This window comes from Chryseobacterium lacus (assembly GCF_003336205.1).
In the GTDB taxonomy this organism is placed as follows: Bacteria; Bacteroidota; Bacteroidia; order Flavobacteriales; family Weeksellaceae; genus Chryseobacterium_A; species Chryseobacterium_A lacus.
Genome location: NZ_QPIE01000005.1, coordinates 57,672 through 114,266, shown reverse-complemented (window position 1 = coordinate 114,266; position 56,595 = coordinate 57,672). Strand labels below are relative to the sequence as shown.

The following is a 56,595-nucleotide window of genomic DNA, read 5'->3' as shown; positions in this document are numbered from 1 at the left end:
AAAAATGGGCAGACCTGTACGAAAGCGCAGGCAAATTCCTGTATGTGAATCGTGGTTTCGGGGTTATCGGCTATCCCGGAAGAGTTGGAATATTACCCGAAATTACGGTTTTTGAACTGAGCTAATAATAAAATTTGACAAAAACAGAGCCGGTTTCAGGGAAGCCGGCTCATTTAAAACTCAAGGGTAATAATAAAAATAACCCAAAACTCTATACCATGCCCTTCCCGAGTTTTATTTTCAAATTATCAATCATATCTTTAGTCATTTCTGGCAAACCGAACTCATAGTTCAGTCCCCAATCCTGCTTCGCAACGGAATCGTCGATAGAAGCGGGCCACGAATCGGCAATTGCCTGACGGAAATCCGGTTTATAATCTATGGTGAAACCTGGAATTTCTTTCTTAATTTCAGCCGCCAAATCTGCAGGTGTAAAAGACATTCCCCCTAAATTGTACGAGGTACGAATCGTAATATTTTCTTTCGGAGCTTCCATTAATTGTAAAGTGGCATTGATCGCATCTTCCATGTACAACATCGGCATCGCCGTATTTTCACTGATGAAACTGGTGTAACTTCCTTTCTCTACAGCATCATAAAAAATTTCTACAGCATAATCTGTCGTTCCTCCGCCGGCAGGGGTTTTCCAGGAAATGAGGCCGGGATAACGGATACTTCTTACATCGACACCATATTTTTCAAAATAATATTCGCACCATTTTTCACCCGCGAGTTTTGAAATTCCATATACTGTGGAAGGATTCAAAACCACCTCCTGAGCAACATTTTCTTTGGGAATTCCTTTCCCAAAAACAGCGATGGAACTGGGCCAGAATATTTTATTAATGAGGCCTTCTTTGGCCATTTCACAAAAATTAATCAAGGGTTCCACATTCAGTTTCCATGCAAAAAGCGCCTGTTTTTCGGAAGTTCCGGAAAGCAATGAAGCCAAATGATACACTGTAGTAATATGATAATCCTGAATTACCTGCCGCACCAACTGGGTATTGGTAACGTCCATCCTTTCATAATATTTTGCATTGGTAGTAGTACTATCCCAACGATCCAGCCCGGAAGCCACTACATTTTCTTCTCCGTGAATTTCAATCAGCCTGTTGGTAAGTTCGGTGCCGATTTGTCCTAAAGCACCGGTAATAAGTATTTTTTCCGTGGAAGACTCCATGATCATATTTTGATTTTATACAAATTTAAAGATTTAATCCTATTTCTGACACAGTTTTTATTCCTAAAAAAAGAATAATTGATCAGTATTTTTTTTAACTAATAATGTCTTAAATGATTACTTTCAGGCTCGCGGGCACTACTTTGATGTTGACCGGCGAAGGAATTGCATGATATTCCCCGTCCAAATGCCAGTCTTCCGTATCTGCGTTCACGTTCATCCCCGACGTGGAAACAATCGAAACATAACTGTCTTCTTTCAGGCGTTTTGTAAACATCCTGTACGCAAACAGCAACCCGTATGTAAATGGGAACTTTTTCACCAAAACTGCTTCTGCTAGACCATCAGTTTTGTCGGCGTTTGGAGCAATGTAAGCGTGATTTCCAAACTGACGGGTGTTGGCGACGTTCAGCATCAGATAATGGCCATTATATTTCTTAAACTGCTCTTCAGGAAATGATAAATGAACCGGTTGATACCGAAAAAAGACAGCAAGACTGACTTTAATATAATTTAAAAAACCCCGCGTTGTTTTTTCAAATTCCTTCACTACTTTACTGTCAAACCCCACTCCTGAAACATTAATGGATAAACGCCCGTTTACCGTCACTGTATCTATTTTCTGAAATTTATTCTTCTTAATCTTTTCCAAAAGCTGGTCCAGGTTTTTTCCGAAATTCGTTTCATTGGCAAAGCCATTTCCCGAACCTGCGGGATAAATTGCGAGCTTTTTATCGGTATGAATAAGATGTTGAGCAACGGAAGAAATGGTGCCGTCACCACCTACTGCCACAAAAATTTCTATCGAATTGAAATGTTCTTTAATAAAACGATCGGTTCCTTCAATAGATTCGGAAATATAATAGATAGGATGATCTATTTTCTCCTGAAGTTCATTCAGGAAAGGCTGATAATTTTTTTTGGCCGAGTGTGGATTGATGATAAAAGCAACGTGCTGCATATTTAACTAAAGTTTCTTGCTTATGGAATCTGCATTCTCTTTTTAAATTCAGGCGTCAAGGCAGTTGAAAGTTCTTTAAAAGGAATGGTAATATGGATAATGCCTGAGGAATAAGGAGCAATTTCGTACTGTCCGTAGACGAAAGTAATTGAATCTGAATTGAAATAAAAATTACGGTTGAACGAAACAGAATTGGGTTCAAAAAACTCAGCTTTTCTTTCTCCTGCATACTTTAAAAGCAATGTGTTCCAGTCTATCTGCGAAGGATTCAAAATATCTGAAAGCTCTACATATTTCTGCTCCTTAACATCTGCGGTTTTATAAATTTCGTAGGCATAACCGTGAGCACCGCCGGTATATCCATATCCGGTATAACGAAGCGTGAGGTAGTAATTTTGATCAGAAAAAATTTCCATGATGGAATGTCGGTCCCAGGTTTGGGGGAATTCCGGCATATAGGACTTGCTTTCTTTTTTCATCTCATTCATATACTCCTGCAAATCGTTGTGTAATGCAGCTTGCACTTCTTCCCGTGAATAAGATGTCAACGTTTTACTTTTCGGAAGAACATCTATATAAAGACTGTCCAACACTACTTTATCTATCCCGGTGAATACCAAAACTTTTTGACGGTATTCAACAGTCAGAGTATTGGAAATCTTCAACGTATCTCCTACGCTCAGGGAATCCATGGACATCATTTTTGCGACCGGAATAGTATCTGTATCCTGCAAAGTTTCATTGATGTCCATCTTTTTCTGATTACAGGACATCAGAAGATACGCCAGAAATAAAAGACTGAGATTTTTCATTTTTATCAATTTTGAATTGGCTGAATATACAAAAAGCCGTCCATTTTGACGGCTTTTATTTAGAGTTGAAGCTTACACATCAATTCTAGCGTAGCGGGCATTCTTCTCAATAAAATCCCTTCTTGGCGGAACCTCATCTCCCATCAGCATCGAAAATACATTATCTGCATCTGCCAAGCTTTCGATAGTAACTTGCTTCAAAGTTCGGTTATCTGGGTTCAGGGTGGTTTCCCAAAGCTGTTCTGCATTCATTTCCCCAAGACCTTTGTACCGCTGAACTTCTACTCCTTTGCCATCAGCAGACATTTCCAGCGTTTTTTCTTCTCTTTCTTTTTCGTTCCAAGCATACACTTTTTTATTTCCTTTTTTCAAAAGATAAAGCGGCGGAGAAGCGATATAAATGTAACCCTGTTCAATCAATTCTTTCATATATCTGAAAAAGAAAGTAAGAATCAAGGTGGAAATGTGAGATCCGTCAATATCAGCATCTGTCATAATTACTACTTTATGGTATCTTAATTTGCTAATATTCAAAGCCTTGCTATCTTCTTCAGTTCCTATGGAAACGCCGAGTGCCGTATAGATATTTTTGATTTCTTCGTTTTCATACACTTTATGAAGCATGGATTTTTCCACATTCAGAATTTTACCTCTCAAGGGAAGGATGGCCTGAAAGTGTCGGTCGCGGCCTTGTTTCGCTGTTCCGCCGGCGGAATCCCCCTCTACCAGAAATAGTTCTGAAATTTCAGGATCTTTGGAAGAACAGTCGGCCAATTTACCGGGAAGCCCCGCACCGCCCATCGGCGATTTGCGCTGTACCATTTCTCTGGCTTTCTTGGCAGCCTGTCGGGCTTTTGCGGCTAATACTACTTTCTGAACAATCAGTTTAGCTTCGTTGGGATGTTCTTCCAGAAAGTTGGTCAGCATCTCGCCTACTATTTTATCCACTGCTCCTGAAACCTCAGAGTTTCCGAGTTTTGTTTTGGTTTGCCCCTCAAACTGAGGCTCCATCACTTTCACGGAAATTACAGCCGTCAATCCTTCCCGGAAATCATCACCCGTAACTTCTACTTTTTCTTTGGCAGGAAGTCCCAATTCATCTGCGAATTTCTTTAAAGTTCTGGTTAAAGCTCTTCTGAAACCAGCCAAGTGTGTTCCGCCTTCATGGGTATTAATATTATTAACATAAGAATGCAGATTCTCGTTGAAGGAAGTGTTGTAACGCATCGCCACTTCCACGGGAATTCCTTCACGTTCACCTTCCATGAAAATCACGCTGTCCATAATGGCCTCGCGGTTTCCATCAATATATTCTACAAATTCTTTAAGTCCGCCTTCGGAATAAAATGTTTCAGATTTAAAAGTTTCGTCTTCATTCCGTTCCCTTTCATCGGTTAAAGTAATGGTGATCCCTTTGTTAAGATAAGACAGCTCGCGCATTCTGCTGGCCAGGGTATCATAATTATACACAAGTTCCGTAAAGATAGTATCATCCGGCTGAAAGTACTGTTGAGTTCCTTTTTTATCGCTATCGCCAATTTTTTCCACATCAGCCTTGGCTTTTCCGCGTGAGTACATTTGCTGATAAACGTGGCCGTCACGATACACTGTGGTGACCATTTCTGTAGAAAGTGCATTAACGACAGACACACCAACACCGTGAAGTCCGCCGGATACTTTATAAGAATCTTTATCGAATTTCCCACCTGCTCCAATTTTCGTCATAACGACTTCCAATGCAGATTTTTGCTCTTTTTCGTGAAAATCTACCGGAATACCCCGTCCGTTATCGGTAACTTCTATGGCATTATTCTCCTTAATAGTTACTGTAATGGTGTCGCAGTGTCCTGCCAAAGCCTCATCGATAGAGTTATCCACCACTTCATAAACTAAATGGTGCAGACCTCTTACACCTACATCACCTATGTACATGGAAGGCCGCATACGAACGTGCTCCATTCCTTCCAGTGCCTGAATACTGCTTGCTGTATATTGTTTATTGCTCATAATTAAATTTAGATATTAAATGAGATTTAGCTCCCCCAACACTAAAAAAAATTTCAAAAAATGTCTGAAATCTAAAGTCTGAGGCGTGAAATCCCGCTAATGAAAAGACTAGCAAATATCGGAAAAATTAATGAGATATGAAAGCGAAATCACACAGGAAAATGATGAAAAATAATGAAAACTGAATATAAAAAAAGTTCCCGAATCAGGAACTTTTTTATCTTAATTATTTGATATCAACATCATTAACAAATCTCCATCTTTTTTCTCCACTTTCATCAGATTGTGTTTGGATAAATTTTTGGAAGCTTTATCCCATTTCTTCCCAGAAAGCTGGCTTCTTTCCTTCACTTCTGATAGTGACATAGGCTCCGACTGGGAGTTCAGAATTTCGACAATCACTTTTTCATCTTCGCCAAGTTCAATTTGCGACGTGTTTTTTTCCGGCTTCATTTGCGGGAAGAACAGCACTTCCTGAATGCTCGCATTATTGGTAAGAAACATAATGAGCCTGTCCATCCCGATTCCCAAACCTGAAGTCGGCGGCATTCCGTATTCCAAAGCGCGAAGAAAATCGTGATCAATGAACATGGCTTCATCATCTCCTTTTTCGGAAAGTTTCATTTGTTCTTCAAAACGTTCGCGCTGATCTATAGGATCATTCAACTCGGAGTACGCATTGGCAATTTCTTTTCCGCATACCATCAGCTCAAAACGTTCTGTCAGGCCTTCTTTGCTGCGGTGTTTTTTAGTGAGCGGCGACATTTCTATCGGATAATCGGTAATGAAAGTAGGCTGTATAAAATTGCCCTCGCATTTTTCACCGAAAATTTCATCAATCAGTTTGCCTTTCCCCATCGTTTCGTCTACCTCAATACCGATAGATTTTGCAAAATCGAATAATTCCTGCTCGGTTTTTCCGGTGATATCGAAACCTGTAAATTTCTGAATGGCTTCTGTCATGGAAATCCGCGGATACGGTGCTTTCCAGTTAATAGTGTGTTCCCCGAACTGTGATTCTGTAGTTCCATTAACTTCTTTAGCGGTAAATTCCAGCAGTTTTTCTGTGAAATCCATCATCCAGTGGTAATCTTTATAGGCAACATAAATTTCCATTGCCGTAAATTCCGGATTATGAGTGCGGTCCATTCCTTCATTTCTGAAGTTTTTTGAGAATTCATAAACCCCGTCAAAACCACCTACAATCAATCTTTTCAAATACAGTTCGTTGGCAATTCTTAGATACAAAGGAATATCGAGCGCATTGTGATGCGTAATAAACGGCCGCGCTGCAGCACCACCGGGAATCGGTTGCAGAACAGGCGTTTCTACTTCAAAGTATCCGGCATCATTAAAAAAAGTTCGCATGGCATTGAACATTTTTGTTCTTTTCACAAAAACTTCTTTCACATGCGGATTTACCGTTAAATCCACATAACGCTGTCTGTATCGCAGTTCAGGATCGTTGAAAGCATCATGAACTACACCATTTTCATCGGTTTTCGCCTGTGGTAAAGGTCTTAATGCTTTGGTAAGAAGGGTGAAATTTTTCACCATCACCGTCATTTCTCCGACCTGAGTTTTAAACAGTTCACCTTCAATTCCTATAATATCACCTATATCCAAAAGGTGTTTGTAGACTTCATTATAAAGCTCTTTATTGTCTCCCGGGCATATTTCATCGCGGTTAAAATAAACCTGAATCCTCCCTTCGGAATCCTGAAGTTCTGCGAAACTCGCCTTTCCCTGAATTCTTCTCGACATCAGACGGCCGGCAATTTTCACCTTTTTATTCTCCTCAAAACTTTCTTTGATGGTTTTGGTGGTATCGGAAATGGTGTATTCAGCAGCCGGAAATGCATCAATTCCCATGGCTGTCAGTTTTTGTAATTTTTCGCGGCGGATGATCTCCTGTTCAGATAACGACATTTTGTATAGCTTTAAAGGTGGCAAATTTACGGATTTCTGATGAGTTTAAAATCCTGCGTTTTGATCCTGCAAAAAGTTTCTTACTTTCGCTGCAGGAATGGTTATGAAAATTCTTGTTTTAGACAACTACGACAGTTTTACCTACAATTTGGTTCAGATGACAGAACAGATTGTGGGCCACCCTATTTTTGTCGCTAAAAATAATGAAATCGGCCTGAAAGAAATAGAGGAATTCGACAAAATCATCCTTTCACCAGGACCGGGAGTTCCTTCTGAAGCGGGAAATCTTCTTGATGTGATTCAAGAATTTCATCACAAAAAACCAATTTTGGGAGTTTGTCTCGGAATGCAGGCTATTGCCGAAGTTTTTGGCGGAAGCCTGATCAACCTGAAACAGCCTTTTCACGGCGTAGCTACAAAAGCAATTCGAATAAAAGAATGTAGGTTGCTGAAAAACCTTCCCGACTCTTTTGACGTCGGAAGATATCACAGTTGGGCCGTAACGACAGAAAATTTTCCTGATGAACTAGAAATTACTTCACTGGATCCTGAAGGCAGAATCATGTCTCTGCAACACAAAAAATATCCTGTTCACGGTGTACAGTTTCACCCGGAAAGCATTCTCACACCTTTTGGGAAAACAATTCTGAGCAATTTTCTGAAATAAAAACTGCTACTTACACAATTGTTATTCTCTGCATAAGAACATTATTTTGTACCTTTGTCCGTCAAAATCATTCTCATGACCATTACCCAAAATAAAACGATACAATTTCAGGATCTTGGAATTACCGATTATATGGACGCCTTTGCGAAGCAGGAACAGCTGATGAAATCCATCATCGATCTGAAAACCACAAACCGTGACCGCACTGATGGAAATATCGAAGAAACTCCCAATTATTTTCTTTTTGTAGAACACCCTCATGTTTATACTTTAGGGAAATCTGGGGATGAACACAATATGCTCGCCAACGAACATAAATTAAAGGAAATCAACGCTACTTTCGTGAAAACCAACCGTGGCGGCGATATTACTTATCATGGTTTCGGACAAATTGTAGGCTACCCTATTGTCGATCTGGATAATTTTAAATCGGACATCCACCTCTACATGAGAAATCTGGAAGAAGTCATCATCCGCGTGATTGAAGAATACGGTCTGAAAGGCGAACGAAGTGAAGGCGAAACCGGCGTTTGGCTGGATGTAGGACGGCCTTATGCCAGAAAAATATGTGCTCTGGGTGTGAAAACTTCCAAATGGGTGACGATGCACGGATTTGCGCTGAACGTGAATACCGATTTGAGGTATTTTGAATACATCATTCCTTGCGGTATCAAAGACAAAGCGGTCACTTCCCTCGCTCGCGAACTGGAACGGAATTTTACTGAAGAAGAAACTGCTGAAGTTAAAGAGAAAATCAAAAAGCATTTCATTGATGTGTTTGGAGCCCGCTTTGAAATTCTGAACAAGTAAGCCTTCATTCATGTTTAGCAAAGAAGAAGCCGCCCAACTGAAAAAAGAATTCTGGACTGCTTTTGGAAAAAGTTTTCCGAGGAAATGGATTCTGTATGATACCAAAATCAAGGATTTTTCATTCAAATTCAGCGCAGATAATAAGAAAGCAGAAGTTTCATTGGATATTGAAATGAAAGATGAACTGTTCCGGAATGCGTATTATGAAAAAATATGGTCCTTGGAAAAGATTCTTGAGGAATATATCGGCCAATTCCAGAAAGACGAATTTTATACGTTAGATAACGGCAAAGTGATCAGCCGAATCTGGGCCGAAAAAACCGGAGTTTCCATCTTCAACAAAACTTCCTGGCGGGACATCTTTGAATTCTTTATCGAAAAAATGGACGGCTTCGAACGCTTCTATCTGGAGTATGAGGATTTCATAAAGGATGTGTGAGTCTAATGGCGCTAATTCAGGTTTTATAAACTCATCAATTTTTCTCACCCTCGAAGGGTGTTGCAAGCTGAGGGATTGTTTTGCGCACAGATTCCACAGATGATTGTGTTGCTTTGCTTATTTGCAAATTTGCTTTGAAACTTCATTCTGTTTTTCTTTAAAGTACTCCGGCGGGAAGCGGTACTCATCCTGCAATTCTCCCTGTGCGTAATCCGCCATAACCAGCAGGACTGAGCATTCGTCAAGTGCCTGAATGGAACTTGCATACCCTGCAGGAATATGTAATATGTCCATCTGATCTGCGGTCAGAACATACTCTAACTGAGGCAAGTCCGGAGAAGGGTTTTCCCAATCGTCAATTTCTATGAGGAGGACTTTAAACTTTCCAGTCAATGCAGAAAACCAGCGCTGTTCCACTGCATGGCCCTGCCATGCCCTTACGGACACGGTATCAGTATTCCGCAGGGTAAATACCTTTTTAATTCCCTGATCTGTCAGACATTCACTAAAGATATTATTGTACGCGATGCTCCCTCGGGCATCTTTATGAATGCTTCCCTCTATGAGTTCCGGTTTCATTATTGTGTTTTTTCGATTCGCAAATCGTTCAGTTTTATAATTCGCTGAACCCTCGATTAAACGGCTAAAATAAGGAAAATGTTAATTGTTTAAATGATTAATTGTTTTAATCGGTTAAATGTTTAAATGATTAACCTATTGCGCATTTGAGAATTAGATAAAAAAAGACTGTTCATTTGGTTAAAAAACCGTATATTTATTTGATTACCAATCGATTAAATACATGAGCAATCTTATTAAAAACCACGAAATTATTTTTAAAAGAATTGACAAATACTTGTAAACATATTGAATCAACCAAGCACGGCGAATCTTTGGTGTAAATAACCCTTACCTATCTACGTCTGCAACAGACTCCTGTGCAGAGCACTAAAATTTTCGTTGTCATTATTTGTAATATTTTCGTTTTAAAAACAGGCTTGCCCGAACCAGTAAAATTAAAACAGGAACTTCTACCAAAGGGCCGATGACACCCACAAATGCCTGAGGCGAGTGAATCCCGAAAACTGCGATAGCCACTGCAATGGCCAATTCAAAGTTGTTACCAGTAGCTGTAAATGCAATAGATGCGTTCTTGTCGTAAGGGACTTTTAGAAATTTACTGATGAAAAAACTCAGGAAAAACATCACTACAAAATAAATGATTAAGGGTATCGCTATTTTTAAAACATCCAAAGGCAATTCCAGTATTTTGTCGCCTTTTAAACTGAACATCAGCACGATGGTAAATAGTAAAGCATACAATGTAATAGGCGATATTTTTGGAACAAACTTCCTATTATACCATTCAATACCTTTCGATTTTACGAGATAATAACGGCTTACGAAACCAGCAAAAAAAGGAATGCCCAAATAAATCAAAACACTTTGTGTAACGTCTTTCATGGAAACGCTGACACTGAAATTGGCTAAACCTAATGTATTGGGCAATATGTTGATGAACAGCCAAACGAAAAAACTATAAGTCAAAATCTGAAAAATGCTGTTTAGAGCGACCAATAATGCGGTATATTCTCTGTTTGCTTTTGCCAGATCGCTCCACACAATAACCATTGCGATGCACCGTGCCAAACCGATTAAAATTAATCCCGACATATATTCGGGCTCGTTGCGTAAGAATAAAACGGCTAATCCAAACATCAAAACGGTACCGATAACCCAGTTCAGCAAAAGGGAAATAGCTATTACTTTTCCGTCCTTTAAAGCTTTAGGCAATAAGGTGTAATCCACTTTCGCCAAAGGCGGATACATCATCAATATCAATCCGATAGCTAAGGGAATATTGGTTGTGCCAACAGAAAGAGAATTTGTAATATTTGAAATATTAGGAAAGAAATACCCCAACCCCACACCAAACGCCATTGCAAGGAATATCCATAAGGTTAGATATCTGTCAAGAAATTTTAGTTTTGCTTGCATCTGTTACTTTTTAATCATTGAAAAAACATAGAACATTTCGGCAGCTATCTGCAAACTTCTTTCTGCATAAACTTTGGTCTGTTCTGTTGTACCGTCAGAAATTTTCGGGTCTTCAAATGTGATAGGTATTCTTTGTTCTGCTCCTCCTATAAACGGACATCCACCGTCTGCTTGCGAACAGGTCATAATGGCTGCGAAGGCTGATACAGGATTGAAAAGACTATCATATTTTTTTGAAAATCCGATGATAGGCAAAGCATTATCGCTGTACTTTATGGCATATACAGGGTTGTGGGTATCTGCAATTTTGAAAATAGTAAATCCCTGTTCTGTCAATGTTTCTGCAACTTTCGGGAATAGTGCTGTCTCTTCTGTTCCCCCTGAATAACAATACACGTTTGGAATATTAAAATGTGCTGATGCTACCTGTGCCCAAACCTGGGATAAATGGCTTCTTCGAGAATTATGGGTACAGATGAAATTGATAATGATATCCTGTTGGCTATTTACTTTTTGTTGTATAAAATCTATCAACGGCTGTACTATGGTTTTACGTTCTTCACTGATGCGGTGAACGTCTATTTTGTTGTTAATGACTTCGATTAGTTTTTGATACATCGTATTTTGTTTTGTGGTTAGCAACAGCCCGAATTTGGCGAACAAGAAGATGTTTGAGCCGTTTGCAATTCCGACAATTTTATTTTCTGTTTTTCTTGTGGCATTCCACATTGGTCTTGGGCTAAACAAGCAGTTGTTTTGTTTTGCAAAATGAAATTTGTTCCGTCAAACGCTAACGAATATTTCCCAATCGTGTCGCTTTGATATTCTACTTCAATTTCTGCATCTTCAATGCCTAACTTCTCTTCAGATAGTTTAATGATGTTTAAAAGTTTAGCGGGTTTTAAACGATGTTCAAAATCATTGGCATTCCATAGTTGAAAATTTACCGTTTTTTCTGTGCGAATGACGCCGCCACAATCAATAAAATTTTTGGTTACCATTCCAACTTCAGTAACGTGAAAATGTTCTGGAACGAAAGAGCCATTTTCAAGTTTGAAACTTACAGTTTCTAAGGTAGGCAACAGAGCTTTTACTTGTGATAATTTCATGTTTGTATTATTTTATTAGCAACAATTTTGGTTTTTCAGGGTGAGTTTTGCCGAAATATTCGTAAAATATTTTTGTAGCTCTTCAATCGTATTTTCATCAATGCAGTAGCAAATCGTATTGCCTTCAATGGTACCCTTGATCAGTTTGGCATTTTTAAGTTCTTTTAAATGTCTTGAAACAGTGGGCTGTGCCAAAGGAAGTACATCAACAATATCTCCGCAGATACAGGTATCCACAGATAATAAATATTCTATTATCGCCACCCGTGCAGGATGTCCCAATGCTTTTATAATATGAGCCATTTCGTGTTGGCTGTCTGTAAAGTCCTTTGGTTTTGTAAGTTCTGTTTCCATCTTCTTATTTCTATATTGCAATATTACGATAAAGAATTATAAGTACAAACAACATTTTCATCTTGAATAAAACAATCTCGTCAAACCGCAATTTTTCCGTATCTTCGGCTTCCTAAAATCAGACTCCTACTCTACTATGCTCAGAGCAGAAAATATTACCAAAACATACAACGCAGGAAAGAAAACCGCACTTCAGGATTTCAGTATTCATGTACCTGAAGGCAGTATCTACGGTCTTTTAGGTCCGAATGGTGCCGGCAAAACCACTTTTATCAGAATTATTAATCAAATTACGCAACCCGATGCCGGAACGGTATTGATCCGTGGAGAACAACTGAAAAACGCGCACATCCGGGATATCGGTTATATGCCTGAAGAAAGAGGTCTTTATAAAAACATGACGGTCGGCGATCAGATTCTGTATTTCGGAGAACTGAAAGGAATGTCTAAGAACGATGCCCTTCACGAAGCGAAGTACTGGTTTGAGCAACTGAATATTGACCAATGGTGGAAGAAAAAACTCAGTGAACTTTCCAAAGGAATGGCGCAGAAAATACAGTTTGTGGTGACGGTTCTTCATCGTCCGAAACTGTTAATTTTGGACGAACCGTTTTCAGGTTTTGATCCTGTTAATGCCAATCTGATAAAAGATCAGATTCTGAACCTGAAGAAAAACGGAACTACCATTATTCTCTCCACTCACCGCATGGAAAGTGTAGAAGAATTGTGTGACGCTGTAGCTCTTATCAATAATTCCCGGAAGATTCTGGACGGAAAAGTGTTTGATGTTCGCGAACAGTTTAAAAAGAACATCTTCAGTATTACTTTGGCTGATGCAGATCCTGAAAAATTGGGAAATTTCCTTCAGATGAACGGCGTTCAGCAACATCATTCGGATAACAATCTTTCCACTTTTGAAATCACAAGGCATGACGATCAGAATGCACTCATCAGCCAATTGGTTCAAATAGGTAAGATTCGTTCTTTTCAGGAAAAAATCCCAAGCATGAACGAAGTATTCATCAACGCGGTAGGAAATACCGGTGCTTTGTAAAATACGGAACCGCACTAAATAGTGCTGAATATTTTAAAAAAAATCATGAAGAATATCCTCCTTATCACCAAGCGTGAATATCTGACCCAAGTAAAAAAGAAATCTTTCATCGTTCTCACTGTTCTGGCGCCGGTGCTGATGATCGCTTTTGGAGCTTTTATCGCCGTGATGCTGAAAGCAAATGAAACGCAATACACCGTACAGGTATTGGATAAAAGCGGCCTGTTTGCCGATAAAATACAGTCGGACAGCAAGTTAAAATACTTGAGTGTAAATCCCGACAAGGAGCAACAGCATCTCAAAAATTTGAAAGACAGCGAAACCGTAGATGCTCTTCTCATTATTGCTCCGCTTCAAGCGGAAAATTTTGAGGCAATGGAAAAAGGTTCGCAACTGATCATCAACAATAAAATTGGGCTTGATACCCGCCAACGCATCGTGAACGACCTCTCCGATATTGTTCGCACCGCCCGAATAAAAGCAATGAATATTGACGAAAGCCGCATCGCAGAACTGGATGCCGATTTCAAGCTGAAAAGCAGCGATATTCACGATACAAAAAAAATAGACAGCGATCTGGATTTCGGTGTAAAATACGGTTTGGGAATGATTCTGATGTATGCTACCTTCATGTTCATCATTATTTATGGCGTTCGGGTCATGCGCAGCGTTCTGGAAGAAAAAAATAACCGTGTTGTGGAAATCATCATTTCTTCGGTAAAACCTTTTGATCTGATGATGGGGAAAATATTCGGCGTTACTTTGGTGGCACTCACCCAGTTCATGGTCTGGATTACAATGGCTCTTGCCGGCGCATTAGTCCTCAATACCGGATTCAGCACCATGAAGGATACCCTTCCGGCAGGCAGCGAGACGATGGTAGAAGAATTGGATATAAGGCAAATGGCGGGAGAAATATCCCATATTTTACTGGAAATGAACGTGCCGCTGGTCATTTTTGTTTTCCTGTTCTTTTTCCTGTTTGGCTATATTTTTTACAGTTCTATGTATGCCGCTATTGGTTCCGCTGTGGACAACGAAACCGAAACGCAGCAGTTTACCTTATTTGCTATTATTCCTCTTATGGTGGGAATGTACGGAAGTATTACCATCATTAACAATCCCGACGGTCCGCTCGGGTTCTGGCTTTCGGTGATCCCTTTTACTTCTCCTGTAGCCATGGTCGCACGAATTCCGTTTGGAGTTCCGGGCTGGCAGATATTCCTTTCGATGGTTTTGCTCATCCTCAGTTCTTTACTTATGGTGTTTATTGCCGCTAAGATTTACCGTGTCGGCATCCTGATGTACGGAAACAAAGCCACGCTGAAAGAACTCTGGAAATGGATCAGAAATTAATTTGAACAGGAAGAAGTAAAGATCGTTTTGCTCAATTTTTAAAACTTTCCCTCTTTAGAAATCGGCGTTTACTTACCGGATATTTCTTATATTTACATCTGAAAAATCCGGAATATCGAATTTCTTTATTTTTAAAGTCTTTATATAAGCTGTTGATACCCTTATGAATCATTTATTTGCAGATACCACCGGCGAAGATCCGGAAGAATTTTACCTTTCGCTGAAAGCCAAACTGGAAGAAAATCATAATTTTCCGGAGGATTATCTTTACAAGTTTATCTTTCCGAATGATAATCTGAAACTCACTGAACTGTATCAGATTTTCGATCGGATAAAATACACCATCAGTACCCGCGAAAGCAAAAATGGCAAGTACATTTCCGCAAGTATGCTCGCTTTTGTTCTGGATGCCGATCAAGTAATTGAACTCTATAAAAAAGTTTCTGCAATAGAAGGAGTGATTATGTTGTAGAAATCCGGAAGTAAAACTGAATATTACTTTTCGATAAAAAATCTCACATTTTCTACAGGACGGCCAATTAGCGCAACAGGCCCTTTGATCAGAATCGGGCGCTGAATCAGTTCGGGATGTTTAGATAAAATACTGATCCATTCATCATCACTAAGGTGCTGGTTCGCATATTTCTCCCGATACAACGATTCATTTTTCCTCAAAATATCCTCAGGTTTCATGTCCAGTTTTTTCAGAACGGTACGTATTTCATCTTCTGACAACGGATGGTTTACGATGTCGATCACCTCGAAAGCTACACCGTTTTCATCTAAATATTCCAGCACACTGCGGGATTTTGAACAGGTGTTATTATGAAGTACTTTAATCATTTTTCCAGTTATTTTGAATAAAGATACTAAAATAATCCGTGAAGTTCAGCTTCTATCCTTTCCAGGATATAGCCAAAATCTTCCGGCCTTTCCACGAAATCTAGATCATCCACTTCTATGATCAGGAGTTTTCCTTCTTCATATCCAGAGATCCATTTTTCATATTTCTCATTAAGCTTCGAGAGATATTCGATGGAAATACTGGCTTCATAGTCGCGACCTCGCTTGTAGATTTTTTTCACGAGATTGGGAACATCAGACTTCAGGTAAATCAGTAAATCCGGCGCTGAAACAAATGATTTCATCAGGTTGAAAATGGAAGAATAATTGTTGAAATCCCGCTCTGTCAGAAGGTTCATGTCATACAGATTCTCTGCGAAAATATGTGCATCTTCATAGATTGTACGATCCTGAATAATATTTTTTCCGCTTTCCCGAATTTCCTTTACCTGGCGAAACCGGCTGCCCAAAAAGTACACCTGAAGGGCAAAACTCCACTGGCTCATATCCGCATAAAAATCTTCCAGATAGGGATTCTGATCCACATCTTCGAACTGGGCCAGCCAGCCATAATGTTTGGAGAGCATGGTGGTGAGCGTTGTTTTTCCTGCGCCAATATTTCCTGTAATCGCAATATGCATAATGAAAAAAGTTTAAAAATCGGGAACTGATGCAGACCGAAACTGCAATGATAAAGCTGTTTTTATTTGAGCAGGTAAAGATAAACGTTGTTTCCTCTGATTTCAAAATATGCCGATGAGTTTTTATCCACATTAGTTGCCTTTGGTGCATGAAAAACAGTTTTCAAGTGAGGATTATCCGGAAGATATTGAAAAATCTGTTGGGCGCCGATAATGTAAATACGGTCGTTCTCACGACGCAATTTGACCGCAGAATCCACTGTTTCTGCAAAAAGCTGACGGGCTTTGAGATCATACACCAAGAACTGATTTTTTCTGATGAAATAGACTTTGTTATTGAAAATCAACATCTCTTTTATCTCATCAAAACTGATAGGAAAAGGGATGGTATGGATAATTCTGTCTTCGCGAAAGTTGTATTGCAACAGCCTTTTGGTACTTTCATCCAAAAGCCAGATCTGCTGCAGATCTTCTGCATAAGCCATTTTTATAAACCCGAATCTGCGAAGGTCAATTTTCTGGATTTCATTCAGGTTCTGGTCTATAAACTTGATTTGCTGGGCATTTTCCGAAAAGAGCGTGATGTTCATCGGATTCTGAACATTCTGCACTTTGTAGGGTGTGATGAGCAACATTCTGCCGTGCAGCTTTCCCAGAGAATCTACTTTGGTGAAGCTCAGCTCTTTGTTTTTATAAAAATAAATATTGCCATAATCATCTGCGGAAAACGAAGTGGTACCCAAAATTTGTGCACTGTCCAAAGGAAGCCTTCTCTGCGCCGAAAGCAGACAGGACATGAAGATCAACATGGAAAAAAGGAAATCTGTTTTCAAGATGTTAATTTGAATCAAAGATAAAAAAAATGACGCAGGAAAGCGCCATTCTCTATAACACGATATATCGATGTTTATTTTACCGATATTTCATAAATTAAAGGCCAGTTTTTCCCGGTGATCAGCATGTTGTCTCCTTTGAAAGCGATACCGTTCAGCACGTCGTCATTTCCGGTAGTGTGTTTTGCTGCAATTTCAGAAAGGTCCAATTTGCCGGCTACTTCGCCATTCGCAGGGTTTATTTTCAAAATGAAAGGTTTTTGCCAGACATTGGCGTAAATATATCCGTTGTGGTATTCCAGTTCGTTCAACTGATCATAAGCCTGAGTGTTTCCTGCCACAGAAATATATCTCACGATTTTGGAAGGGTCATTCACATCCAGAAAATAAATATTTTTGGTTCCGTCTGATGCGATCAGGTTTTTACCATCATAAGTCAATCCCCAACCCTCGCCCATCATGTTCGGATAAGGAAATTCGCTGATGAGTTTCAAGTCGGCTTTGTTGTAAATAAATCCTTTTTTATTCTGCCAGGTCAATTGATATACTTTATCGCCGATAATGGTGGCGCCTTCAGAGAAAACATCATTGGGTTGCGGCGTAGATGCCTTCGGCTCCGTGGTTCCCAGTTCGTATTTTATAATTTTCGAACTTCCGTGTTGCCCATCGCTTTCGTATATGGTATTTCCCTCCAGCTGAAAACCCTGAGTGAAATTGCGGGTATCGTGCGGATATTCTTTGATAATGCTGTATGAAAGTTGTGCTTCAGGATTTTTCGCAAATACATTGATGGTAGCATCCTGTTGCAGCACTTCGCCGTTTTTCTTTTTAATAACAAAGGTAACAGCATTGTCGCCTAAAGTGAAAAATTCCGGATCCACAATGAGTTGATCTGTTTCTTTGCCGCCAAAACTGATGGAGATGCTTTCTGATTCTTTGGTAACCGATTCCGGAAGCAAAATCGTATCGCCGAAATGATAGCCTTTGCTTTGCATTTCTAGGTTATAGCTGCTGAGAGAATCAAGAATTTCTTTGTCTTTATTACAGGAAACCATCAGGGCCAGCACCAACAATCCGGCCAATAATTTTTTCTTCATTTTATTTTTAATTTTTTCTTTTTCAAAGATACGGTTTTGCTCTTCAATCCAGTAAACAACCGTACATCAATGCATCAAAAATAGGCATAAAAAAGAACGCACCAAGTACGTTCTCTGCATTTTTTTCCGATAAAGTTTAGTTTTCCAAATACGTTTTCAAAGATTGGGTTACAATCTCATTCCAGCCTTCTGCAAAACTTTCGTGCCTGAAATTCGCTCCAAGATGGTTGAAATTCTCCAGACCTTTGTGGGTTAACGTCACTTCTGTTCCATCGCCATCAGGTTTCAGTTCCCATTTTACCAAGGTTTTTTCTTTTGAAAACTCAGGATACGTCCACGTATGTTTGAGTTTGGAATTGGGAATGATTTCCAAGATTTCTCCATGATGATGAAACTTCTGCTCATTTCCGGGTTCATAAAAATTAAACTCACTGTGCAGAGCGAGTTCAAAATCCGGAATATCAAAATACCATTTTTTCATCTGAGTTTTATCAGTGATGGCATCCCAAACTTTTTCAACAGGTGCGTTTACCCGCTGCTTAACGATTACATTATCGTGCATAGCTTGTTGGTTTTTAATTGTTAAACATTTTTTTATCACATTAAAGTTAGATAAATTTCGTCAACAGCACAACAAACATGACAAATATCTGTTTGGTAAGTCCGAAAAGCCTTCTCTACCTTGCAGAATTCTCAGTCATCATTCTCATCTTCATAAAAATCGTCTTCATCCAGAAAGTCAAGTTCATCGCTGCGCTGCTCATAATCCTGCGGAATTCCGGGAGGGTTGAAAAGTACCCATTCATCCACAATGTATTTTTGGGGATCAAAACCAGCCACCCATTCACGAAATAACAAGCGGAATTCTTCCAGTTGCTCCCGCACAATATCGTAATATTTCACCTCCCGGAAACCAAAAGCTTTCAAAGTGTGATTTTGAATCATAAGTTCGCGGGCATTTTTGCGGATGATGGCGGCATTTTCCATGCGGATATCCCACAATTGTGCGCCGTGTGCAGCGGCCAATTTTGCCTGAATCATCATGATATTTCCCATAATCTGATGTTTGATATCCTGCAGAATTTCATCATCTTCGGGAATAAGGCTTGTAATCGTGCGAAGTGTTTGGAAAATCTCTTCAGATTTTTGGAAAATGGGACTTTTTCTGTAATTATCCATACGGTTCATTTTTCTTATCCTATCTGAGATCCGGCTTCGATTTCGTAAGGTTCTTTTCCTTTTTCAAAAATTCTGGTCATTTGGGAACCTTCCACGGTTATTTTATCTCCGATTCTGCGAATCCAGTTTCCTTCCCGCAAACCTACTACTATGATGTCGTTTTGGGTCAGAAATTCCTGAATGCGGGTTTCACGGGTTTCGCCATTATGTTTAAGCAAAGGATCAGGATCAAGATAATGCGGATTGATGTTGAAGGGAACCAGTTCCATACACTCAAATCCCGGCGGATAAACGATGGGCATATCGTTGGTAGTTTTCATATTGATTCCTCCGATATTGCTGCCTGCGCTGGTTCCAAGGTAAGGTTTTCCGGTTTCTATATTTTCTTTCAGAAAATGCATCAGATTTTTTTCCAGCAGTGTTTTTACCAAAAGGAAGGTGTTTCCACCTCCCGTAAAGTAAGCTTTGGCATTCTGAATGGCTTCCGGCATTTCTTCAAACTCGTGAAGGCTCCGGACTTTGATGTTCAGTTCTTCAAAAAATACTGCAACTTTCGCCGTATATTCTTCATGAGAAATACCGCCAGGCCGGGCAAAAGGAATGAATAGAATTTCGTCAATTCCCTGAAAGAGGGTTTTTATTTCATCTTTCAGATATTCCAGATAATTTCCCCCGTATAAGGTAGATGTAGAAGCGAGAAGTACATTCATAGGTGTGTGATATTTTAAGGGTATCCTTCTCCATAAAGGAGCCATGAACAAAAATAGAGAAATTGTTCCGAACCGACTGTATCTCTTCATTCAAATTGGTTAACTTTGTCACTGTAAAACTTTAAAGAAGAAAAATGAAATTTTTTATTGACACTGCCAATTTAGACCAAATCAGAGAAGCGAAAGACCTGGGCATTCTGGACGGCGTAACCACCAATCCTTCGCTGATGGCCAAGGAAGGAATACGGGGTACGGAAGCAATCAACAGTCATTATAAAACCATCTGCGAGATTGTGGACGGCGATATTTCTGCCGAAGTTCTTTCTACGACTTATGAAGAAATGATCAAAGAAGGTGAAGAACTGGCTGCAATTCATCCTAATATTGTGGTGAAAATCCCGATGATTAAAGACGGAATTAAGGCGTTAAAATATTTCTCCGATAAAGGAATTAAGACCAACTGTACTTTAATTTTCTCAGCCGGACAAGCACTATTGGCCGCTAAAGCCGGCGCTACTTATGTTTCTCCCTTTTTGGGAAGGTTGGATGATGTTTCAACAGACGGCATCAGTTTAATAGAAGAAATCCGTTTGATTTTTGATAATTATCTTTTTGATACTCAGATTCTAGCAGCATCCATTCGCCACTCCATGCACATTATTGATTGTGCGAAAGTGGGTGCAGATGTTATCACTTCTCCTCTCGCTCCGATTCTGAGTTTGCTGAAACATCCTTTGACAGAAAACGGCCTTGCGCAGTTTATTGAGGACAGCAAGAAAATGGCATAAAGTAAAATTACTATATCACAAATCCCGGCGCTTTTCAGTTCCGGGATTTTACTTTTTAGTGGGTGAAGAGTTGATACAACTATTAAATTTTTGGTTGAATAAATTATTATATGTTTAATATTAACAGATAGTTGCATTGTTTATTTTAATAATAGAATTAATAATTAATTTAACTTATTCGTTCAAATAAAGTTCTGCTAAATATTGATTTCGGTCGTCCTCGAAAACAATTTCCGAAATCCAACCTTCTTCCTCAGCAACAGATTTCATGGTGTGTTGATCAATATAAAGCCAGCCGAACCAGTCTGTGAATTCGCCCTGCTATTAGTAGCGGCATTCCACTTCGCCGTAATATTGTTCGGGAAAAGGAATATCTTCATACATATAAGCGACATCGCAGGAATCGAATACGATTTTTTCGTTCGGTTTCAGCAGTGATTTTGCTTTCTTCAGAAAAGTGCGAAAACACAAGTTCTACATCAGGGGTTCGCTGTTTTCGTTTTATTTCGCCTATATCGCTTAAAAGATTTTCCCTTATTTTGATTTTGTGCCGCTCCAGGTTGTAGTTGCATTCTACTATTCTGTTGCCTTTAGCTTTAAAACAAGTACCATGCACAGGGCAGCCGTTGGAATTCTGGCTTGGTAATATGAACTGGTTTGGATATAACCATTTTTTGTTTTTCTTCCGCGCTCGCCTATTTTATTCATGGGCTGACCCATCAGACAGATGTATTGATCATTTTCCTCATTATAATAAAGTGTATCCCGGTGGAAGTCTTCGTTTATTTTCTTTCTACCTGTTGTGCATTTAGGAAATAAGAATAAAAAAGAGATTATTCAATTGGATAAAAATCCGTATATTTAATTGATTACCAAGTCATTAAACAAATGAACAATCTCATCCAAAATTATAAAAAACGAAACACTACAATATATCATAAAATTCATTGAGAGTCAGGGTGTTTTGTTCTCCGGTTTCCATATTCTTCATCGAGATCTTTCCTTCCTTAATTTCCTGCTCTCCATAAAAAATGATGAAGGGAATTTCTTTTTTCTCTGCATAAGTAAATTGTTTTTTAAGCTTTACAGCTTCAGGATAAAGCTCACATGAGATGTTTTTATCTCTTAACTTAGTCATTACTTTGATGGCTTCTGTGGTCTCTTTTTCACCATAATTTGTAAAAAGAAACTGTACTTTGGAAACGGTATTTTCAGGAAATAAATGTAACTCTTGCATCACGAGATAAATACGGTCCAAACCAAAAGAAATTCCAATCCCCGGAACATTTTTCACACCGAAAACCTCGGTGAGATTGTTATACCTTCCGCCGCCGCCCACAGAACCCATCTCAACCTGCTGAGCTTTCACTTCGAAAATTGCTCCGGTATAATAATCCAGTCCGCGGGCAAGCGTAATATCAAATACAAGTTGGTCCACAATTCCCAGATTTTTACATTGTTGAATCACAAATTCCAATTCTTCCACACCTTCAATTCCGGTTTCTATTCCTTCAAAATGCTTCTTCAGAAGTTGCAAGGTTTCTTCTGAAGGACGGTTAGTATCAAAAAGAAAAGAAACTTTTTCAATAGCAAAATCCGGGATTCCTTTCTCCCTCAGTTCTTTAATCACTCCTTCCCTTCCGATTTTATCAAGCTTATCCAGCGCAACGGTAAAGTCAATAAGCTGTTCTGAAATACCGGCAAATTCTGCAAGTCCGGAAAGTATTTTTCGGTTGTTGATGTGAATATGCACCGGAACTTTAAGTTCAGAAAAAGATTTGAAATATAACTGAATCAGTTCTACTTCCTGCCACAGACTTTCACTTCCTACTACATCAGCATCGCATTGATAAAATTCCCTGAAACGCCCTTTCTGTGGACGGTCTGCTCTCCAAACGGGCTGAATCTGATATCTTTTATAAGGAAAAGTAAGCTGTCCGTAGTTCATCGCTACAAAACGCGCAAAAGGCACCGTTAGATCATAGCGAAGAGCTTTATCGGAAATTTGGGCAGTAAGTTTTTGTGAATTTCGGGAATTCCAGTCTTCCTCTTTTGCTTTGGATGCATAATCGCCTGAATTTAAAATTTTGAAAATCAAGCGGTCGCCCTCTTCCCCATATTTTCCGGTGAGCGTGGAAAGGTTTTCAAAACTTGGGGTTTCCAAGGGCTGAAAACCAAAAAGTTCAAAATTATTCTGAAGAATCTGGATGATATATTTTCTTTTTACTACTTCATCAGCAGTAAAATCACGGGTTCCTTTTGCTAAATTTGGCTTCATTTCTTTTCGTATCAATAAGGTGTCATTTATTGCACCTTTGCAAAAATACTTATAAAAAAAGCTTTGACAAAGACGTGCTCTGCCAAAGCTTCAAAATATAGTGATGTGTTTTTTTAAATGTTTTCTAACAATCCTATAATCTCCATTCCGTAATTTTCTATTTTGTGCCTGCCAAAACCTTTGATGTCAGAAAGTTCCTCCTTTTTCGCGGGTTTATATTTCGCTATTGAAAGAAGTTCTTTATTGGTAGCAATAAAATAAGAAGGAAGATTCTGTTGTTTCGCTTTTTCATTTCTCCAAAGACGGAGGCTGTCCAAAATTTTTACTTCGTCGGAGTTCAGTGGCAACTCGGAATCGGCGGTATATTTATTTTTTTTCTCGTGTACCGTCGGATATCCTTCATCATAATAAATTATTACCGACCAGAAATTCTCGCTTCCGTTGATCATGCTGCTGGTAATCTTGATAACTTCATGTTGGCGAAGAAACCTGTTCAGCTGCTGCTCATCATGATTCTGAAATTCTTCAGAAAGCCTTATTTTGAGGATTTTTACTTTCATCATGATCGTCTTTATTGTTTTATTTACTTCCTAAAAGTACGACTTCTTCTACACGAATTTCGGTTATATACACCTTCTTACCTTCTTTCTCATACGAACGATAAGTAATCTTTCCTTCCACAGCAATCTCTTTACCTTTCGGAACATATTTCTGCATAATTTCAGCCGTTTTTCCGAAAGCAACCAGATTGTGCCATTGCGTTTCCTCTACTTTCTCGCCCATCCCATTAGTGTAATAATCGTTGGTAGCAAGAGTAACGCTTGCTTTCATTCCTCCCTTTTCGAAATTGGTGATTTCTACTTCTTTTCCTGTGTGACCAATTAAGGTAACTTTGTTTCTAAGTGACATAATACTAAAAATTTAAGTTGAACATTTTCTGAGTCGTTCTGTGTTTCTCAGATTTCTACTGCAAAGATTCGACAGAAGCTGAAAATTATCCGGTTAAGAATTATTTAATATCGTTTGTAATCGTTTGTATCGAATAAGTCACTATAAATCAACATTTTAATTAAGTTAAAAATGACAGGTGATATTTTTATAGAGAAGCCGTATCTTTGCAAATGTAATTTTAGAAACAGATGTCAGATAGAAAATTGATTACCGCCGCATTGCCTTACGCAAACGGGCCTGTACATATTGGACACTTAGCCGGAGTTTATATTCCTGCCGATGTGTATGCACGGTTTCAAAGAAGATTGGGAAAAGATGTGGCCTTTATTTGCGGCTCGGATGAACACGGAATTCCGATTACTATTCGGGCAAAAAAAGAAGGTGTAACTCCACAGGATATCGTCGATAAATACCATGAAATCATTAAGAAATCGTTTAACGATCTTGGGATTTCTTTTGACGAATATTCCCGCACAACTTCCTCAAAACACTATGAAGTAAGCCAGGATTTTTTCAAAACACTGTATGAAAAAGGTAAATTTACCGAAGAAATTTCAGAACAGTATTTTGACGAACAAGCGAATGAATTTCTTGCCGACCGATACATCACCGGAACATGCCCAAATTGTGGTAATGAGGGTGCTTATGGAGATCAGTGTGAAAAATGTGGCTCTACCCTTTCGCCATCAGAATTAATAAATCCAAAATCCATGTTGAGCGGCAATATACCCGTTTTAAAGGAAACCAAAAATTGGTATCTTCCTTTAAATGAATATGAAGATTTTCTCGACGAATGGATTATTAAAGGACATCAGGATGACTGGAAACCCAATGTTTACGGGCAGGTGAAATCATGGTTAAATGACGGATTAAAACCCAGAGCAATGACGCGCGACCTGAATTGGGGCGTTCCGGTTCCTTTGCCGGATGCAGGTGGAAAGGTACTCTACGTTTGGTTTGACGCTCCCATCGGTTATATTTCTTTTACTCAGGAATGGGCTGAAAAGAACGGTAAAAACTGGAAAGATTATTGGCAAAACAAAAATACCGACTTGATTCATTTTATCGGGAAAGATAATATTGTATTTCATTGCATTATTTTTCCTGCGATGATGAAGGCTCACGGAGATTATATTATGCCAGAAAATGTTCCGGCTTTTGAATTTCTGAATCTGGAAAACGATAAAATTTCCACGTCCCGCAACTGGGCGGTTTGGGCGCACGAATATGTAGAAGAGTTTCCCGGACAACAGGATGTTTTGCGTTATGCACTTTTGTCTTCTGCGCCGGAAACGAAAGACAATAATTTTACCTGGAAAGATTTTCAAACCAAAAATAATTCAGAATTGGTGGGAATTTTCGGGAATTTCATCAACAGAGTTGCGGTGTTGATTCATAAATATTATGATGGAATTGTCCCGGAAGGAAACGCTGAAGTTTCAGAATTAGCAGAAATTTCTAAGGCAGCTAAAGATATTCATACTTATCTCGATCGGTTTGAATTTAGAAATGCTCTTTCAGCACTTATAAATCTGGCGCGTTTTGGAAATCAATATTTACAGACAGAAGAACCTTGGAAAACCATCAAAGACGCCCCGGAAAAAGCGGCGCATTCGTTGTTCATTTCCGCACAAATTGCAGCAGGTTTGGCTCAGCTTTGCGAACCATTTATGCCTTTCAGTGCAGATAAACTACAGAAAATGTTGAATATTTCGCAAATGAAATGGCAAGATCTTGAGACCGACAGAATTCTGATAAAAACAGGCCATCGCATCAACGAAGCTTCCTTTCTCTTTTCAAAAATAGAAGATGAAGTAATTGCGACTCAAATTCAAAAATTAGAAAACACCAAACTAAATAATAATAAAACCAATCCTAACGCCAATCCTATGAAAGAAGAAGTCACTTTTGACGAATTTACGAAAATAGATCTTCGCACTGCCACCATTTTGGAAGCTGAAAAAGTGGAAAAAGCCGATAAACTATTAAAACTGAAAGTGGATACCGGCGTAGATGTGAGAACTGTAGTTTCGGGAATTGCTGAAAGTTTTACCCCTGAAGAAATCATTGGAAAACAAGTGATGATTCTGCTGAATCTTGCACCAAGAAAAATCCGCGGCATCGAATCTCAGGGAATGCTTTTGCTCACTACAAAACCAGACGGAAAGCTGAGCTTTGTAACTCCAGAAGAACCTGTGGAAAACGGAATAGAAATAGGATAAATCAGATTTTATTGAACACAATAGAGAAAACGGGATTTAGATTCCGTTTTTCTTGTTGAAAGCCCAATTTTTATACATTTTTTGCGTTATTAACTTTTTGCCGTTCTCAGTTAATTAAACTATTTTTGAAAATTAAAATTTGAAAAATGAATTATCATTTTCAGGCTCACCGTCAGGTGCGCAGCAATCTTCTGGAGCTTCTGAAAAACACTGCTCCCGAAGATTTGACTGCAATTCCCGATGGTTTTAATAATAACATATACTGGAATATTGCCCATACTGTAGCTACCCAGCAATTACTGCATTATTACCTAAGCGGCAATCCGTTCAGAATTGATAAATACTGGATTGAAACTTATAAAAAAGGAACCCTCCCGAATCTGCAGGTGGCAGCAAGCGAAATAGAAGATCTGGAATTCTTGCTCAGTGAAACTTCCAAAATATTGATGAAAGATTACGATGCAGATTTTTTCTCTGAATATACACCTTATACCACCAGTTTTGGCCTGGATCTGAAGAATATTCAGGACGCTATTATTTTCAATAATATGCATGAAAGCCTCCATTTCGGTTATGCAATGGCTCAAAAAAGAGCAATCATGGGAGAAAAATATTAAATATGACAGAAAAAAAAGAAGACTTTGTATTCGGTTTGCGGCCGGTCATCGAAGCGATAGAAGCAGGAAAAACCATCGATAAAGTATTTATACAGAACGGTTTGCAAGGTTCAATTTATGCAGATCTGAAAGTGCTTTTGGCAAAAAACAAACTTCGGCCTAACTATGTTCCTATTGAGAAACTAAACCGTTTCACCCGTAAAAATCACCAAGGAATTGTAGCGTTTATTTCAGATATTCCGTTTTATAAAATCGAAGATCTTTTGCCTCAACTTTTTGAAGAAGGGAAAACGCCTTTTCTTCTGATGCTGGACAGGCTGACGGACGTTCGGAATTTCGGGGCGATTTGCAGAACCGCCGAATGTGTAGGAATTGATGCGGTAATTATTCCGGAAAAAGGAGCCGCTCCCATTAACTCAGATGCGATCAAAACCTCGGCTGGCGCATTGTATAATATTAAAATCTGTAAAGAAAAAAACCTGGCACACACGGTTGATTTCCTTCAACAAAGTGGAGTTCAGGTTTTTGCATCCACCGAAAAAGCACAGAAACTGATTTACGAACTTGATTTTACAGAACCTTGCGCGATCGTAATGGGAAATGAGGAAACCGGAATTTCCAAAGAAGTAATGCATCATTCAGATGAAAAAATGAAACTCCCTATCGAAGGAAAAACGCTGTCGCTGAATGTCTCTGTAGCGTGTGGAGCGATAATGTATGAAGCGATGAGGCAGAAACTGAATAAAAACAATATCGTTTAATGTTTTCGGAAAAATTCCAAATACTCCGGTCTGCAAAATTTATTTTGCTGATTCTTTTTTTCAGCGCTTTTCAGCAAATGAATGCGCAGAAAGCGGAAACCGAAGATCCTACCAAAGTGAAAAGCAAAGGTTTTCAGAAAACCGCTAATCCGTACATTCACTATGTTTACATTAACGGATTTAAAAATTATACGGTAGAAAAACTGGAAGGGAAAGAAACCGGATTTCATGAACTTCGCTTTCATCACGTTGTTTCAGCGATGTACACCCGACAGCTGATGTTCGACAATTTTGGAAAATGGCAGAATGAAATCGAAATTCTAGGAACAGAACCTATGTTGGTGTGGAGAGATATTAAATTACTCAAAAATTCCAAAGAAACCTTCACCGTATTTGCCGGAGGTATCAGCGAATGGAAAGAAAAATATGCATCGATAAGTGTTTTCGATTCCAAAAGAAATGATTGCCTTGCAGAAAACCACCCGTTGAGAAAACAATTGATACAGTTTTTTTCTGAGAAAATATGGAATCTGGCAGATGCAAAAGCCTTCGAGAAAGCGTTTCACGAAAGAAATAGTAAAGACTTAAAAAATAAATAATTATATGAAGAAAATAACAGCCCTGGTGCTGGTTTCCATCGCACTGGCAGCCTGTAAAAAAGAAAGTAAAACCATCACTAAAATAGATCCTGTTACCGGTGATACCATTTCCATTGAAGTTCCTGCTGCAGATTCTGCTCAAACTTTGAAAGAAATGGCACAAAACGCTGCTATAAAAGATTCGGCAGGGATATTTACCCAATCCCTGAAACTGGAAAAAGGAAAAACCTATCCTTTTACTACCCATCAGAAAGATGTGGCAACGGCTAAATTGCCGGACGGAAGTTCGCAGAGCATGACCCGAGAAAACACCGACGAAATTACTTTCACCGTAAATAATTTTGAAAATAAAATTTACGATATAACCATCAATTTTGTTGCTAAAAAAACTTCTCAATCAGCACAAGGAAAAACCGAAACGATTGACACGCGACAACCTGCACCTAAAGATGAAGGACTGAAAAACCGCTGGACGATTGATAAAGCCATGACCGGTAACAAGCTGAACATGAAGATTCATGAGAATGGAAATATTATTTCTATCAAAGGATTTGACCCGATTTATTCCAAATTTACAACTACAGTAAATGGCCTTACGAAAGACGCCAATGAAAGAAAAGCACTTCTTGCGCAGCTAAAAGCATCTTTTAGTGAGGAAGTTTTGAAGGATCAGTTTTCCAAAAATATCTTTATCATCCCGAAAAAAGGTGCAAAAATCGGAGAAAAATGGACGGTTTCCGAAAACGCTTCGCCAGATGGAAAAATAAAAATTCAGTCTCATTACACTTTGAAAAAAGTAAAGGACGGGATAGCAGAAATTACCATTACCGGAGGAATTCCGAAACAATCCAACAAAGAAACCCAGGAAGGTGTTACCCAGACTTTGAGTTCTGAACTTACTCAAAACGGAACCTATACTTTTGATGTACATTCCGGTTGGATCATCAATCAGAACATTCATGTGAAAACATCACAAAGCCAGACATTCAGCGACGGCAAAAACTCCGAAACCATGACCAATACTTCCGATTCTTATGTTATTGTAAATCCAAAAAAATAAAGGCCGATGAAATTCATCCTTTTAACCATATTAAGTACCATTATTATTTTCTTCGTTTGGAATATCCTTAAAAGATTGTTTTTCAAACAGTTTTATAAAAATATCCACCAGAATCCATTTGGAAAACCGGAGAAAAAAGAAAAATCAAAAATTGATAAAAAAGTGAAATGGGATGCTGAAACGGTCGAATATGAAGAAATAAAAGATCCAAAAAACACCCAATAATTTTCTGAAAATCAAAACGATGACCAAGAATAAAAACCTGATTTATAGTATTGTTTGCCTCGTCTTCTTCATGGTAATCGGCTATTTGTACGCTTATCCGGTACTTTCCGGCAAGCAGCTTTTTCAGCACGATATTGTTCAATACAAAGGTGGTGCGAAAGAACTTTTAGATTATCGCGCACAATACGGAAAAGAAACCTATTGGAGCAACAGTATGTTCGGCGGAATGCCAACTTATCAGATGGGTTCGCAGTTTCGTGGAGATGTGATTAAACAGATCGATAATCTCCTGAATTTTCTGCCAAAACCTGTCAATTATCTGTTTCTCCTTTTTTCAGGATTTTTTCTTTTGGGTTATGTAGCCGTCCGCAACTGGAAATATGCATTGTTGGGAGCATTATTTTTCGGGCTTTCTACTTATTTTTATATTATTATCGCCGCGGGACACAATGGAAAAGTTCACACCATTGCGTATTTCGCTCCTCTGCTTGCAGGCATTTTATTGGTTTATATCCGGAAAAAATATGTTGTCGGATTTATAGTCACCACACTTTTCATGGGACTTCAGATTGCGGCCAATCATCCACAGATGACGTATTATCTGTTTCTGGCATTGGCGTTTTTATTTATTTCGGAATTGATTCGTGCGATTCAGAAAAAAACACCTGTAAAACATTTCGTTATTTCTTCTGGAATCATTGCCCTCGCTTGTATTTTAGGAGTCGGAATGAACTCACAAAGAATTATGGCAAACGCGGAATATGTTACTGAAACCGTTCGCGGAAAGCAGATTTTGGATAACGAAAGACATACTGCCGACAAATCCGGAATGGATAAAGAAAGTATTCTGATGTGGAGTTATGGCAAACTGGAAACGCTGAATCTCTTCATCCCGAGATTAATGGGAGGAGGAAGCAATGAGCCTGAAGGCAAAGAAATGATGGAGACCATCCAGCAACTTGTTCAGGAAAATGCACAGTCTCAGGCCGAGGTAGATAATATTGTTCGCGGCCTTACAAATATGACGTATTGGGGCGACCAACCCGGAACTTCAGGCCCGGCGTATCAGGGAGCCATCGTAGTTTTTCTTGCGATTTTAGGGTTTTTCTTTGCCTGGAAAAAATACCGTTACTGGATTTTAGGTGCTTCGGTGCTTACCATTATGTTAGCTTGGGGAAGCAATCTGATGTTTCTCTCAGATTTTTTTATTGATGTCGTTCCTTTTTACAATAAATTCAGAGCACCGTCATCTATTCTCGTTGTTGTGGAATTGTTATTCCCTCTTATAGCCATCATCGGGCTTTATCGTTTTTATACCGATGAAACGCTGGATCATTCTTACAAAAAGAAAATTCTGACGAACGTATCAGCTGTAGTTCTGGGAATTATTTTGATTTTATTGATTTTTGGAAAATCGCTGCTTGGTTTTCATACCGATAATGAAAAAACATATCTTCCACCTTATTTGCTTGATTATCTTGTAGGTGAACGATTCAGCATGTTCCGAACGGATGCCATTAAAACATTGCTTTTCGTCGCGATTGTTGCTGCAACACTTTGGTTGTCACTGAATAAGAAAATCAGTCAGAATTTGGCACTCATCGTTATTGCAGCCGTGAGTATTTTCGATTTATGGACTGTAAACCAGCGTTATCTGAACGAGGATAATTTCGTAGATGCCGTTTTTGCAGAAAATCCTTTTCAAACAGAAGTCACCGACCTGCTTATAGACAAAGTGGGCGACAACCGTGAACTTCAGGGATTATTAATCAACGCTAATGTGAATAAAACTCTGGAAACGATTGCTGAGAGAGATAAAGGTCATTATCGTATTTACAATCAGGCAATAAATCCTTTTGGAGAAACCAATACTTCTTATTTCAAATCTTCCGTTGGTGGTTATCATGCAGTAAAACTTCGCCGTTATGATGATCTTATCGGTGAATATTTCACTAAAATGGATACAGTGAAAATTCCAAAAATCCTGAATATGCTGAATACCAAATACATGATATTCGGAGATGTGCAGGAACCGCAAGCTGTGCCAAATCCTCATGCCAACGGTAATGCGTGGTTCGTTTCCGATGTGGAATTTGTGAAAACGCCCAATGAGGAAATAAGACGAATTGGTGAAATTGATTCGAAAAAAACCGCAATAATTGCTGCTTCAGATCAAAATTATTTCGATGGAAAACCTTTGGCTGCGGATTCTACCGCCTATCTTAAACTCACCAAATATAAAGCTGACGAACTGGAATTTTCTGCGCAAAGCAAAACGCCGCAGTTGGCAGTTTTTTCAGAAATATATTATCCAAAAGGTTGGAAGGTTTTTGTGGACGAAAAGGAAGTTCCTTACATCAAAGCGAATTATCTCCTCAGAGCAGTGCACGTTCCGGCCGGAATTCATACGGTGCGAATGGTTTTTGAACCGGAAGTCATCGAAAAAGGAAAATTGATTTCAACGATTTCATTCGGGTTTTTTCTTTTATTAAGTGTGGGCGGCGGTTATTTTATGTTCAGACAAAGAAAATCTAAGGAATAATAATCCTTTTAAATAATCATTCAGTTTCCTGAAATGACATGAGTTCGGAATCAAAAAAAATCCTGATCATCACCTATTATTGGCCGCCTGCAGGTGGGCCCGGTGTTCAGCGATGGCTGAAATTCGTGAAATATCTTCCGGAATTTGGTTGGGAACCGGTGGTTTTTATTCCGGAAAATCCGAGTTATCCTATTGTGGATGAGACTTTGCAAAGTGAAGTTTCCGAAGATTTGAAAGTCATCAAAACTAAAATTCTGGAGCCGTATCAGATTGCTGAATTTTTCGGAAAAGACAATAAAAAATTCAAGGCAGGACAATTTGATGTAGGCCAAAACCAAAGTTGGAAATCAAAATTGTCCATCTGGATTCGCGGTAATTTTTTCATTCCTGATGCGCGGGTTTTTTGGGTGAAACCTTCTGTAAAATTCCTTCGAAAATATCTGAAAGAAAATCATATCGATGCTTTGGTAACCACCGGGCCACCACATTCGCTTCACTTGATAGGTCTGCAACTGAAAAAAGAATTTCCCGATATGAAATGGATGGCTGATTTCAGAGATCCGTGGACGGAAATTTCATATTATCAACATTTAAAACTGACTAAAAAATCGGACCTGAAACACCGAAAATTGGAAGAAAAAGTTTTTAAAAACGCTGATATAACGCTGGCTACCAGTTTTACAGACGCCGAAAACTTCAGGCATAAAGGTGCGAATGCAATTTGTATCACCAATGGTTTTGATACAGAAATTCAGAATAAATCTGAGTTGAAAAGAAATGAAAAATTCACTTTGAGCTATATTGGCGTATTGGAGCAACTGAGAAATCCTGAAGTTCTTTGGCAAGTTTTAAATGAAATTATTACTGAAAATCAAGAATTTAGAGATTATTTTGAACTGAAATTCGTTGGCAGAATTGATGATAAAATCATTAAAAAGATTCAAAATACTCCGTTACACAATACGGTAAATAATTTAGGTTATCTTTCTCATTCTGAATCGAATAAAGAAATGCAGAAATCTGACGTGCTGATGGTGACCAATTTTCCAAATGAAAAGTCTAAAGGCATCATTCCGGGAAAAATCTTTGAATATCTGGCTACCGGGAAAACAGTTCTTTCTTTTGGACCGAAAGGTGCGGATGTTGCCAGAATTCTGGAAGAAACAAAAGCCGGACACCATTTTAATTTTGATCAAAAGGAAGAAGTGAAAAGTTTTCTCTTACAGCAATTTGAGTTTTGGAAAAATAATGAAATACAGCGAAACCCATCCCGTATTGATCAGTATTCCCGAAGAAACCTGACGCACAGACTTTCAGAAATTTTGTAATTTTCAGATTGTCCACTGATCGTTGATGATGGCAACAAGATAATATTTCCCTTCAAATTTTTCGAAAACCAATCGAAGCGCATTCCAGTCCATACCACCGTATTGTTCAGTTCCTGAAATGTAAAACTCTGTAAATTCCGAATTTGGATACATTTCTTTTAAATTGTTCAGCGAGTTTCCCTCTCCTTTAAAAGTATTGTGCAGCAATTCCGCTTTACTGAAATCTCTTTTCAATACCCATTCCTGAATATATTTCCCGAGAGAAATAACGTATTTTTCTCCGGTTCCGTCCTTTTCTCCGAAGGTAAAACGGATGTTGGAGTTGATATATTTCTGAAAATCTTCCCGGCTGAAAACCTTGTTTTTTTGCGGATCAACATGAGCGTACATGGAAAAGCGCATCCCTTTTTCCGGATGAATAAATCCGATAAATTCATCATATTGTTCTTTTTGCAAAAGATTTAAAATTTGAATGCTGAGCGAAATAACATTCTTATTTTCCGCTTCCGGAAATGGCTTTAGAGTAGAAGTGGTATCTTCTGAAACCGAATTCACAGTTAGTTCCTGAGATGGTAAATCCGTTTTTTTTTGAGTGCAGGATCCTGAAAACAACATTAGAAGAAATAAGAAGATGATCTTTTTCACAACATTTTTTATTGAGGCAGAGCAACTTTTATTCCGTGAATTAAAAATGTATTGTCATTCCTGCTGTGAAGCTTCGTGTCGGTGCCGGATTATAAAACCTTCCTCCGAAAGCATTGATGTCATACCCGAGAACATATTTTGTATTATAAATATTGTTCATCTGAACTTTAAAATTCAGAATAGAATTGTTCAATTTTAAGGGATATTCGAAAACTAAATTTCCAATGAGACTGGGTTCAGAAGCCACACTATTGGCATCATTCAGATAAAAAGACGATGTATAAAAATGTGACAAGTGAAAGTTCATGATGTTCGCTAATTTCAAGCTCAACAAATTCTGGATGGTGGAAGCGGGAACACCTGTTATTTTGTTTCCTGAATAATCTTCATCGTTTTTACGATATTCTTCAAAAGTGAAATCATAAAACGCTGCGGAAGTCCAAAATCTGATTTCATTCAGAAAAGAAGAATTTATTTTAAATTTTTTAGTTTCCGCAGTTATTTCAATTCCTTGTTGCGCTGTACTTCCGGAATTGACAAAGAACTCCTGTCCGGCCTCGTTTTGTCTTCTGACAATCGCATCTTTAAGGCGAAAATCAAAAAACGATGCTTCCAGATAAAAGGAAGTTCCTAATTGCTTTCGGAATCCGAGTTCTTTATTCCATCCATATTCCGGTTTCAAAAAAGTATTAATTTCCTGAGTTGAAGAACGGAATTCTTCCAACACCGGAGCAGAATTTCCTTTTCCGATTTTACCCCGAATAGAAAAGCGTTCACTCAAAAGATAAGTGATGCCAAAATCGGGCAACCATTGATTATTAAACTGTACAGCACCATCCGCTGCGTCTGGCACTTTCCATTGATATTCCATTCCATTCAGGCTTAATGCAGCATCAATGAACAACCGGTTTCCTATTTCAGCTTTTTGGGAAAGAAAAATAAATCCACTTCTGGCAAAGATTTTATCGGCATTTTGTAAATTTCCCGGCACACCTTTATTGTTATCAAAATTTTCAATTTGTGTGGTATTCATTCCTCCTTCAAAACCAATCCGCGTTTGCAAAATCATATTTTTCAATATTTTTTCATAATTCAGATGAGTTCTGAAGGCATAATTTTCTTCTTTTCTTTTCTCAAAATTGGTGATGAAGGGATTTTTAATAGATGTAATGGTATTCTGAAAAACCATAAAATGTGACCAACTTTCTGACAGCGGAAAACGGTGAGAAATTCCGCCCATAAAAGTTTGATTATAAATTCCTGCCTGTTGTTCGGAAGCACCAGGAAATGCACCAGCAGCGGGTCTCGCTTGTCTTCTGTTGTCGTTCATCTGTGCTTCGGTGAGTCCGCCAGGAGTTTCATATTTTAAATCGGAGAAGAGAAACATCAGATTTAATTCATGATCTTTTTTATAGGTAATTTTATCTTTCAGAAAGAAATTCATGCGCTGTAAGGCGGACTGTTCCCGGTAAGAATCTGCGGTATGAAAACTATGAAAAAACTGTAATGAATGTTGCCCAAAATCGCGCGCATAATGCGCTCCATATCGAAAAAGCCCATAGCTTCCTGCATTTATTTCCAGTGTTTTGCGTTCTGAATCTGACGTTTTCAGCAAAACTGTTCCACCTGTTACCGCACCAAAATCTCCACCTTCCGGGCCTTTATACAATTCAATTTTGTTGATGAGCGACGGATCAAGCAAATTAAGATAAGTATTTCCTGTGGCGTCTGAAAAGATAAATTCGTCCAGATACACCTTCACATTTCTCACACCATACGGCGACCTGAGCGCACTACCCCGAATCGCAAGCCTGTAACTTCCGGGTGAACGTTCTTCCATTCGGGTTCCGGGAAGAAAATTCAAGCTTTCTAGAAGTCTGTCCGGTGCATTCAGTTTCAAAATATTGCCCTGTGCGATGGCTGCAGATTTGGTAGAAGCGATGAAGCGAGTCGGTTTTTGATATGCATCCATCACCACTTCAGAGATTAATGAAACGCTGTCTGTTTCCTGAGATGAAAATAAAGCAAAAGAGAATATCCAAAAAAAATATAATAGTTTCTTCAAAATAAATATTTCAAAGATGACAACATTATCATTTAAATAATTTTAACGCTAAATTAACTTTCTTTTTTAATGATAAGTGTTAAATTTGCAGCAAAACTAAAACAAATGTTGAAAATCAATTACAAACTAAAACGCAGATACGTCGGCTTTCTCATTAAAATAAAAAAAACGGTATTCGTATCAGGGATATAAATACCGTTATTTTAGGTTAAGGTTTATAGCTATCTTTTAAAGTGACCGTTCGGTTGAACACCAATCTGTCACCTGTACTGTCCGTATCTTTTGTAAAATATCCGATTCTCTGAAACTGTATTGGCTGGCCTGTTTCCATTTCTTGGATAGCAGGTTCGGCATATCCGTACACAACGGTCAGGGAATCCGGATTGATGAATTCCAAAAAATCTGAATCTTTCTCAGCATCAGGTTGTTCTACAGTGAATAAGCGGTCATAAATTCTGATTTCTACCGGAACAGCGTGCTTTACAGAAACCCAATGCAAAGTTCCTTTTACTTTTCTTTGGCTGGCTTCTGAGCCACTTCCGGATCTTGTGTCTGGATCGTAAGTAGCATAAATGGTTATGATTTCCCCATTTTCGTCTCTTTCTACGCGTTCTGCTTTGATAATGTAGGCAGATTTCAGGCGAACCTCATTTCCTATAGAAAGTCTGAAGAATTTTTTAGGTGCTTCCTCCATAAAATCTTCCCTTTCAATCCAGATTTCTCTGGAAAAAGGAATTTTCCTCGTTCCTGCGTTTGGATCTTCAGGATTATTTTCCGTTTCCAGCCATTCTTCATGATCCTCAGGATAATTTTCTATGATCAGTTTTACAGGATCTTTCACAGCCATCATTCTGCGGGCAATTTTATTAAGATCTTCCCTCACAAAAAATTCCAGAAGTTGTATGTCAATCAGGTTTTCACGCTTGGCTACTCCTACCCTTTCTATAAAATTTTTAATGGATGCTGGTGTATATCCTTTTCGCCTAAGTCCGGAAATGGTAGGCATTCGCGGATCGTCCCAACCATTGACAACGCCTTCTTTCACCAAACGGTGTAGTTTTCTTTTGGAAGTAATCATGTAAGAAACATTCATCCGAGCAAATTCCCTTTGTTTATTTCGGACATTTCCCTCTTCATACACCTGATCCAGATACCAGTCATACAAAGGACGGTGATTTTCAAATTCAAGAGAACAAAGAGAGTGAGAAATTTGTTCGATATAATCGCTTTCACCATGCGCCCAGTCGTACATCGGATATATTTTCCACTGATCGCCGGTTCTGTGATGCGGTCGTTTTAAAATTCTGTACATTACCGGATCTCTCATATTCATATTGGGAGAAGTCATGTCGATTTTGGCTCTTAAAGACATCGTGCCTTCCTCGAATTCTCCTGCTTTCATGCGTTGGAATAAATCCAGAGATTCTTCAACGGGCCGATTCCGGTATGGACTTTCAATACCCGGTTCAATAGGATTCTTGCGCTGTTCGGTAATGATTTCCGATGGTTGTTCGTCCACATACGCTTTCCCATCTTTGATCATTTGTACAGCCCATTCATAAAGTTGTTGAAAATAATCGGAAGCGTACAATTCCTGATCCCACTGAAATCCCAGCCAAGAGACATCTTCTTTGATCGAATCTACATATTCCTGTTCTTCTTTTTCAGGATTGGTGTCATCAAAACGTAGATTCACGGGTGCATTATATTTCTCGCCCAAACCAAAATTAATACAAATAGCTTTGGTATGTCCAATGTGGAGATATCCGTTGGGTTCTGGTGGAAAACGAAACCGAAGCTGTTCCCGTTTCATTCCGTTGGCTAAATCATCCTCTATAATTTGCTCAATAAAATTGAGTCTTTTCTTTTCTTCTTCCATGATTTTTTTATTTATGCGCTGTATGATAATAAGCCAGCATTTTGTAATAGAGTTTTGCCGCCAGAAAAGCAGTAGGTTTCGAGTATGGGCTTTCCATCAACTCCACAATATCAAAAGCGACTACATTGCATTTTTGAAATACTTTTTTTAATAATTCCAAAGTCGGATACCATTGCAATCCGCCGGGTTCAGGTGTTCCTGTGGAAGGAGCGACAGATGGATCAAAAGCATCCAGATCGATTGTAATATAAACGTTTCCTGAAACTTTTTCCAACACATCATCGATCCAATTTGCATTGGAAGCAATTTCGTGTGCCCAAAAACATTGTCCTTCCGGAACGTATTCCATTTCTTCGGCATCCATTGAACGAATTCCGACCTGTACCAAATTCAATTTTTGGCGGGCTTCAAAAACAGCACACGCATGATTGCAGGAAGAACCATGAAATTCCGGGCGCAAATCTGTATGCGCATCCAACTGCAGTACAGTAAGATCCGGATATTTTTCACCTAAAGCGCGAATAGAACCAATGGAAACGGAATGCTCACCACCAATCATTGTGAACAGCTTGTTATCATATTTCAGCAATTCCTTAGTTCTGTCGTACACTGCTTCTGTCATCGCTTCCGGACTGGAATTTTCAGAAACTGCACCTGCCATCCAAACCCCGTTTAGATAAGGTTCCGTTCTGGTTTCAATATCAAAAAGTTCCATGTTTTCTGAAGCATCCAGAAAAAGTTCAGGCCCTTTATCAGCTCCTTTCCCCCATGTTGAAGTACCGTCATAAGGCACTGTTAAAAGCATCACATCGGAGGTATCCAACTCGGCATTATCTTCAGGAATTCCTGCGTACGTTCTCATAAAAAGTATATTTTTTTGAATTTAATTCGTTTTTTAAAAGGTCAAAGATAAAACATTTTTCACCGATAACTCATTGGATTTAGAACACAACCTGCCATCTATGGCAAGATTTCTTTCTGTAATTTCTTGGTGAGAGAACGGAATACTAGGTCATAAGAATGATCAATCAGCTGTTGGAGAAGTTCCACTTTCAATCCTTCGCAAATCACCATATTCCAATGGATTTTATTCATGTGATAAGCTCCCGTAATCTGTGGAAACTGCTCTCTGAGTTCAGCGGTCCATTCCGGATCTGCCTTTGCTGCAAATTGTGACGGTTGTTTTTCCAAAGGAACCAAAAGAAACATCTTTCCTCCCACTTTAAACACCAGAGTTTCACTATCGAAAGGAAAACTTTCTGTTGCACCTGCTTTTGCGAGACAATAATCCCGGATTTCTTCTGCTGTCATTTCAAAGATATTTTTAACGAATATTTCGTGATTCTGATTCAAAAATACTATATTTATTCCTGAAATTGATCCTATATGAAAGCTTTGGTAATTGGTGCGACGGGTGCTACAGGAAAAGAATTGGTTGGGAAATTATTGGATGATCCTGATTTTCATGAAATTCATGCTTTTTCAAGGCGCAATTTGCCTGCAACACATCCTAAACTGACGGTACATGTAATTGATTTTGAGAAACCTGAAGATTGGCGGGATTTGGTAAAAGGAGATGTTGCGTTTTCCTGTCTCGGAACTACTTTGAAAGATGCAGGAAGCAAAGCGAATCAATGGAAAGTAGATCACGATTATCAGTTGAATTTCGCCAAAGCTGCCAAAGAAAATCAGGTGGAAGATTATATTCTTGTTTCTGCATATGGTGCACATCCGAAATCAAAACTTTTTTATTCCAGAATGAAAGGAGCACTGGAAGAGGCTGTGAAAGGGCTTCATTTCAATAAAATCACTATTTTTCAACCGGGAATGTTGGAACGAAAAGAATCAGAACGATCCGGAGAAGTTTTGGGAGGAAAAATTATCAAATTTGCAAATAAACTGGGCATCCTGACAAGCCAAAAACCTTTACCCACAGAAGTTCTGGCTCAGGCAATGAGCAACGCAGCCAAAATAAAATCCAACGGTTATTCTAAAATTAAATTAGGAGCAATTTTCAGTTTTGCAGAAAAAAATTGAATAGCGCTCTTAAATTAAAATTGCTTTTTCCAACTCTAGAAGTTTTTGTTTTCTCCAGATTCCTCCGCCATAACCTGTAAGCGTTCCATTACTTCCGATAATCCGGTGACACGGAATAAAAATTGAAATTTTATTAAGTCCGTTGGCATTGGCTACTGCTCTTACCGCTTTTGGATTTCCAAGAATTGTTGCCTGTTCACGATAACTTGTTGTGGTTCCGTACGGAATTTTCATCAGCACTTCCCATACTTTTTTCTGAAAATCGGTTCCGACGGGCGAAAGGGGAACCGAAAACATTTTTCTTTCTCCATTAAAATATTCGTGAAGTTCTTCTTCCAGCGTCGCGAATACTGAGCTTTCTCCCGGAATAATATGAGCACCGAAATGCCTGGAAATCTCTTCCAGTTCTGCTCCTAAAGATTTTCTGTCAGAGAACTCTAACATACAGATGCCGCTTTCGCCGGCACAGGCAATCATTGCTCCTAGTGGCGTATCAATTTTTTTTGAATAAATAACGCCTTTCTTTTCTTTTTTAGGAAGAGTAACATCGAGGGCAGAAACAAGGTTTGTTTTCATAGTAACATCATATTCATTACAAATGTACCAACTTTAAAAACTCAATCACTACTTTGAAATAAGTTTTTCACTTGCGATTTTTAATTAAAAAAGGCCGAACGTGAAGTCCAGCCTTTGTAAAAATTATTTTAATTAATGTCCGTGTTGCTTCGGAGGTTGTGGCAAATTGCTTTTATCCAGATCAGCGAATTGCTGTGTTGCCGCCATCGAAACCACGAGATCATTCAGCATATTGCTGGCTGCTGTAGGAGAATTCGGCAACAGAACGAGATTGCTTCGGTTGTTGGAACCCACGGAGTGTAAAGTGTCATAATGCTGTGTAACAACGATAAGTGCGGATGCTTCTGCTGCATTAATGTTGACATTATTCAGCATTTCTACCGACTCTTTCAAACCTTTTGCAATTTCCCTTCTTTGATCTGCAATACCTTGTCCCTGAAGCTTTTTAGATTCTGCTTCTGCTTTCGCTACGGCAACAATTCTGATTCTTTGTGCTTCGGATTCATATTCTGCAGCTGTTTTTTCTCTTTCTGCAGCGTTGATTCTGTTCATGGCATGTTTCACCTGCTCATCCGGATCAATATCTGTCACCAATGCTTTGATAATATCATAACCATAACTGTTCATCGCTTCCTGAAGTTCACCTTTAACGGCAACGGCGATATCGTCTTTGCGAACAAAAACATCGTCCAGTTTCATTTTGGGAACTTCAGCACGCACAACATCAAATACAAATGAAGTAATCTGTCCTTCAGGATATTCCAGTTTATAATAAGCATCTGCCACCTGATTTCTGATAACCTGATACTGAACTGAAACTTTCATTTTGATAAAAACGTTATCCAGCGTTTTCGTATCAATGATGACATCCAACTGTTGAATTCTGAGATTCAAACGCTTGGAAATCTGGTCAATAAGTGGAATTTTCAGATGAAATCCTGCATGACGCACCGATTGCAGTTTACCGAAACGTTCGACAATGGCTGCCGTTTCCTGTTTGACAATAAAGAAAGAAGCAAATAAAATGATTAATCCTATGAAAATAATCGCTACAAAAAAAGTCATATTGTATTATTTAAAATTTGTACTGAAAGATACAAAAAAAATGGTTTATGGGTTATTTTTAAACCGTCATTCCGATTTCTATTCCTTTTATTTTTCTGTAGAGATCTGTTGCAAAATTATCCGTCATTCCGGAAACAAAATCAATAACTCCCAATGTTTTTTGATACAAGCTACCGTTTTCATAACAAAACTGTTGAGGAATGAGCTGCAGCGCTTTTTTATCGTAGGATTTTCTTTCGGAAGGATTTTTTATGACAGGCGGAATAAAATGATCCAACAATTCATACATCACATTATAACCAGCATTTTCGATTTCCACAACAGATCTGTGACCATAAATATGCTCAATAGAAAACCGTTCAATTTCTTTAAGGGAAGGATTTTCATTTAAGAAAATTTCAAGCAACGCTTTGTCGAGATTGCCTTCCAGAATTTTTTCAAAATTAAACTTGTACAACTCTGTTGCTTTGTTAATGAGTGCATTAATCACTTTCGCGCGCAGGTAAGATATTCTTTCGTTGGCATTGGAGATTTCGCTAAGTTTCTGCGTCACTTTTTGTATATCACGATTTTCAGATTTGATCAGTTCTAAAAATAATTCCTGTGTTACATCGGTAGAAATAATTCCCAAACGGTGAGCATCTTCCATGTCGATAATATTGTAACAGATATCATCCGCTGCTTCCACAAGCCATACGAAAGGATGCCTGCGGAAAATAACAGGATCTTCACTTTCCGAGGTCATTTTGACAGCGTGGGCAATATCCAGAAACGTTTCTTTTTCATTTTGAAAAAAACCAAATTTTTTCCGGTGCAGAATTCCTTTGGTTCTGGCTACAGCTTCGCAGGGATATTTTGCAATACTTGCCAATGTTGTGTAAGTAAGCTGAGTTCCGCCGACATCTTTTCCGGTTTGTTGATGCGTTAATGTTCTGATTGCGTTGGCATTTCCCTCAAAATTGATCAAATCTGCCCATTCTTTTTCAGAAAATAAAGATTTTAAATCGGATTCATTCCGTTCAAAATAACTGGCAATGGCATCTTCACCGGAATGCCCGAAAGCCGGATTCCCCACATCATGACAAAGACACGCTGCGGCAATAACATTGCTGAGGTTATGCTGATAAAAATCTAAAGCATCATCAGTAAGTTCATTTTTGTATTTATCAACAATAAATTCTCCGGCAACACTTCCCAAACTTCTCCCGACAGAAGAAACTTCCAAAGAATGTGTGAGCCTGTTGTGAACGAAAACACTTCCAGGCAAAGGAAAAACCTGTGTTTTATTCTGAAGCCTGCGGAATGCGGAAGAAAAAATAATCCGGTCGAAATCTCTCTGAAAATCTGTTCTGTGAGCACGAGTTGGCGCATGGTTTCCGGAACGTTGACTGGTAAAAATTTGATTTAAAATCATAGCTTCAAAAATAGATAATTGGCAGGAATATGCTATCATTTAAAGATTGAAATGCCTTATTTTATTTAATTTTGTCAGAAATTGTATTAATGAAATCAAATTATTTTTTCTGTTCTTTATTCTTTTTTCTGACAAATTTTTATAATTCTCAGAAAAATGAATTGGCAATTCAATCAAGCTTCACCAATATCGGAATTTCTTATGAATATTTTACCGGGAAAAAATTTAGTTTCGGAGCACAAGCAGGAACTGGCTTGTTCGGTATAAAAAAAAATGAACTCATTATAATGACCAGCAACAGCTACAGCAGTAAAAACCTTACTGAATTTTACACCTCTCCATTTGTACGATATTATTTCAGAGACGATTTTAATACTTGGTTTTTAATGGGCGAAATTTATTTTTCAAAAGTACAGTCAACCCTATTTATAAACGAAGTTGAAAGCAATAAGACTTCGAAAAAATACTTTGGTCCTGCTTTAGGCGGTGGCTATAAATTTAAACTGAACAACAGATTTACTATTAATACTTTTATCACTGTTGGCTATGATTTCAATGAAAATGATCTTGTTCCTTTATTGGGTAACGGATTAATTTCATTAGGATACCAGTTTTAGTTTCAAAAAGAAAAAAATCCCGAATTGATCGGGATTTTTATAAATTTATAATTCGATAATTTACATGTAAGCTTCGATAGGCTCGCAGGTACACACCAGATTCCGGTCTCCAAAAGCTTCATCCACACGGGAAACAGAAGCGAAAAATTTATGTTCGCGAACCCAATCCAGTGGATATGCCGCTTTTTCTCTGCTGTAAGGTTTATCCCAACTGTCGGAAATCACTACCTGCTCGGTATGCGGTGCGTTTTTCAGAACATTATTGGTTGGATCTGCCTGTCCGTTTTCAATTTCTTCAATTTCTCTTTTAATGCTGATTAAAGCATCAGCGAAACGGTCAATTTCCGATTTGCTTTCACTTTCTGTCGGTTCTATCATGAGCGTTCCGGCAACAGGAAAGGAAACTGTAGGCGCATGAAATCCATAATCCATAAGGCGTTTTGCAATATCAGCTACTTCAATTCCAAGAGATTTGAACTGTCTGAAATCCACAATACATTCGTGCGCCACCCTTCCTTCTTTATTGGAATAAAGAATCGGGAAATGTTCAGCGAGGATTTCTTTTAGATAATTAGCATTCAAAATAGCGTGTTCTGTTGACTTTTTCAATCCGGAAGCACCTAACATTTTGATGTAAGAATAAGAAATATTCAGTACCAAAGCTGATCCGTAAGGTGCAGAAGAAATGGCTTCGATGGCTTCTTTGCTTCCAATTTTAATATTCGGGTTGCTGGGCAAAAATTTCACCAGATGAGGAGCCACGCAAATAGGGCCAACTCCTGGACCGCCACCACCGTGAGGAATTGCGAAGGTTTTGTGAAGGTTAAGGTGACAAACATCCGCACCAATTAACCCTGGACTTGTAAATCCAACCTGCGCATTCATGTTGGCTCCGTCCATATAAACTTGCCCTCCGTTATCATGAATAATTTGAATAATTTCTTTGATGTTGGCATCAAAAAAACCATACGTGGACGGATAAGTGATCATGGCAGCAGCCAGATTTTCTTTATGTTGTTCGGCTTTTGCTTTCCAGTCGGCAGCGTCAATTTCCCCGTTTTCCAAGTTTTTACAAACTACTACTTTCATTCCGGCCAATACAGCGGAAGCAGGGTTGGTTCCGTGCGCAGATTGCGGGATGAGGACAATATTCCTATGATCGTCGCCATTGGATTTATGATATTCCCGAATCACCATCAAACCGGCATATTCTCCCTGAGCTCCGGAATTGGGCTGAAGTGAAGTACCCGCAAAACCAGTAATTTCGGCCAGATCTTTTTCCAGTTCGCGGATCATTTCCTGATATCCTGCAGCCTGTTCTACAGGAACAAATGGATGAATATTTCCCCAAGCTCCCCAGGAAATCGGAAGCATTTGTGTAGCGGCATTCAGCTTCATGGTACAGGATCCGAGAGAAATCATAGAATGTGTAAGTGAAAGATCTTTTCTTTCCAAACGCTTGATATAGCGCATCAACTCGGTTTCTGTATGGTATTTATTGAATACTTCTTCTGTCAGAATTTCATCTTTTCTCAATAGATTTTCAGGAAGTGAATATTCTTCTTTCAAAGCAAGTTTAAAAGCCTGCTTTTGTTTAAAATTAGCAAAAACTTCAACCAGAATATTCAGTTTTTCAATCGTTGTGCTTTCATTCAGGGCGATGCTGACAATATTTTCAGAGAAATAATTCAGATTAATTTTACGGTCTCTCATCAATCTCATCAGATTTCCTTTTTCGGATTCCGAAATAAGAATTTTTACGGTATCAAACACCGGTTCCTCTACTACATCATAGCCCAGTGCTTTCAACGCACCTGAGAGCGCATTGGTTTTGAAATGAATCTGGTCGGCAATAAAATTCAAGCCTTTTGGACCATGATATACACAATACATTCCGGCCATTACTGCCAATAAAACTTGTGCTGTACAAATATTGGAAGTCGCTTTTTCTCTTTTAATGTGCTGTTCTCTCGTTTGCAATGCCATGCGAAGCGCTCTTTTCCCGTATTTATCCTGAGAAACGCCGATAATTCTTCCGGGAATATCGCGTTTATATTCTTCTTTACAAGAGAAAAATGCAGCGTGAGGACCACCATATCCCATAGGAATCCCGAATCGTTGAGTAGTTCCAACGGCACAGTCAGCGCCCATTTCTGCCGGCGATTTCAATTTTACCAAAGCCAATGGGTCGCAGGCAACAGCTACCTGTAACTGTAATTCTTTGTAACGTTGGATATCATCAGAATAATCTATTACGGCTCCATTTTTACCCGGATATTGTAGCAATACGCCAAAATACGTTTCATCAAAAGAATGATTTTCGTGGTCACCGATCACGATTTGGATTCCTAAACCTTCTGCTTTGGTAGTAAGTACAGCGATGGTTTGAGGAAGTACGAGATCAGAAACAAAAAATTTATCCGCTGATTTTCTTTGCTCTTTTGTTCTGCCGGAGAAAAACATATTCATGGCTTCTGCAGCGGCAGTACTTTCATCCAGAAGAGACGCATTGGCAATTGGAAAACCTGTGAGATTAGCTACAACGGTTTGAAAATTAAGAAGTGCTTCCAACCTTCCCTGTGCAATCTCGGCCTGATACGGCGTATAGGCTGTGTACCATGAGGGGTTTTCTAAAATATTCCTTTTAATCGCAGCGGGCAGGATGGTGTGATGATAACCAAAACCAATATAGTTGGTAAAATCCTGATTTTTTTTAGAAAGATCACTTGAATGCCGAATCATTTCATATTCAGAAAGAGGTTCCGAAATATTCAAATCCTCTTTGGATATAATGGATGCAGGAATAGTCTGGCGAATCAGTTCTTCCATATTTGATACGCCAATTCTTTCCAGCATTGCATTTTTATCCTCCTCATTCATGGAAATGTGACGGTTGACAAACTGCTGTGTATTCATATTTTTATAGGGTATTTTTTGAAAAATAAAGATTCGTAAAAGTAAGGATTTTCAGGCGTTCAGGCAACCGTGATTTTCATCATGAATAGTTGTTGTACAATTATTTTGATTTATTCTAAATAACTTTTATATTTGCGACATGAATGCAAGTATCATCCTTTCAGGATCGCTCCTCTTGCTCCGGCTTTCGGAAATATCGAAGAAATGCAATGCAGCAAAAAGAAATGCTGCAAGAAATTCAAAAAAGGAAAGCGTTGCAAAAAATGTCCTGGCCGACTGAAAATTTCCTGATTAGCGCACCTGTTGCAAAAGGAAAAACATGGCTAATGCCAAGGCCATCACTGCCAATATAATCTTTAGAATCCTGGAATAATCCTTGGTTTCTGGCGTATCTTTTTCCGGTCGGAAAAGTTCTTCTACATTCTGTCTGAATTTTTCTCTGTCATTCTCAAAAACTTCGGTAATCGTGATGCCCTGAACCGCAGTTTGCCGCGTCAAAGAATTGGTAGCATGCAGAATCATCACGAATTTACCATCCTTAAATTCTGTAATTTTAAAAGTTCTTTCGCCATAAGATTTTTCCAGGCCAAAAGGCAATACTTTTACGACATCTGCGTGTGTTGTATTCCATTTAATGGTGATTTCGTCGCCTTTCACGGCTTGCATTTTTGTGGAAGTAAACGTTTTCACGGAAGGCGGATAATTTGTTCTGGAACTGCGCCGGTTTGAAACAAACTGCTGATTATACGTTTTTCGGCGTTCTTTGTCGCTCAGCGTTTCATAGGCTTCCTGTACTTCCCGAAAACGTTCTGCAAAATAATCATCATTTTCATTTTTGTCAGGATGGTATTTCAACGACAGTTTACGGTAGGCTTTTTTGATCTCTTCTTCCGAAGCATCGTCTTTAATTCCCAGAAAATAATAATAGTCTTTCAAAATCAATAGTAAAAGTACAAAAGTAAATATTTTCTTAGAAACGATGCAGCATCACTAATTTTCCAAAGCGGGATTGTCAGTTCTTTTCATGGATTGAATCCTTCCGTCCTGAAATTCAACTCTAATAGCGATTTCTTTTTTCCAAAATAGAAAACGATAAGTTTTTCCGCAAATCATCACCACATCATATTGGCTGTGATTTTTTGGAATGTCAATCACATCAATAGTGAAAGCCGCTTTGTCAATAATAGGTTTGATGAGTTTTTCAAACGGCTTTAAATTAAGATTGATGAACTGGCGAATTTCAGGAATAAAATGTTGGTATTTTTCCATAAAATCGTTCAGTATCACCACCTGTTCCGTTTCGATAATGCCATTTTGTGCTTCAACGTACAATTCACAAAAGCCACCATAATCCTCAAAGTCGGACTTCAGAATTTTGTGATAGACTTCCGGATTAGAAGTTTTATTCCGGTTTTTTTCGAAATCCCGTCGAAGTTGCTGAGGAACAAACATAACTTTATAAAAAAAGACCCGAAATTCCGGGTCTTAGGTATTATTAATTCAAAATTTACATTCCAATTACCGGCATCGAAAGCATCAGCAAATGTTCATTGTCTTCCAATCCATCCACAGGTTCTACAATTCCAGGACGATTCGGCTGTGACATTTTAAGGGTAATATCTTCTGAACTAAGTACCGACAGCATTTCCGTAAGAAATTTAGAACTGAAACCAATATTGATATCTTCGCCGTTATAATCGCACGGAACCTGCATATCTGCTTTGTTTGCATACTCTGTATCTTCGGCATGAAGGTGAAGAATATTTCCGGAAAGTTTGAAACGAACCTGATTGGTAGATTTATTCGACATGATGGAAGCTCTTCTGATGGCATTCAGCAGAAGGTTTCTGTTAATGGTTAGAATATTTGGATTTTCCTTTGGAATAACAGCCGAGTAATTCGGATATTTCCCGTCGATAAGTCTACAAATCCAGATATTATTTCCAAAAGTAAATTTGGCCATATTTTCATTGAACTCTATCACGACTTCGTCACTGGAATTGCTCAAAATATTTTTAAAAATGCTGAGCGGTTTTTTAGGCATAATGAATTCCATGGGCTCAGATACAAGATCTGTTCTTTTGTACACCACGAGCCTGTGCGAATCAGTAGAAACAAAATGCGTCCCTTCTTCCCCAAACTGGAACAAAACACCTGTCATAACGGGGCGAAGAGAATCGTTGCTGGTTGCAAACAACGTATTGGTGAGTGCTTCTGAAAGTATTCCGGCAGGAATTCTCACACTTTGGGACGCATCAAATTCCGGGAATTCCGGGTAATCTTCTGCATTGTCCAGTGCTACGGCGAAATTATCTTTTTCATCCAGAATTTCGAGGACACTTCCCGTTCCTTCTTCATTGTCTTTTATAGAAAGTGTAAGTGGTTGCTCCCCGTAAGTTTTCACAAAATCCTGAAAAATCTTTGCAGGAACGGCGAACTTTCCGGTTTCATCGCTTTTAACTTCCACGGAAGTTACCAATGTAGTTTCTCCGTCGGAAGCAGTTATGTTAAGATTATTTCCATCTAATGCGAAAAGGTAGTTTTCTAAGATTGGCCGGGACTGTGAACTTGCGATCACTCCACTCACCGTTTGCAATGCTTTCTGCAATTCTCCACTCGAAACGATAAACTTCATCTGTTAATTAAATTTGTACAAATATATAAAATTGACGCAAGAAAGTGAAGATTTAGGAGATGAGTTATCAACAAAAACGATAAAAACAATTGATTTTATTAAGAGATTTTTCAATTTTTAAATATCTTTGAAGATATGAGAAAACCCTCGCTGGATAAGAGTTTTGGCTACGCATTCCGTGGTATTGGCATAATGATTCTTTCGGAAAGAAATTTTCAGATTCATTTGTTTGCTCTATTGATCAATTTTTTTCTGATTATCGCTTTGCAACTGAACAGTGCAGACGCTGCCATCATCATCATTGTTTCTGTTATCGTTTTGATCACCGAAATGCTCAATACCTGTGTAGAAAAAATCTGCGATTTCATCCACCCGGAATTTCATTTGAGTATTGGAAAAATTAAAGATATTTCAGCAGGTGCAGTGCTTGTAGCAACTTTGGGCGCGTTGGTAACAGCAATACTCATTTATGGGAAGTATTTGTAAAAAAAACCTCCCGATGACGAGAGGTTTGCAAATAACTAAAAAGTAAGCCTAATTTATTTTTGTAAATAAGTTTCAAGTACGTAGTGGTGTGTCTGATCGCCCATTGTGAAAGAGTCAGAAATAGAAAGAACAAGGGTAGAAGAAGTTAAAATTATCACATCCTGAGTAGAACTTGTGCCTCCTTCATTTATTGTAATTTTCTTTGTATTCGTATCATAATGATAAGTGAAGGTTGTAAAATCTGTTTGAGAGCATACACTATTTTTAACGCTAAACGTAGTAGAAGTACCATTGCCATTTGTTTCAAAATTCATTCTACTTTGTTGGCTACAAATACTAACATTTTCTGTGGTAACTTCTGGGGTGCCATTTAAACTATGTTTCATAACATATTTTACAGGTTTCCAAGATCCTAAAAGCAAATCTTGGGGTTTATCATCTTCACGTGAACATCCAGCAGCGAACAACGAAAATGCAAAAAGCATTAATAAGAGTTTTTTCATAATAGTTTTTTTTGAGTAAAGAGGTGATAACTAAACAAAAAGCCGACTCAAATTTAATATTGAAACGGCTTCTTTATTTTCTTAAATTTAATTAGAAGCTATAACCAAAACCTAAGTTGATAGCGTCGATTGTACCTCCTTTTTGAGACACTCCTTTATATGATAAAGAAAGTCCCATATTTTCTCCAATATGATATGTTGCTCTTGGTTGGTAATAAAATCCACCATCGTTATTTCCATCTTGCATTAAAAATCCATATCCAAGATCAGCACCAAGACTGAACTGTTCTGCAAGCATGTATTGTCCCGTAGCAGCAATTGGAATCAATCCAAGTGTCGGAACTTTAAATCCTCCAACATCTTTACCTAAGAATGCAGAATATCCAGTAGCTACACCAGCTGAAAAGGATTCAGCAACCGGAAAAAGGTACGCAGCATCAACACCAACATTGAAGCTGTAAGCATTACCAGCATCTCCCATTGGCAAACCAACATGAGCACCAATTTTAAATCCGGACTGTGCGTTCACGGATGCGAAAAGTGCCAAAGCACCTACTAAAAAAAGTTTTTTCATAATAATTTATTCATTTAGGTTGAGATGGTAAATATAAAATTAATTTTAAATACAAAACAAAAAAAATCGCCTTACTCTTAAGCAAGACGATTTATTTGTGATTCAAGAGGTTAGTTCCCGAACTTATATCCAAGACCAATTTGAAAAAAGCTATTTTTCCATTTACCTTCACCAGAATCCTTTGCAAGGTTAGAAACTCCAAGGTTATATCTTGCATCGAAAAACAGTCCGTTAGATAAGTTATATTCTGCTCCAAGATAAGGTGCAAGATTCAGAGAATTAATTTCATCTTTCATATCCTCGCTTGTTGATACGGTTTCAGTCACACCACCCACGGTAGTCGTTTCTGTATAATTGTTTTTCGCAGACATAATAATCCCAAAATTCAAACCAGCTCCTAATGCAAATTGTTCAGATACATAATATTTAGCACCTATAGGAATAAGCAAAGTTCCTAAATCCACTTTTGAAGTTGCTTTGAAACTATCTCCCATGAAGGATTCTTCAACTGTATACTCTCCTCCTAAAGGTGAATAAAGAACTTCACCCTGAAGCGCAAACTTATCGTTTAATTGATATTCAACTAAAGCTCCCGCATAAAAAGTAGATTTAGAATTGGTATTAATAGTCAATCCTAATCCATCAATAGACATTGAGATAGTAGACATTGCGTATCCAGCCTTAGCTCCAAATTTAACTTCCTGAGCATTTACAGAAGCGAAAAGTGCTACAGCACCAACAAAAAATAGTTTTTTCATAATAATTAATTTATTTTAGAATTAAGCGGCAAATATAGGATTAATTTATTAATAATTAACAAAAAAAAACCGACAATTTTGCCGGCTTGTAATGTTATTGTTATCAAATGATTAGAATGCAAATCCTACTCTGATACCCGTTACCACTTCTGGTGTAATTCTGAAAGAACTACCACCTTTTGTAACAACATCAGCATCACCAGTTCTTTTTAATGTAGTATCACCTTCTGATTCGTACATTAATCCAAGGCCTGCTTCTACACCTAAGAATACTCTTTTAGCGATATAATAATCAGCTCCGAAAACACCTCTTACCCCAAATCTGAAGACACCAGGACCTTTCAGTTCCTCTACATCACCTGTTGTAATTTCAGTTGATTTAATGTTCATAGAACCATATCCTAGAAGTACATCACCACCTACATAAGGAGATAATCTTTCAGTTCCTGTGAAGTGTCTTTCCATACCGAAACCTAATCCAAAACCATAGAAATTATTTTCTTTTTTAATGTCTGGAGTTGAATTATCAGTTTCACTGACATTTCCTACAAACAAAGTTCCTCTGTAAGCGATATTCTCTGTTTTGAAATATCTGGCTTTGAACATTGCACCTGTTCCAAAACCTTGGTCAGGAAGGTTGATGGTAGTATTTCCTAATCCACCTGCAACACCTAGGTCTACGGTTACATCACCTGCAGTAGGTTTAAATTCCTGAGCACTAACAGCGCTGAAAAGTGCAAGAGCACCAACTAAAAACAGTTTTTTCATGATTTTTAAAAATTAATTTAATTTAGTGCTGCAAATTTATGACAAAGCATCCAATTTTAAGTTTTTATTAATATGACAAAAATCAGAATTTCCTTCTTTAAAATAATTATAAACTGTCAAATTCTCGGTAATAAAGGGATTTCAGCAAATATTAAAAATGTATAATCGAATTATTTCGTTATTAGAATCTCTAAAAATTACCGATTATATTCAATTTTCACAAACCAAGAACGCCAGAAATCTCCGGCGTTATTAATTATTTTATAGGTAAAAGATTACACTTTCATAATGTCTGCTTCCTTTATTTTCAGGTTCTCATCACAGAGTTTTACATAACTATCGGTGAGTTCCTGAATTTCATTTTCAGCATTTTTTATTAAATCTTCAGAAATGCCTTCTAGTTTTTTGAGTTCCTTCATTCCGTCCTGGCGTGCATTGCGAACCGTAACTTTCGTTTGTTCTGCTTCAGCTTTGGCCTGCTTTGCGAGGTCTCTTCTGCGTTCTTCGGTTAGTGGCGGCACGTTCAGAATGATACTATCTCCATTATTTGAAGGTGCGAAACCAAGATTTGAATTTATAATCGCTTTTTCAATAGGATTGATGGCGGTTCTGTCCCAGGGTTGTATAGAAATCGTCATGGCATCTGGAACCGAGACGTTGGCTACCTGATTGAGCGGTGTCATTGTCCCATAATATTCTACCATAACATCCTGTACCATGGTAGTAGAAGCTCTTCCGGCTCTGATCTTCTGGAAAGCGTGATCCAAATGCTTTAATGCAGCATCCATTTCCTGCTTTACCATATCTGTAATCATATTTAATTCTTCCATAATTAATAAATGATAATGTTATTTTACAAATCTACTAAAGTTCCGATTCTTTCTCCTTGTACGATTTTCATGAGATTTCCATCTTTATTCATATCAAAAACAATGATGGGAAGCTTGTTTTCATGACTCAGGGTAAAGGCGGTCATATCCATTACTTTTATCCCTTTCTCAAAAACTTCATCAAAAGTAAGGGAATTAAATTTGACGGCATTTTCATTTTTCTCAGGATCAGAATCATAAATTCCGTCTACCCGGGTTCCTTTCAGGATTACATCCGCCCCAATTTCTATTGCACGCAGGGTTGCCGCAGTATCAGTGGTAAAATAAGGATTACCCGTTCCGGCTCCGAAGATCACTACCCTTCCCTTTTCTAAATGACGAACTGCTTTTCTTTTGATAAACGGCTCTGCCACTTTGTCCATTTCAATCGCACTTTGCAACCTCGTGAAAATTCCGGCATCTTCCAAAGCGCCCTGCAATGCCATTCCGTTGATTACTGTCGCCAACATTCCCATATAATCTCCCTGTACTCTGTCCATTCCTTTCGCTGCGCCGGCAACGCCCCGGAAAATATTGCCGCCACCAATAACGATAGCCACTTCGCAACCTTCCTCCACTACTTTTTTTATTTCTTGCGCATATTCTTTCAAACGGTCGTTATCAATACCATATGGTAGGTTTCCCATCAGTGCTTCGCCGCTCAGTTTCAGGAGGATTCTTTTGTACTTCATGTTATACAAGATTAATTGCTGTAAATTGTGCGGTGCAAATATAATGAAAAGCAGCACATTTTTTAAAGATTTGAATTTGAGATGAAATAATTTGTTAAAAATTTTGATAAGTTTTAAAAAGGATTATTTTTGCAATACATAATTCTGCGTTGAAGAAAATTTACCTTTCATTGCTTTTATTTTACGTAGGGACTGCGCAAGCGCAAGTCGGCGAAAATGTATATCCTTTTCTCAATCTTCCCGTTTCCGCAAGGCAAGCTGCTTTGGGAGGCGATGCAATTTCGATCATGGACAAGGATGTCAATTTTGCTGCGGTTAATCCTGCTTTATTGAATCCAGACATGCATCAACAGGTTTCTGTAAATGCAGCAAGTTATCTGGCCGGTTCCACTTACGGAACCTTAAATTATGGTCACGTATTTGAGAATGGACACATGATTACTGCGAATGCCCGGTATATGGACTATGGAAAGATGCCACGAACCGATGAAGCTGGTTTTCAGAACGGAGAATTTGGTGCTTTCGACGCTGCTATAGGTGCAGGATATGCCTATCATTTTGAAAAAGAATGGACTATTGGAGCTGGTGTTCAAGTCATTAATTCCAAAATTGACAATTATACTTCCATGGCCGTCGCAGGAACCATCGGTGTAACTTATCATTTGGATAAAACGAACGAAACCCTTGCTTTGGCAGCAAGAAATTTCGGTTATCAGTTCAAAACTTTCGATGGAACAAGGGAAAATCTTCCTTTCAGAATAGACCTTGGCTACACAAAAATTTTAAAGAAATTTCCTGCAGCACTCACTATTACAGCGCACGATCTTCAACAATTTAATATTTCTTCGGAATTGGATCTCAATGGACAGGAAGTAGGCTTTACCAGAAAAATTATGGATCATTTCTCTTTCGGTGCTGAACTGTTTCCCGAGAGTTCTTTCAGAATAAGATTGGGTTATAATGTGAAAAGAGGCAGTGAACTTGCCGTGTTGGACCAACGGAGTTTTGCCGGACTTTCAGCAGGTTTCGGGATCAGGTTCAATGCATTTGTGATCGATTATTCTCATATCAGATATCACAGTGCTTCCAATGTGAATATGTTGGGAATTTCTATAGATCTCAGTGGAAACCGATTCGATTAATTTCCATTTTCTTAGGTTTTTCAATTTAAAATACGAACTTTGTGGAATGAGAAAGCCAGTAATTGCCATTGACGGATTCTCTTCTACAGGGAAAAGCTCTATTTCTAAAGTTATTGCGGAAAAACTGGGCCTTATTCACATGGATACCGGAGCTTTATATCGGGGGATTACCTATTTTGCACTGCAATGTTGCAAAAATGAAAAGGATAATATCGACTTACAGAAACTGATTAGCAATCTAAATAAAATCAATCTGGAATTTAGAGAAGACAATGGAATGTTGGTTCTTTTCCTGAATAATACAGACATTTCGTCCGAAATTAGAACTCCGGAAATTTCTGAAAATGTAAGCTTGATTGCCACACTTCCGGAAGTTCGGGAGTTCCTGCTGCACACCCAGCGGTCTATTGCCGAGAAAGGCGGCATCATCATGGATGGCAGAGATATCGGATCTATCGTGTTGCCGAATGCAGACTATAAATTTTTTCTCACTGCCAGTATTGATGAACGCACCAAAAGAAGACATCTGGAACTTTTGTCATTAGGAATCAAAACAGATGCTGCTTCAGTAAAAGAGAATCTGATACTCAGAGATAAAACCGATAGCGAACGTACGATAGCACCACTTATACAGGCGAAAGACGCCATTCTGATTGACAATTCTCAACTTACTAAAAAAGAAACCACACAGCTGATACTGTCACACATTAAAACTTTTAATAATATTTAAGACAGAAGACGTTCTTTTGGTATATTAATTGTAATTTTACTCAGCAGATACTCAATTACAATAACTTAAAATAAAAATAAAATGTCAAAAAGAAGCAACAACACATCTGCTGTATTAGCAGGATTATTAGCAGGAGCTGCTGCTGGTGTAATTCTCGGAATGCTGTACGCACCTGAAGAAGGGAAAGAAACAAGAAAAAAAATTAAGGATAAAGCAAATGATCTGAAAGATCAGGCAACCGACCAGTACGGAAAACTGTCTGAAAAAGCGAAAGAAACCTACCACGATGTTTCTGAAAAAGTAAAAGACCAGTACGGAAATATTTCATCTACTTTTAAAGAAACCGTCAACAATGTAGCGAGCACTGTAAAGGAAGGTTACGGAAAATATAAAGATCAGGCTGTAGCACAGGCAACGGATGTTGTAAAAGATGTAGAATCAGAACTGGACGGACTAAAGAGATAAAAAGTGTCCTCACAGATCAAATAAAAAGGAACGAAAAGTTCCTTTTTTTATAACTTAAAACAAAAAACCATGTTGGACATATTAAAAGATTATGCTTCCCAGAGAATAGACCTTCTGAAAATGGAAGCAACAGAAAAGACTTCTGTTACAGCTGGAACCATTTCCATTATTGTACTTCTGTCAGTCTGTATGTTGTTTTTTCTCATATTGTTGAATATAGGTTTAGGATTACTGATAGGATATTACCTCGGAAATTATGCTTACGGAATTCTGATCATGGCGGGTTTTTACCTGCTTTTGATGCTGATCATTTTCCTGAGTAAAAAAACGATTAAAACTTTAGTAGCCAATAAAATAATACAATCTCTAAACGACTGATATGTCTTATAAATATAACAGCCTCGAT

At 38.4% G+C, this 56,595-nt stretch carries 63 protein-coding genes and 1 pseudogene (2 of these 64 running past the window's edge); 24 read left to right on the top strand and 40 right to left on the bottom strand.

The genetic code is table 11. The annotated features are described in order from the left end of the window. Positions 1-125, top strand: partial view of a metallophosphoesterase gene (locus DQ356_RS07700; RefSeq protein WP_114303904.1) — the end only. Its footprint begins 1,084 nt before the window's first position; the window shows 125 of its 1,209 coding nt (coding positions 1,085-1,209); the start codon falls outside the window, past its left edge; the stop codon is at positions 123-125. A gap of 86 nt (positions 126-211) precedes the next feature. On the opposite strand, the gene DQ356_RS07695 is transcribed toward DQ356_RS07700, so the two are convergent. The 5 genes from DQ356_RS07695 to lysS form a co-directional block, all read right to left on the bottom strand. Next, positions 212-1,183 (bottom strand): NAD-dependent epimerase/dehydratase family protein, encoded by a 972-nt coding sequence (locus DQ356_RS07695; RefSeq protein WP_114304058.1) that lies wholly within the window; start codon positions 1,181-1,183, stop codon positions 212-214. A gap of 109 nt (positions 1,184-1,292) precedes the next feature. Further along, on the bottom strand, positions 1,293-2,144 hold the full coding sequence (locus tag DQ356_RS07690; RefSeq protein WP_114303903.1) for a diacylglycerol/lipid kinase family protein: 852 nt from the start codon (positions 2,142-2,144) through the stop codon (positions 1,293-1,295). A 20-nt stretch (positions 2,145-2,164) separates the two neighbouring features. Next, the gene (locus DQ356_RS07685) at positions 2,165-2,956 is read right to left on the bottom strand and encodes a DUF3298 and DUF4163 domain-containing protein (protein ID WP_114303902.1); all 792 of its coding nucleotides are present in this window, start codon (positions 2,954-2,956) and stop codon (positions 2,165-2,167) included. Positions 2,957-3,028: 72 nt separating this feature from the next. Then, positions 3,029-4,963, bottom strand: coding sequence for a DNA topoisomerase (ATP-hydrolyzing) subunit B (gene gyrB / locus DQ356_RS07680; RefSeq protein ID WP_114303901.1), 1,935 nt, complete (start codon positions 4,961-4,963; stop codon positions 3,029-3,031). Positions 4,964-5,185: 222 nt separating this feature from the next. Then, entirely contained in the window at positions 5,186-6,892 is a 1,707-nt protein-coding gene (gene lysS / locus DQ356_RS07675; RefSeq protein ID WP_114303900.1) for a lysine--tRNA ligase, read from the bottom strand. A gap of 103 nt (positions 6,893-6,995) precedes the next feature. On the opposite strand from lysS, the gene DQ356_RS07670 reads away from it, so the two are divergent. From DQ356_RS07670 to DQ356_RS07660, 3 genes are all read left to right on the top strand, one after another. Beyond that, positions 6,996-7,559, top strand: coding sequence for an anthranilate synthase component II (locus DQ356_RS07670; protein ID WP_114304057.1), 564 nt, complete (start codon positions 6,996-6,998; stop codon positions 7,557-7,559). 75 nt (positions 7,560-7,634) lie between these two features. Then, positions 7,635-8,369, top strand: coding sequence for a lipoyl(octanoyl) transferase LipB (gene lipB, locus DQ356_RS07665; RefSeq protein ID WP_114303899.1), 735 nt, complete (start codon positions 7,635-7,637; stop codon positions 8,367-8,369). Between the two features lie 10 nt (positions 8,370-8,379). Beyond that, positions 8,380-8,808: a DUF4268 domain-containing protein gene (locus tag DQ356_RS07660; RefSeq protein WP_114303898.1), complete on the top strand. Its 429-nt coding sequence runs from the start codon at positions 8,380-8,382 to the stop codon at positions 8,806-8,808. A 117-nt stretch (positions 8,809-8,925) separates the two neighbouring features. On the opposite strand, the gene DQ356_RS07655 is transcribed toward DQ356_RS07660, so the two are convergent. The 5 genes from DQ356_RS07655 to DQ356_RS07635 form a co-directional block, all read right to left on the bottom strand. Continuing rightward, entirely contained in the window at positions 8,926-9,387 is a 462-nt protein-coding gene (locus tag DQ356_RS07655; RefSeq protein WP_228420689.1) for a cupin domain-containing protein, read from the bottom strand. 387 nt (positions 9,388-9,774) lie between these two features. Beyond that, on the bottom strand, positions 9,775-10,806 hold the full coding sequence (arsB, locus tag DQ356_RS07650) for an ACR3 family arsenite efflux transporter (protein WP_114303896.1): 1,032 nt from the start codon (positions 10,804-10,806) through the stop codon (positions 9,775-9,777). A 3-nt stretch (positions 10,807-10,809) separates the two neighbouring features. Beyond that, entirely contained in the window at positions 10,810-11,424 is a 615-nt protein-coding gene (locus tag DQ356_RS07645) for an arsenate-mycothiol transferase ArsC (protein ID WP_114303895.1), read from the bottom strand. 17 nt (positions 11,425-11,441) lie between these two features. Further along, complete coding sequence (locus tag DQ356_RS07640) at positions 11,442-11,915, bottom strand: DUF6428 family protein (protein WP_114303894.1); 474 nt, start codon at positions 11,913-11,915, stop codon at positions 11,442-11,444. A 15-nt stretch (positions 11,916-11,930) separates the two neighbouring features. Further along, on the bottom strand, positions 11,931-12,269 hold the full coding sequence (locus DQ356_RS07635) for an ArsR/SmtB family transcription factor (protein ID WP_114303893.1): 339 nt from the start codon (positions 12,267-12,269) through the stop codon (positions 11,931-11,933). A 136-nt stretch (positions 12,270-12,405) separates the two neighbouring features. Between DQ356_RS07635 and DQ356_RS07630 the strand changes: the two genes are divergently transcribed. The 3 genes from DQ356_RS07630 (at position 12,406) to DQ356_RS07620 (ending at position 15,151) form a co-directional block, all read left to right on the top strand. Further along, positions 12,406-13,323, top strand: coding sequence for an ABC transporter ATP-binding protein (locus DQ356_RS07630; RefSeq protein ID WP_114303892.1), 918 nt, complete (start codon positions 12,406-12,408; stop codon positions 13,321-13,323). A gap of 45 nt (positions 13,324-13,368) precedes the next feature. Then, complete coding sequence (locus tag DQ356_RS07625; protein ID WP_114304056.1) at positions 13,369-14,679, top strand: ABC transporter permease; 1,311 nt, start codon at positions 13,369-13,371, stop codon at positions 14,677-14,679. Positions 14,680-14,842: 163 nt separating this feature from the next. Then, positions 14,843-15,151, top strand: a complete 309-nt coding sequence (locus DQ356_RS07620; RefSeq protein ID WP_114303891.1) for a DUF493 family protein — start codon at positions 14,843-14,845, stop codon at positions 15,149-15,151. A gap of 23 nt (positions 15,152-15,174) precedes the next feature. Here the strand turns inward: DQ356_RS07620 and DQ356_RS07615 are convergent, their stop codons facing one another. The 7 genes from DQ356_RS07615 to pepE form a co-directional block, all read right to left on the bottom strand. After that, complete coding sequence (locus tag DQ356_RS07615; RefSeq protein WP_114303890.1) at positions 15,175-15,522, bottom strand: arsenate reductase family protein; 348 nt, start codon at positions 15,520-15,522, stop codon at positions 15,175-15,177. Positions 15,523-15,548: 26 nt separating this feature from the next. Further along, positions 15,549-16,163 carry a deoxynucleoside kinase gene (locus tag DQ356_RS07610; protein WP_114303889.1) on the bottom strand — a complete coding sequence of 205 codons (615 nt, stop codon included), beginning with the start codon at positions 16,161-16,163 and terminating at the stop codon, positions 15,549-15,551. Between the two features lie 62 nt (positions 16,164-16,225). Continuing rightward, a complete protein-coding gene (locus DQ356_RS07605; protein ID WP_228420688.1) occupies positions 16,226-16,996 on the bottom strand; it encodes a hypothetical protein in 771 nt (256 codons plus the stop codon). A gap of 74 nt (positions 16,997-17,070) precedes the next feature. Next, complete coding sequence (locus DQ356_RS07600) at positions 17,071-18,093, bottom strand: glutaminyl-peptide cyclotransferase (protein WP_114303888.1); 1,023 nt, start codon at positions 18,091-18,093, stop codon at positions 17,071-17,073. A gap of 136 nt (positions 18,094-18,229) precedes the next feature. After that, the gene (locus tag DQ356_RS07595; protein ID WP_114303887.1) at positions 18,230-18,655 is read right to left on the bottom strand and encodes an SRPBCC family protein; all 426 of its coding nucleotides are present in this window, start codon (positions 18,653-18,655) and stop codon (positions 18,230-18,232) included. Between the two features lie 131 nt (positions 18,656-18,786). Beyond that, the gene (locus DQ356_RS07590; RefSeq protein WP_114304054.1) at positions 18,787-19,272 is read right to left on the bottom strand and encodes a hypothetical protein; all 486 of its coding nucleotides are present in this window, start codon (positions 19,270-19,272) and stop codon (positions 18,787-18,789) included. A gap of 14 nt (positions 19,273-19,286) precedes the next feature. After that, a complete protein-coding gene (gene pepE / locus DQ356_RS07585; protein ID WP_114303886.1) occupies positions 19,287-19,982 on the bottom strand; it encodes a dipeptidase PepE in 696 nt (231 codons plus the stop codon). A 134-nt stretch (positions 19,983-20,116) separates the two neighbouring features. On the opposite strand from pepE, the gene fsa reads away from it, so the two are divergent. Beyond that, positions 20,117-20,770 carry a fructose-6-phosphate aldolase gene (gene fsa / locus DQ356_RS07580; RefSeq protein WP_114303885.1) on the top strand — a complete coding sequence of 218 codons (654 nt, stop codon included), beginning with the start codon at positions 20,117-20,119 and terminating at the stop codon, positions 20,768-20,770. A 324-nt stretch (positions 20,771-21,094) separates the two neighbouring features. Here the strand turns inward: fsa and DQ356_RS11330 are convergent, their stop codons facing one another. The 5 genes and pseudogenes from DQ356_RS11330 to DQ356_RS07560 form a co-directional block, all read right to left on the bottom strand. Next, positions 21,095-21,241, bottom strand: coding sequence for a hypothetical protein (locus DQ356_RS11330; RefSeq protein WP_228420687.1), 147 nt, complete (start codon positions 21,239-21,241; stop codon positions 21,095-21,097). Positions 21,242-21,266: 25 nt separating this feature from the next. Beyond that, positions 21,267-21,419, bottom strand: a pseudogene (locus tag DQ356_RS11445) (hypothetical protein); the annotation flags it as partial. A 276-nt stretch (positions 21,420-21,695) separates the two neighbouring features. Continuing rightward, the gene (gene hisS / locus DQ356_RS07570) at positions 21,696-23,048 is read right to left on the bottom strand and encodes a histidine--tRNA ligase (protein WP_114304053.1); all 1,353 of its coding nucleotides are present in this window, start codon (positions 23,046-23,048) and stop codon (positions 21,696-21,698) included. A 113-nt stretch (positions 23,049-23,161) separates the two neighbouring features. Beyond that, positions 23,162-23,611: an HRDC domain-containing protein gene (locus DQ356_RS07565; protein ID WP_228420686.1), complete on the bottom strand. Its 450-nt coding sequence runs from the start codon at positions 23,609-23,611 to the stop codon at positions 23,162-23,164. A 16-nt stretch (positions 23,612-23,627) separates the two neighbouring features. Next, positions 23,628-23,957, bottom strand: coding sequence for a single-stranded DNA-binding protein (locus DQ356_RS07560; protein ID WP_114303883.1), 330 nt, complete (start codon positions 23,955-23,957; stop codon positions 23,628-23,630). 230 nt (positions 23,958-24,187) lie between these two features. Here DQ356_RS07560 and metG point away from each other — a divergent pair, with 230 nt between their 5' ends. From metG to DQ356_RS07520, 8 genes are all read left to right on the top strand, one after another. Beyond that, entirely contained in the window at positions 24,188-26,221 is a 2,034-nt protein-coding gene (gene metG / locus DQ356_RS07555; protein WP_114303882.1) for a methionine--tRNA ligase, read from the top strand. 146 nt (positions 26,222-26,367) lie between these two features. Further along, positions 26,368-26,838, top strand: coding sequence for a DinB family protein (locus DQ356_RS07550; RefSeq protein WP_114303881.1), 471 nt, complete (start codon positions 26,368-26,370; stop codon positions 26,836-26,838). 2 nt (positions 26,839-26,840) lie between these two features. Then, positions 26,841-27,599, top strand: coding sequence for a 23S rRNA (guanosine(2251)-2'-O)-methyltransferase RlmB (gene rlmB, locus DQ356_RS07545; protein ID WP_114303880.1), 759 nt, complete (start codon positions 26,841-26,843; stop codon positions 27,597-27,599). Next, complete coding sequence (locus tag DQ356_RS07540) at positions 27,599-28,198, top strand: hypothetical protein (RefSeq protein ID WP_114303879.1); 600 nt, start codon at positions 27,599-27,601, stop codon at positions 28,196-28,198. The genes rlmB and DQ356_RS07540 overlap by 1 nt, the downstream gene beginning before the upstream one ends. A 4-nt stretch (positions 28,199-28,202) precedes the next feature. After that, entirely contained in the window at positions 28,203-29,258 is a 1,056-nt protein-coding gene (locus DQ356_RS07535) for a DUF6263 family protein (protein ID WP_114303878.1), read from the top strand. A gap of 6 nt (positions 29,259-29,264) precedes the next feature. Further along, a complete protein-coding gene (locus tag DQ356_RS07530; RefSeq protein ID WP_114303877.1) occupies positions 29,265-29,483 on the top strand; it encodes a hypothetical protein in 219 nt (72 codons plus the stop codon). Between the two features lie 19 nt (positions 29,484-29,502). Next, a complete protein-coding gene (locus DQ356_RS07525; protein ID WP_114303876.1) occupies positions 29,503-32,025 on the top strand; it encodes a YfhO family protein in 2,523 nt (840 codons plus the stop codon). A gap of 38 nt (positions 32,026-32,063) precedes the next feature. After that, complete coding sequence (locus DQ356_RS07520) at positions 32,064-33,353, top strand: glycosyltransferase family protein (protein ID WP_114303875.1); 1,290 nt, start codon at positions 32,064-32,066, stop codon at positions 33,351-33,353. Positions 33,354-33,356: 3 nt separating this feature from the next. Here the strand turns inward: DQ356_RS07520 and DQ356_RS07515 are convergent, their stop codons facing one another. From DQ356_RS07515 to DQ356_RS07495, 5 genes are all read right to left on the bottom strand, one after another. Further along, positions 33,357-33,998: a hypothetical protein gene (locus DQ356_RS07515; protein WP_126723256.1), complete on the bottom strand. Its 642-nt coding sequence runs from the start codon at positions 33,996-33,998 to the stop codon at positions 33,357-33,359. Between the two features lie 40 nt (positions 33,999-34,038). Beyond that, positions 34,039-36,063, bottom strand: coding sequence for a TonB-dependent receptor (locus tag DQ356_RS07510; protein ID WP_228420685.1), 2,025 nt, complete (start codon positions 36,061-36,063; stop codon positions 34,039-34,041). Positions 36,064-36,271: 208 nt separating this feature from the next. Continuing rightward, a complete protein-coding gene (locus tag DQ356_RS07505) occupies positions 36,272-37,942 on the bottom strand; it encodes a glutamine--tRNA ligase/YqeY domain fusion protein (RefSeq protein ID WP_114303873.1) in 1,671 nt (556 codons plus the stop codon). A gap of 7 nt (positions 37,943-37,949) precedes the next feature. Further along, positions 37,950-38,804 carry an agmatinase gene (gene speB / locus DQ356_RS07500; RefSeq protein WP_114303872.1) on the bottom strand — a complete coding sequence of 285 codons (855 nt, stop codon included), beginning with the start codon at positions 38,802-38,804 and terminating at the stop codon, positions 37,950-37,952. A 98-nt stretch (positions 38,805-38,902) separates the two neighbouring features. Further along, complete coding sequence (locus tag DQ356_RS07495; protein ID WP_114304050.1) at positions 38,903-39,253, bottom strand: MmcQ/YjbR family DNA-binding protein; 351 nt, start codon at positions 39,251-39,253, stop codon at positions 38,903-38,905. A gap of 75 nt (positions 39,254-39,328) precedes the next feature. Between DQ356_RS07495 and DQ356_RS07490 the strand changes: the two genes are divergently transcribed. Next, positions 39,329-39,979: an NAD(P)H-binding protein gene (locus DQ356_RS07490; RefSeq protein WP_114303871.1), complete on the top strand. Its 651-nt coding sequence runs from the start codon at positions 39,329-39,331 to the stop codon at positions 39,977-39,979. 9 nt (positions 39,980-39,988) lie between these two features. Here DQ356_RS07490 and DQ356_RS07485 read toward each other — a convergent pair whose 3' ends face one another. From DQ356_RS07485 to dgt, 3 genes are all read right to left on the bottom strand, one after another. After that, a complete protein-coding gene (locus tag DQ356_RS07485) occupies positions 39,989-40,555 on the bottom strand; it encodes a methylated-DNA--[protein]-cysteine S-methyltransferase (RefSeq protein WP_114303870.1) in 567 nt (188 codons plus the stop codon). A 132-nt stretch (positions 40,556-40,687) separates the two neighbouring features. Continuing rightward, the gene (locus tag DQ356_RS07480) at positions 40,688-41,620 is read right to left on the bottom strand and encodes an SPFH domain-containing protein (protein ID WP_114303869.1); all 933 of its coding nucleotides are present in this window, start codon (positions 41,618-41,620) and stop codon (positions 40,688-40,690) included. Positions 41,621-41,678: 58 nt separating this feature from the next. Then, positions 41,679-43,034, bottom strand: coding sequence for a dGTP triphosphohydrolase (gene dgt, locus DQ356_RS07475; RefSeq protein WP_114303868.1), 1,356 nt, complete (start codon positions 43,032-43,034; stop codon positions 41,679-41,681). Positions 43,035-43,195: 161 nt separating this feature from the next. On the opposite strand from dgt, the gene DQ356_RS07470 reads away from it, so the two are divergent. Then, positions 43,196-43,651 carry a DUF3575 domain-containing protein gene (locus DQ356_RS07470; RefSeq protein WP_166413081.1) on the top strand — a complete coding sequence of 152 codons (456 nt, stop codon included), beginning with the start codon at positions 43,196-43,198 and terminating at the stop codon, positions 43,649-43,651. 60 nt (positions 43,652-43,711) lie between these two features. Here the strand turns inward: DQ356_RS07470 and gcvP are convergent, their stop codons facing one another. From gcvP to dnaN, 4 genes are all read right to left on the bottom strand, one after another. Further along, complete coding sequence (gene gcvP / locus DQ356_RS07465) at positions 43,712-46,567, bottom strand: aminomethyl-transferring glycine dehydrogenase (RefSeq protein WP_114303866.1); 2,856 nt, start codon at positions 46,565-46,567, stop codon at positions 43,712-43,714. A 291-nt stretch (positions 46,568-46,858) separates the two neighbouring features. Beyond that, on the bottom strand, positions 46,859-47,503 hold the full coding sequence (locus DQ356_RS07460) for a J domain-containing protein (protein WP_114304049.1): 645 nt from the start codon (positions 47,501-47,503) through the stop codon (positions 46,859-46,861). Positions 47,504-47,557: 54 nt separating this feature from the next. Further along, a complete protein-coding gene (locus DQ356_RS07455) occupies positions 47,558-48,019 on the bottom strand; it encodes a hypothetical protein (RefSeq protein WP_114303865.1) in 462 nt (153 codons plus the stop codon). A gap of 55 nt (positions 48,020-48,074) precedes the next feature. Beyond that, complete coding sequence (gene dnaN / locus DQ356_RS07450) at positions 48,075-49,202, bottom strand: DNA polymerase III subunit beta (RefSeq protein ID WP_114303864.1); 1,128 nt, start codon at positions 49,200-49,202, stop codon at positions 48,075-48,077. A 135-nt stretch (positions 49,203-49,337) separates the two neighbouring features. Here dnaN and DQ356_RS07445 point away from each other — a divergent pair, with 135 nt between their 5' ends. Next, positions 49,338-49,688 carry a diacylglycerol kinase family protein gene (locus DQ356_RS07445; protein ID WP_114303863.1) on the top strand — a complete coding sequence of 117 codons (351 nt, stop codon included), beginning with the start codon at positions 49,338-49,340 and terminating at the stop codon, positions 49,686-49,688. A 53-nt stretch (positions 49,689-49,741) separates the two neighbouring features. Here the strand turns inward: DQ356_RS07445 and DQ356_RS07440 are convergent, their stop codons facing one another. The 6 genes from DQ356_RS07440 to pyrH all read right to left on the bottom strand — a co-directional run bounded on the left by DQ356_RS07440 (position 49,742) and on the right by pyrH (position 53,852). Continuing rightward, positions 49,742-50,191: a lipocalin-like domain-containing protein gene (locus DQ356_RS07440; protein WP_114303862.1), complete on the bottom strand. Its 450-nt coding sequence runs from the start codon at positions 50,189-50,191 to the stop codon at positions 49,742-49,744. A gap of 91 nt (positions 50,192-50,282) precedes the next feature. Further along, on the bottom strand, positions 50,283-50,765 hold the full coding sequence (locus tag DQ356_RS07435; RefSeq protein ID WP_114303861.1) for an outer membrane beta-barrel protein: 483 nt from the start codon (positions 50,763-50,765) through the stop codon (positions 50,283-50,285). A 110-nt stretch (positions 50,766-50,875) separates the two neighbouring features. Then, complete coding sequence (locus DQ356_RS07430) at positions 50,876-51,523, bottom strand: porin family protein (RefSeq protein ID WP_114303860.1); 648 nt, start codon at positions 51,521-51,523, stop codon at positions 50,876-50,878. A gap of 111 nt (positions 51,524-51,634) precedes the next feature. After that, positions 51,635-52,291, bottom strand: a complete 657-nt coding sequence (locus DQ356_RS07425) for a hypothetical protein (protein ID WP_114303859.1) — start codon at positions 52,289-52,291, stop codon at positions 51,635-51,637. 275 nt (positions 52,292-52,566) lie between these two features. Then, a complete protein-coding gene (gene frr, locus DQ356_RS07420; RefSeq protein WP_114303858.1) occupies positions 52,567-53,121 on the bottom strand; it encodes a ribosome recycling factor in 555 nt (184 codons plus the stop codon). 23 nt (positions 53,122-53,144) lie between these two features. Next, positions 53,145-53,852, bottom strand: a complete 708-nt coding sequence (pyrH, locus tag DQ356_RS07415; protein WP_114303857.1) for a UMP kinase — start codon at positions 53,850-53,852, stop codon at positions 53,145-53,147. A 149-nt stretch (positions 53,853-54,001) separates the two neighbouring features. Between pyrH and porQ the strand changes: the two genes are divergently transcribed. From porQ to DQ356_RS07390, 5 genes are all read left to right on the top strand, one after another. After that, positions 54,002-54,994, top strand: a complete 993-nt coding sequence (porQ, locus tag DQ356_RS07410; RefSeq protein WP_114303856.1) for a type IX secretion system protein PorQ — start codon at positions 54,002-54,004, stop codon at positions 54,992-54,994. A 46-nt stretch (positions 54,995-55,040) separates the two neighbouring features. Further along, positions 55,041-55,724, top strand: a complete 684-nt coding sequence (gene cmk, locus DQ356_RS07405) for a (d)CMP kinase (RefSeq protein ID WP_114303855.1) — start codon at positions 55,041-55,043, stop codon at positions 55,722-55,724. 81 nt (positions 55,725-55,805) lie between these two features. Next, positions 55,806-56,189 carry a YtxH domain-containing protein gene (locus tag DQ356_RS07400; RefSeq protein ID WP_114303854.1) on the top strand — a complete coding sequence of 128 codons (384 nt, stop codon included), beginning with the start codon at positions 55,806-55,808 and terminating at the stop codon, positions 56,187-56,189. A 69-nt stretch (positions 56,190-56,258) separates the two neighbouring features. Next, positions 56,259-56,567: a phage holin family protein gene (locus tag DQ356_RS07395; RefSeq protein ID WP_114303853.1), complete on the top strand. Its 309-nt coding sequence runs from the start codon at positions 56,259-56,261 to the stop codon at positions 56,565-56,567. Position 56,568: 1 nt separating this feature from the next. After that, positions 56,569-56,595 carry the start of a phosphoribosyl-ATP pyrophosphatase gene (locus DQ356_RS07390; RefSeq protein WP_114303852.1) on the top strand. It continues 471 nt past the right edge of the window, so 27 of the gene's 498 nt are visible here — the first part of the coding sequence; it begins with the start codon at positions 56,569-56,571; the stop codon falls past the right edge of the window.

What these genes read in the sequence shown, in the direction of transcription:
- DQ356_RS07695 (WP_114304058.1), bottom strand. Translation starts at nt 1,183, where the DNA reads ATGGAGTCTTCCACGGAAAAAATACTTATTACCGGTGCTTTAGGACAA.
- DQ356_RS07690 (WP_114303903.1), bottom strand. Translation starts at nt 2,144, where the DNA reads ATGCAGCACGTTGCTTTTATCATCAATCCACACTCGGCCAAAAAAAAT.
- DQ356_RS07685 (WP_114303902.1), bottom strand. Translation starts at nt 2,956, where the DNA reads ATGAAAAATCTCAGTCTTTTATTTCTGGCGTATCTTCTGATGTCCTGT.
- gyrB (WP_114303901.1), bottom strand. Translation starts at nt 4,963, where the DNA reads ATGAGCAATAAACAATATACAGCAAGCAGTATTCAGGCACTGGAAGGA.
- lysS (WP_114303900.1), bottom strand. Translation starts at nt 6,892, where the DNA reads ATGTCGTTATCTGAACAGGAGATCATCCGCCGCGAAAAATTACAAAAA.
- DQ356_RS07670 (WP_114304057.1), top strand. Translation starts at nt 6,996, where the DNA reads ATGAAAATTCTTGTTTTAGACAACTACGACAGTTTTACCTACAATTTG.
- lipB (WP_114303899.1), top strand. Translation starts at nt 7,635, where the DNA reads ATGACCATTACCCAAAATAAAACGATACAATTTCAGGATCTTGGAATT.
- DQ356_RS07660 (WP_114303898.1), top strand. Translation starts at nt 8,380, where the DNA reads ATGTTTAGCAAAGAAGAAGCCGCCCAACTGAAAAAAGAATTCTGGACT.
- DQ356_RS07655 (WP_228420689.1), bottom strand. Translation starts at nt 9,387, where the DNA reads ATGAAACCGGAACTCATAGAGGGAAGCATTCATAAAGATGCCCGAGGG.
- arsB (WP_114303896.1), bottom strand. Translation starts at nt 10,806, where the DNA reads ATGCAAGCAAAACTAAAATTTCTTGACAGATATCTAACCTTATGGATA.
- DQ356_RS07645 (WP_114303895.1), bottom strand. Translation starts at nt 11,424, where the DNA reads ATGTATCAAAAACTAATCGAAGTCATTAACAACAAAATAGACGTTCAC.
- DQ356_RS07640 (WP_114303894.1), bottom strand. Translation starts at nt 11,915, where the DNA reads ATGAAATTATCACAAGTAAAAGCTCTGTTGCCTACCTTAGAAACTGTA.
- DQ356_RS07635 (WP_114303893.1), bottom strand. Translation starts at nt 12,269, where the DNA reads ATGGAAACAGAACTTACAAAACCAAAGGACTTTACAGACAGCCAACAC.
- DQ356_RS07630 (WP_114303892.1), top strand. Translation starts at nt 12,406, where the DNA reads ATGCTCAGAGCAGAAAATATTACCAAAACATACAACGCAGGAAAGAAA.
- DQ356_RS07625 (WP_114304056.1), top strand. Translation starts at nt 13,369, where the DNA reads ATGAAGAATATCCTCCTTATCACCAAGCGTGAATATCTGACCCAAGTA.
- DQ356_RS07620 (WP_114303891.1), top strand. Translation starts at nt 14,843, where the DNA reads ATGAATCATTTATTTGCAGATACCACCGGCGAAGATCCGGAAGAATTT.
- DQ356_RS07615 (WP_114303890.1), bottom strand. Translation starts at nt 15,522, where the DNA reads ATGATTAAAGTACTTCATAATAACACCTGTTCAAAATCCCGCAGTGTG.
- DQ356_RS07610 (WP_114303889.1), bottom strand. Translation starts at nt 16,163, where the DNA reads ATGCATATTGCGATTACAGGAAATATTGGCGCAGGAAAAACAACGCTC.
- DQ356_RS07600 (WP_114303888.1), bottom strand. Translation starts at nt 18,093, where the DNA reads ATGAAGAAAAAATTATTGGCCGGATTGTTGGTGCTGGCCCTGATGGTT.
- DQ356_RS07595 (WP_114303887.1), bottom strand. Translation starts at nt 18,655, where the DNA reads ATGCACGATAATGTAATCGTTAAGCAGCGGGTAAACGCACCTGTTGAA.
- DQ356_RS07590 (WP_114304054.1), bottom strand. Translation starts at nt 19,272, where the DNA reads ATGGATAATTACAGAAAAAGTCCCATTTTCCAAAAATCTGAAGAGATT.
- pepE (WP_114303886.1), bottom strand. Translation starts at nt 19,982, where the DNA reads ATGAATGTACTTCTCGCTTCTACATCTACCTTATACGGGGGAAATTAT.
- fsa (WP_114303885.1), top strand. Translation starts at nt 20,117, where the DNA reads ATGAAATTTTTTATTGACACTGCCAATTTAGACCAAATCAGAGAAGCG.
- hisS (WP_114304053.1), bottom strand. Translation starts at nt 23,048, where the DNA reads ATGAAGCCAAATTTAGCAAAAGGAACCCGTGATTTTACTGCTGATGAA.
- DQ356_RS07565 (WP_228420686.1), bottom strand. Translation starts at nt 23,611, where the DNA reads ATGATGAAAGTAAAAATCCTCAAAATAAGGCTTTCTGAAGAATTTCAG.
- DQ356_RS07560 (WP_114303883.1), bottom strand. Translation starts at nt 23,957, where the DNA reads ATGTCACTTAGAAACAAAGTTACCTTAATTGGTCACACAGGAAAAGAA.
- metG (WP_114303882.1), top strand. Translation starts at nt 24,188, where the DNA reads ATGTCAGATAGAAAATTGATTACCGCCGCATTGCCTTACGCAAACGGG.
- DQ356_RS07550 (WP_114303881.1), top strand. Translation starts at nt 26,368, where the DNA reads ATGAATTATCATTTTCAGGCTCACCGTCAGGTGCGCAGCAATCTTCTG.
- rlmB (WP_114303880.1), top strand. Translation starts at nt 26,841, where the DNA reads ATGACAGAAAAAAAAGAAGACTTTGTATTCGGTTTGCGGCCGGTCATC.
- DQ356_RS07540 (WP_114303879.1), top strand. Translation starts at nt 27,599, where the DNA reads ATGTTTTCGGAAAAATTCCAAATACTCCGGTCTGCAAAATTTATTTTG.
- DQ356_RS07535 (WP_114303878.1), top strand. Translation starts at nt 28,203, where the DNA reads ATGAAGAAAATAACAGCCCTGGTGCTGGTTTCCATCGCACTGGCAGCC.
- DQ356_RS07530 (WP_114303877.1), top strand. Translation starts at nt 29,265, where the DNA reads ATGAAATTCATCCTTTTAACCATATTAAGTACCATTATTATTTTCTTC.
- DQ356_RS07525 (WP_114303876.1), top strand. Translation starts at nt 29,503, where the DNA reads ATGACCAAGAATAAAAACCTGATTTATAGTATTGTTTGCCTCGTCTTC.
- DQ356_RS07520 (WP_114303875.1), top strand. Translation starts at nt 32,064, where the DNA reads ATGAGTTCGGAATCAAAAAAAATCCTGATCATCACCTATTATTGGCCG.
- DQ356_RS07505 (WP_114303873.1), bottom strand. Translation starts at nt 37,942, where the DNA reads ATGGAAGAAGAAAAGAAAAGACTCAATTTTATTGAGCAAATTATAGAG.
- speB (WP_114303872.1), bottom strand. Translation starts at nt 38,804, where the DNA reads ATGAGAACGTACGCAGGAATTCCTGAAGATAATGCCGAGTTGGATACC.
- DQ356_RS07495 (WP_114304050.1), bottom strand. Translation starts at nt 39,253, where the DNA reads ATGACAGCAGAAGAAATCCGGGATTATTGTCTCGCAAAAGCAGGTGCA.
- DQ356_RS07490 (WP_114303871.1), top strand. Translation starts at nt 39,329, where the DNA reads ATGAAAGCTTTGGTAATTGGTGCGACGGGTGCTACAGGAAAAGAATTG.
- DQ356_RS07485 (WP_114303870.1), bottom strand. Translation starts at nt 40,555, where the DNA reads ATGAAAACAAACCTTGTTTCTGCCCTCGATGTTACTCTTCCTAAAAAA.
- DQ356_RS07480 (WP_114303869.1), bottom strand. Translation starts at nt 41,620, where the DNA reads ATGACTTTTTTTGTAGCGATTATTTTCATAGGATTAATCATTTTATTT.
- dgt (WP_114303868.1), bottom strand. Translation starts at nt 43,034, where the DNA reads ATGATTTTAAATCAAATTTTTACCAGTCAACGTTCCGGAAACCATGCG.
- gcvP (WP_114303866.1), bottom strand. Translation starts at nt 46,567, where the DNA reads ATGAATACACAGCAGTTTGTCAACCGTCACATTTCCATGAATGAGGAG.
- DQ356_RS07455 (WP_114303865.1), bottom strand. Translation starts at nt 48,019, where the DNA reads ATGTTTGTTCCTCAGCAACTTCGACGGGATTTCGAAAAAAACCGGAAT.
- dnaN (WP_114303864.1), bottom strand. Translation starts at nt 49,202, where the DNA reads ATGAAGTTTATCGTTTCGAGTGGAGAATTGCAGAAAGCATTGCAAACG.
- DQ356_RS07445 (WP_114303863.1), top strand. Translation starts at nt 49,338, where the DNA reads ATGAGAAAACCCTCGCTGGATAAGAGTTTTGGCTACGCATTCCGTGGT.
- DQ356_RS07440 (WP_114303862.1), bottom strand. Translation starts at nt 50,191, where the DNA reads ATGAAAAAACTCTTATTAATGCTTTTTGCATTTTCGTTGTTCGCTGCT.
- DQ356_RS07435 (WP_114303861.1), bottom strand. Translation starts at nt 50,765, where the DNA reads ATGAAAAAACTTTTTTTAGTAGGTGCTTTGGCACTTTTCGCATCCGTG.
- DQ356_RS07430 (WP_114303860.1), bottom strand. Translation starts at nt 51,523, where the DNA reads ATGAAAAAACTATTTTTTGTTGGTGCTGTAGCACTTTTCGCTTCTGTA.
- DQ356_RS07425 (WP_114303859.1), bottom strand. Translation starts at nt 52,291, where the DNA reads ATGAAAAAACTGTTTTTAGTTGGTGCTCTTGCACTTTTCAGCGCTGTT.
- frr (WP_114303858.1), bottom strand. Translation starts at nt 53,121, where the DNA reads ATGGAAGAATTAAATATGATTACAGATATGGTAAAGCAGGAAATGGAT.
- pyrH (WP_114303857.1), bottom strand. Translation starts at nt 53,852, where the DNA reads ATGAAGTACAAAAGAATCCTCCTGAAACTGAGCGGCGAAGCACTGATG.
- cmk (WP_114303855.1), top strand. Translation starts at nt 55,041, where the DNA reads ATGAGAAAGCCAGTAATTGCCATTGACGGATTCTCTTCTACAGGGAAA.
- DQ356_RS07400 (WP_114303854.1), top strand. Translation starts at nt 55,806, where the DNA reads ATGTCAAAAAGAAGCAACAACACATCTGCTGTATTAGCAGGATTATTA.
- DQ356_RS07395 (WP_114303853.1), top strand. Translation starts at nt 56,259, where the DNA reads ATGTTGGACATATTAAAAGATTATGCTTCCCAGAGAATAGACCTTCTG.